The sequence below is a fragment of the Rhizobium sp. BK181 genome (assembly GCF_014193305.1).
In the GTDB taxonomy this organism is placed as follows: Bacteria; Pseudomonadota; Alphaproteobacteria; order Rhizobiales; family Rhizobiaceae; genus Rhizobium.
On record NZ_JACHZA010000004.1, the window covers coordinates 1 to 56,678 of the forward strand.

The window sequence follows — 56,678 nt, forward strand, 5'->3', positions numbered from 1 at the left end:
ATTTGCTCATTCAAGGCGCCTGATACAAAGCTCCTCCGCTCAAGCGTCGAGGAGCTTTTTTGCGTTTCTGCCAAGTGTCGAGCTCGACGGATGCGATCCTGGTCATCAAATCATTCTGTGCGGCGGTGATGAACTGCTGCTCCATCAGGTCCAGAACCTCCATCGACGCCATGATGTTGGCGATCGAGCCGTGCACCCGCAAACCGGCCGGATCACACATAGTGAGTTCTCTATGTCTTACTCCGAGCTCTCCTTCTGGGCCTACGCTGCCGTGTCCGAACAGTGTTTTCCCGGTGCCTGCCGCATGATCGGCGTCCACACGGCATGTCAGAGGTTCTTGCGCCGTGACGCGGTCCCGATCTGCCACCGCGACCCAAAAGTGGTCGCCAGAGGCGAACGAGGTGCGCACAGTCTGGCCATTGGTATTCCGTAACAGATTTTTGATTTACCGTAACGTACTTACCCGATGCCTTCGCACTTGGTTAGATGCGGTCATTGCAACGCATCAACGGCCACTCGGAAATGTCGATAAAGTCAGCGTCGAGGGTGACCCCGTCATTGCCGATAAACGACAGTCTGGCGGGAGGGGACACCGGTGAGTAGTTGGTCCAAGCCGCTGAGAGTACATCTGAGTGTCGTTATCGTCGGCCTGTTGATCTGTATCTCAGCGCCGCTGATGTGGATGGCCTATGAGCAGGGGCGGGCGACGGCGTTGGCAGCAGGCGAAACCCAGATGCGTCAACTGGGGCTTCGTGTCGTAGAAAACTACCAGAGCGTCTTCGGTGACGGCTATTCGGCAGCGGCCACGGCATCCGTCCTGCCACAGATGTTGACGCCGCCGTCCCAGGATTTCGACGCCAAGCGCGACTATTTGCTCAAGGTGCTTCAGAGCGCCGACTATATCGACGGCATCTATGCCGGCTACCCCGATGGAAGCTTCATCCAAGCTGTCAATGTCGCTGCCAATCCCGCCTGGCGCGAGGTCTTGTCGGCGCCGGAAGAGACCGCATTCGCGATCCGGGTCATCGACAGGTCTCCCGCTGAACCGTCAGCCCGATGGCATTTCCTCGGAGCGAACGGTGCCCAGATCGAACAACGAAACGATCTCGGCGACTCCTACGATCCAAGAACGCGCCCTTGGTATCAGACCGCCCGCGACACCCGCGAACAGGTCTCGGTCGGACCCTACGTGACGGCGACCACGAAATCCCTGAGCCTTACGCTCGCAGTACCGATGAGCAAGGATCATGAGACAGTCGCCGGAGTGGACGTCCTACTTCAGACGATCAGCCGCCTGCTTAACAAGGAGGCCATATCTGAGAACGCTCGTGGCTACGTGTTCGATGGGCGTGGGCGCCTGATCGTGCACTCCGACGCCGCTGTTATGGCAAGGATACTGCAGACGTTGTCTCGAGGCGATTCCGGAGACGCCTCCGTCCCTGACGACGCCGATCCGGCGATCGCCCCCATTCGGGCGCTGCTTTCAGCTCACAAGGGGACCGGCGGAGGCATCGTGCCATTCAGTGTGAACGGCGTTAGCTACGTGGCACAGATTTCTCCCGTGGAATTCTCGGGTCTTCTGAAAGGAAACGCTGTCGTTATCGCCGCGCCGTTGGCTGATTTGGTTGGCCCGACTGACAGGCTGCTCTTGAAGAACCTTCTGACGGCGACCGCATTCGTTGCGGTGGGTATCGGCGCCGCAATCGTCATGGCGCGGCTGATCAGCAAATCCCTATTCGCATTGGCGGACGAGGCACGAAGCATCGGCGATCTGAAATTCGAGGAACGCCGGCTTCCGCATTCGTGGATTGCCGAAATCAACATTCTCGGGCGCACGCTTGAAGCAGCCCGAAACACCATTGCTACGTTCTCGTTGTATGTGCCCCGAGAACTTGTCCGAAGGATCGTGACATCTGGGCAGTCCGCTATCGGGGTGGCCGGACGGCAGGAAATCACAGTCCTCTTCACAGACATTCAGGACTTCACCACGATCTCCGAACAGCATTCGCCGGAAGAGGTCGTCGAGTTGCTCTCGGCGTACTTCGAACTTCTGAACGAAACTGTCGAGCAACACGACGGGACGATCGTCCAGTATCTCGGAGACTCCATCTTTGGCATGTGGAACGCCCCCACCCGTGACGATGACCATGTAGCAAAGGCCTGTCGCTGCGCGCTTGCGATGAAGCAGGCGATCGATGGAATGAATGCCGCCAACCGCCAGGCTCATCGCCCACAACTCGTCACCCGGTTCGGCCTGCACACCGGCCAAGCCGTCGTCGGCAGCGTCGGCGCGAAGGCTAGGCGGCAGTACACCGCCATGGGCGACACCGTCAATGTCGGTTCGCGCCTCGAGGGAATGAACAAGGAGTTCGGTACATCCATTTTGGCAAGCGGAGCTGTTCGGGCCGCCGTATCCGAAATCTTCGAGTTCCGAGCTTTGGGCACAGCTCGCGCCAAGGGCCGGATGGAGGAGCTCGTGGTGTATGAGTTGGTCAGCAGTAGGCCGGGTTTGAATGCCGAGGAGACTATGGGGGATTGTGTCCAACCAATACCGCCGGGCAAGACGGGCCGCCTATAGTTCCTGGGATATGTCTTCGCCGTCGGCGACAACGATGGCTTTTGATCACTTCAGTGAGGGCCGCTAAGCATGTCGTTCCTGGCTAATCCTGTCATTGCACTCTTCCTTTCGATGGCACTCGGCTATTTCATTGGACGATTGCGTGTCGGCCCAATCCAACTCGGCGGCATCTGCGGAACGCTTCTCGTCGCCCTTGCACTCGGTCAGTTCGGTGTCCGCGTAAGCTCTGACCTGAAGGAGACAGCGTTTGCGCTGTTCATCTACGCGCTCGGATTTTCGGCCGGGCCACAATTCTTCGCCAATATTCGCGGCGGATGGCGGTACGGGATTTTTTCGGTGATCGAAGTGATCTGCGCGCTGCTGCTGGTCGCGGCGGCGATCGTTATCTTTCACCTCGACATTGGAACCGCCTCTGGGCTCTTCGCGGGATCGGCAACAGAGTCCGCAGTCGTTGGCACGGCGTCGGAGGCGATATCCCATCTCTCCTTGCCGCAGGCGGCTATCGAGGAACTCCAAGGAAACATCGCGACTGCGTATAGTCTCACCTATCTGTTCGGCCTGATCGGAATCGTGGTCTTTGTCACACAGATTGCACCTTTGATCCTTGGGATTGATCTGAAGCAAGAGGCGCAGGCACTGGCACGAAAACTCGGCTCACCCGAAGACGTCGGCGACCAGCCAGAGGGCCTTCCTCTGCTGGTCGGGCGAGCGTTCTGCGCGGGCTCTGTGGCAGGACAGACAGTTGGCGATGTCGAGCGCAGCCGGAACTGGTCGATCGCGATAGAAGGCGTTCACCGAGGAAGTGACGTTGTGGAGGCGCTGCCCGAGTTGGTGGTCGAGCCTCGCGACATTCTTTTCATCCGTGGGCGGCGCAATGCGGTCATCTCCGTTCGAGACCTGTTCGGGGACGAAGTGCCTGTACCCGATGGAGCCAGCATCACCTTGGTGTCGCGCGACGTCGTCCTTTCCCGAAAGGAGGTCTTCGGTCGGCAGATCCGCGACCTGAGGCGACTTGCCTCGCCGGAACTGCACCGCGGCGTCTTTGTGTCGAACGTGCGGAGACTCGGACAGCAGATCCCGGCGCTATCGGGAGCCGTCCTGCAACAAGGCGATGTCCTGACGCTCTACGGGCCTGAGAAGGCGGTCGAACGCGCTGCCATCGAACTCGGCAACCCGCTTCCCGCAACGCATAAAACCGATTTCACATATCTGGGCATCGGTATAGTCGTCGGCTTGCTGATCGGTCATCTCAGCCTCGAGCTCGGTGCGATGAGGCTAACGCTCGGTTCAGGCGGTGGGGCGTTGATTTCAGGTCTGGTTTTTGGCTGGCTCAACATGCGAAACCCGTCGCGCGGTGGCTTCCCGCTTCCCGCGGCAGAATTTGCGAAAGATATTGGTCTGGCTGCCTTTATCGCGGCGATCGGTCTCGAAGCAGGACCGCATGCAATCAAGCTTATCATGCAATACGGGTTGATCTTGCCGATACTGGGGCTGCTCGTCTCGGTGGTGCCGGCTGCGGTATCGCTTTACGTTGGCTCCAGGTTGGTGAAAGTCGATCCGCCTATTCTTCTGGGAATAATCGCTGGGCAGCACTGCAGCACACCCACGATCAGCACACTCGTTTCCCAGGCAGGAAGTTCGATTCCGGTCATCGGCTACACGGTGACCTACGCGATTTCGAATGTGCTGCTACCGCTGATGGGGCCAATCATCGTGGGCGTCGCCGCCGCCCTCGCTCCGTGATATTGACAATTCGCAACCATCCCCGTCTTCGACACGCATCGCTGGCTCAATTTATGCGGGTGGTAGTTGGCATTTCGCGAAACGCGCTCAACGACTTTCGGTCGACGACGGGAAAGATCACTGAAGCGGAACGACTGGGGTTGAAAGCCCCTGTCGCGTCCACTCATAGACGCGAAGGTCGGTACGGAAGTTTCCGAGGCGCGCTGTAGCAAGATCGAGAATGTCGATGACGATCGCCGTCCATACCACCGTCAAAATGAGAACCAGAAAGCGCACAGGTCGCCCCTTCAGACCAAACTGGTAGCCGAGCAACGACATGCTCGCTACCATGACGCCGATGAGCAACCAGAAGATCTGCGACGGCAGTCGCGTTTCGAGTGCGAAGCGCTCGGAGGTGCTCGCATCGAAAGTCTCGTTAACGGAGGCCATAAGAGACGCGGCGATCGGGTCCGGGCGTTGACGCACGATGGTCGTGACCCGGTTCCAGATTTCCTGCTGAAGCCGCGAGGTCTCCTGGTTCGCCCTGTTGATCGCTTCCTCGTCGCGTCCTGCCCGAACGAAATTCTCGCGTGCGTTGAGATACTCCGTAAGCAGCCCGGCCACGTCCAGTGCCTCGGTTGATCCAACGGCCTGCGCGCGAAGCCAGGCGGTACCGATCGCGTTGGCCTCGCTCAGCGTATCCTGGCGACGTTCGTTGAAGCGAGCGCTGGAATAGGAAAGCGTCAGCGCGAGCACGAACGCCAGCAGGCCGAGCATTCCGCCAACGACGACGCCGACGTTTTCCGGTTGCCCGGTGCCACGCGCTCTGACGCGGCTGCCTAGGCGGAAGCCGACTTCGTGGGCCGCAAGTTGAAGGACAAGCAGGAGCAGCCCGACGGCAAGGATGCTGGTCTCGGCGATTGCAATGATCAAGTTCATTGTAGCCTCGTCATGCTAGCGGGGCCATGAGGTCACTTCGGAAACAGAAACGTGATCGAGGCCCGCACTCCCCAGCCTTCCGGGCCGCCTTCTGCAGACGCCGCCCAGTATCGCGCGCCAACCTGGAAGCTCACTGGCTGCTTGTCGAACGTGACGAGCTTCGCGACCGAAACGTTGATCGGCACGCTCCACTGGTTGCCCTCCCAATCGTAGGTGCTCTCGGTATTGAGCGCAAAGGTCCAGGCATCCTGGGTCGTGTAGGAAATGAAAGGCTGTAGGAACGTGGAGCTGATATCCGCACGACCGCCGTCCCCTGCCACCGACCAGATATGATTTGCAAGCGCGCCGTAGGTCCATGGGCCGTCCTGCTTCAATACCACGCCTGTCGGACCGATCCCGAGCTTCTCGCCGCCCAAAAGCGGTTCGGTTGCGGTCGGTAGGAGGATGGCTGGACCTGCACCCCAAATGATGCCGCCAGGCCCGGGTTGCTTGGGAGAGAAGAAGAAGCTCTGCAGAGTGTCACCCAGACCGAACTGCGATCCCGTTTCACCGGCGATGTCGTCCTGCCACGTGACGGGGACGATCGTTCGCGAAATCACGTTCCAATCCGCATTGAGCTCGATCGGAATGACCGGCTGGATGTTAAGCACTGCCTTGTGTCCATCGATCGGGCCGTATCCGGTATCATAGTTGAATTGGAATGGTACGCTGATCAGTGAGGCAATGGGGTTCGACAGTTTCTTGGCCAAGTCCGCGTCCTGTGCGGTGGCCGAGCAGCAGGAGCATAAGGAAATTGCGAGAGCAACGAGGAGAGACTTCGGGCCGGTCACGAATTCCTCCAATCGGTTTGCACCGGATGAACACCTTGGCGACCTCAGGTTGCTCTGGGCGCTTCCATTAGCAAAGCGTGTTCAAAGGATCAGCCAGCCATTTTCCGTCATTTTTTGATCAGTGTTGCCCTGATGCTACTGCGGAGGATGGCTTTTCATCTTGGCCCAAATGCCCATTAGAGAGGTGGACATGACCGACCATCCGCGTGAATTCGGCTAGTCGCAACCACCTGCTCAAATTCGATTGCTCACGCCACCTCGGTGCAGACGAACTCGCTGAACTGGCCGACAGGATAGGCGGTCATGAAGGCCGACCGGATTGCGGCAGCCGATGCATCCGGCGCATCCACAAAGACGACCCCGGACTCTTGCCCTTGTGCAAACGGCAGGCGTCCCTTGGCGATTTCGTCTGCGGCTGCCTGCGATATCACCACGATGGCATCGCGCTCGCCGGTTTCATCCGGTTCGATCCGAGGCGAGGAAGGGGTTGCGCGAACATCAAAACCCGAGAGCGTGGGGTGGAAGTAGCCCCACGTCCGGCTCTCGATCATCAGCACGAAGAAGTTCGGCAGGGCCAGCAAACGAGAGGCAGACAGAACCTGCTCGAGGCGTTGCTGCAGGAAAGTCAGAAGTACGACCGCCTCATGGCGCGATTGCGCCATGTCCTTCTCTTCAGCCGGTGCTTCCGGCAGGAGACCATCATCGATCGCCTGCCGGGTGGCTACTGCAACCGCAAGCGTCAGCGGATGCTCGACTGCAAACTCGATCGTCAACGAGCATATGGTGCACATGCGCTTGCTGCTCCTTTACGCTCAGGCGGTCACGATGTTGAACCAGAACTCGAAGTTGTCGAGCAAACCGACGAATTCCGAAAGCCTCTTGGGATCACCGGTGAGCTTGGCTTTCCCTTCAACCACCTGCTTCTCCATCGTCGAGGTGCCGAGCATCACGTCGTTCAACGCCTCGCGGGTGGTGACAATCGAGACATCAGCGCTCGGTGCGCTCTTGTCCTTGGAATAGTGGATCGCCGAATTCTCGACGCCGACGACGTATTTTTCGTTGGTGTCGGTCAGCTCCATGTTGATCTCGATCGTCTTGCCCGCTGCGCGCTCGCCGTTCAGCCGGACCCCGAGGAAGTCGAAGAACATGTCGATCGGCATTGCCCTGATCGTGTCCGGGCTCGCCGTGTTCGGAACCGGGAGTTCGGTCACGCCTTCGCGCAGTTCGCGTGCACCCGTCAGGTAGAAGTTGCGCCATGGTCCGGATTCGGACTGGTAACCCAACTGCTCGTAGGTGTCGGCAAGAAGCTGCTTGGCAGCGACGTTGCTGGCATCGGCGAAAACGACATGGTTCACGACTTCGGCCACCCAGCGATAGTCGCCTTGCTCGAAGGATTCCTTCGCCTGCCGCAGCACATTGTCGGCACCGCCCATGAAGTCGACGTAGCGCTTGCCGGCTTCGGTTGGCGGTAGCTGGTGAAGGGTCGCAGGCGCGCCGTCGAAGAAGCCGAGGCGAAGGTTATATTGCGCCACAGCGTCGTGATAGACGGTGCCGTAGTAGCTCCGGCACGCCCATGTCGTGGCCAGCGCCTGCGGAAGGCGGATGACTTCGCCGATTTCCTTCGGCGTCATGCCGCTGTTGGCCATCCGCATGACCTGGTCATGGATGAAGCGGAACATGTCGCGCTGGCTCTTGAGGTGGGCGATGACGCGGTCGTTGCCCCATGTCGGCCAGTGGTGGGAGGTGAAGAGGACCTCGGTCTCGCCACCGAACATGTCGATCGACTGCTGCAGATATTTTGACCAGAGCAGACCGTCGCGAACTTTCGCCCCACGCAGGGTGTAGAGGTTGTGGAGTGTGTGGCAGGCGTCTTCGGCGGCGCAAAACGCCTTGTACTTCGGGATGTAGAACATGAATTCCGACGGTGCCTCCGATTCCGGGGCCATCAGAACTTGCAGCTCGACGCCGTCGATGATGATCTTCTGGCCTGTTTCGGTTGCCCAATCAGTCGGCAGCGCCAGCCCGATTTCACCTGTCGACGTGGTCTTGCCGAGGCCGCCATCGACCTGACCCTGCGGTCCCCGCGGCAACAGGTTGCCGTACATGTAGCTGGCGCGGCGGCTCATCGCATTGCCGGCAATGATGTTTTCGCCAACGGCAGCCTTGGTGAAGTCCTCTGGTGCGACGATCTTGACCTTGCCGGCATCGATGTCGGTCTGGTTCACCAGACCGCGCACACCGCCATAGTGATCGACGTGGCTGTGGGTATAGATGACCGCGACGATCGGCTTGTCGCCGAGCTTCGGAATGACAAGCTCCTTCCAGACGGCCCGCGCCGTTTCCGAGCTGACCAATGGATCGATGACGATGTAGCCGGTGTCGGTGCGGATGATGCTCATGACCGACAGGTCGTAGCCGCGAGCCTGGTAAATGCCGTCGACGACCTCGAAGAGACCATGGATCATGTTGAGCTTGGCCATGCGCCAGAGGCTGGGGTTCACAGTATCCGGAGCGTCGTCGGTTTCGGAGGTGCCAAGGAAATCATAGACGCTGAGGTCCCAGACCGGCGTCCCGTCGGCGTTCTTGATGATGGCCGGGTCGGGCAAGGCCGCTAGCAGACCGCGATGCGAATCCTTGAAGTCCTGCACGTCGTCGAACGGGAGGCCATTGCGATAGAGCGCGTTGTAATCAAGTGTGGCCTTCGTGGCGGGCTTGGCTGCACTTCCGCTTCGAGGAACTGGGGGCGCATCTTGGGCGCTCGCCTTGGCTGATTGCCCGACGAGCGTGACGGCCAGACCCGCCGATGCCATGCCACGAAGGAATTCCGATCTGCTGATGCCATTGCCGTCAGAGGAGGTCATTGCGTTCTCCGTGCTTTTGCGCAGTCCAACATTTCGTGGAGGAAGCTAAGGGCACGGACGAATATTAGAAGTGCGTAACGGTAAATTTACCCGTAAAAGCTTGAATTTTGCGGCTGCACAATTCACGAGACTTTGAAACGGCGGTGTCCGCTTCCGACGCCTAAAGTCCGCCGAACCTGGTCACGCGGGTGGCTGCTTTCGGAATCTTGCTGCGAACTTATCAACGACCGGAATGAGGGCGCAAAGCAGTCTTTCAGTGATCCGCCTTCGATGACCGCAATGGGCCGAAAACAGCCGCCCTAGTGTCATCCCTATCGCCATACTCAAACGACCGTCGTCAGCAAATCCTTCAGCGAGGCGACCTGGACGAAAGGCTGCGCCGCCGCGGCAAGGTCAGGGTCCAGGGTGACCAATGCATCCGCCTGCAGCTGCGTGACGGCGATGTATTCGGCGCGATAGGTATCCGCCCAGTCAAGTTGACTGGCGATATTCCACGCGTATCGCTGCAACACGCGGTCGCCGAGCAATCGAATTCTCAGACCCCGGAGATAGTCCAGCTGAATGTCAGCTTCCCTCTTGCGGAGATCGCCATTGCGCACCGCCGAATAGAGGTGGGCCAACATTTGGGATCGCAAGAGCGTTGGGGCAACCAAGGCGTGGTTGTCCGGAACCTTTGCGGCATTTTTCGCCAGCACGAGCGCAGCGTCGGCCGCTATCGCAAACCGCGTCTTCACCACGATCTTCTCTCCCTGGAAGTTGGTAGGGATCCAGTCCGTGCAGTTAGATCATCCTCCTTCTAGCGCCGATAGCGAAAAATGGCCCAACTCGTCCTTTTCTGGGAAAGCCAGCGGTAACACGCTCCGGTCATTGTCGCTGTCGGTGAATTCGATATTCTCGGCGCTTCCAGCCTCCTACGCGACACAGCATCGAAATGTTCAGGAGTACGAATGCGGGTAGTGCTTACTGGTAGTTCCGGACGCGTTGGTCGCGCCATTTTCAACGCCCTGTCCGTGTCGGGATCGATCGTTCGCCCTTTTCGACGACGCGCTTTGTCGGCGACTTCGCGGACGAAAGGCTCCTGGCGTCTGCCCTTGATGGCGCGGATGCGATCATTCACTCGGCCGCATTGCACGCGCCTCATGTCGGCGTCGTTCCGGACGAGGAATTTCAGCGGATCAACGTCGCCGGGACCGAGCGTATCGCGAGGGCTGCGCTGGCGGCTGGCGTCAGACGATTCGTTTTCACCAGCATGACGGCTTTGTACGGACATTCCGTTTCGTCCAGTTCGTGCAGCTGGATCGACGAGGCGACAACGCATCAGCCTAATCCATCTATCACCGCACCAAGCTGGACGCCGAACGCATTCTCGAAGACATGGCGGCTTCCAAATTGGCTGTGCGCGTTCTCCGGATGTCTCGCAGCTTTCCCGAGCCGGCCGATGTCATGGCTGCCTACAGGCTGCACCGGGGCGTGGACATTCGTGATGTCGCAGACGGCCACGTACTGGCATTGACGAACGAAGGAGCCCCATTTCAACGTCATATCCTTTCGGGATCTACCCCGTTTGCGGTTGAGGATTGTGAGGCTCTGGCGGGGGACGCTGCCTCGGTCATCCGGCTTCGGTGTCCCGGGCTTGCTGCCGAATTCCAGCTCAGGGGATGGAGCTTGCCGACGTCCATAGATCGTGTCTATGACCCGGCCGCGGCCATCCGCGATTTGAACTGGAGTCCGCGGTTTGGGTTCGACGAGGTGTTCGCGCAACTGGATAGGCGAAGCCTGGAGGTGATGCCGTTGGGATCGCAGATGAACCGGAAGCCGGAATAGCCGGCCGCAGAATATCTGGGGTGTCGTGAAGCGAGCCGGTTGCGATGGTTGCAACGGGCCAAGGCAACAGCCTTGGCCGCTTTGCGCCCCATTCCGGACATAGCTTGCATGCTAGCAGGATCCCATAAGCGGACATCTCTTTGGATCCACGAGGTGGTATGTTCGCGCAAACAGCGGTCATACGCTTCACGCCCGGTATCTGACCGCATCGACGAACAGGCTGAACGCCGGGGATGCGTGCCGTCTGCTCGGGTAATACAGGTGATAACCGGGAAGTGGTGGTGTGCTGTCCGGCAACACTCTATTCAGCCGTCCACTGGCGATATGCTCAGTCACCTGGTCGAGCGGCATATAAGCCAGCCCTAGCCCGTCAACCGCTGCGTCGAGGATCAGCTCGATTGTGTTGAAGACCAAAGGACCATCGACTCTGACCCTGACCTCACGCCCGCCATCGATGAGCCGCCATGCATTTAAGACGCCTGTCGTGGGCAGACGCAGGTTAATGGCCCGGTGATCGATGAGGTGCTCGGGGTTTTCCGGAACAGCATGCTTTTCGAAATAGGCAGGTGATCCGACGATGGCCATTGGCACATCCGGACTCATGCGCACCGCGATCATGTCTTTGGCGACCTGCTTCCCCAAGCGGACCCCGGCATCAAAGCGGTCGGCAACGACATCGACCAAACCATAGTCGACAATCACCTCGACATTGATGTCGGGATACTTCGTCAGCAATCGCGTCAGCGTCGGCCGAATGATGGTCTTTGCCGCATGCTCCACCGACGTGATGCGGATCGTTCCGGCTGGCCGATCCCGGAACTCGCTGAGGTCGGCGAAGCTCTGGTCAAGTTCACGGAGCATCGGTGTCAGTGTTTGTACGAGCCGTTCGCCCGCTTCCGTTGGCGCGACGCTGCGGGAGGTTCGCGCCAGAAGCCTTACTCCCAGCCGCTCTTCCAGACGGCGTACGATGCCACTGAGTGCCGACTGCGATAGCCCAAGCTTCAACGCGGCCCGCGTAAAATTGCGCTCTTCGGCCACCACGACGAACGCCGTGAGGTCTGCCATGTCCTGGCGATCCATCAATCACCTCAGTGATAGGTTCATGCACTTCTCTATCATGGAATGATAGCCGGGCGGGCAGTATATTTCCAGTCGTCCGCTGCTGGCGCGGTGAAGACCAGATCAGAACAAGAGGAGATGACAATGGGTAAGATCAGTTTCGTGAACTCGAACAATCCTGGGATCACCATGTCGGCGTTCATCAATTTCCCCGCAGGGTTCAACGAAAGCGGCAAATATCCCGCCGTCGTCGTCTCCCATCCGGGCGGCGGCGTGAAGGAACAGACAGCCGGAACCTATGCCCGCAAGCTTGCCGAGGTGGGGTTCGTGGCGATCGCCTATGATGCATCCTATCAGGGCGAAAGCGGCGGCGAACCGCGCCAGCTCGAGAACCCCTACATCCGCACCGAAGACGTCAGTGCCGTCATCGACTATCTGACGACGCTTCCCTACATCGATCAGGGTCGTATTGGTGCCATGGGCATCTGTGCCGGAGCCGGGTACACCGCCAACGCTGCGATCCAGGATCGCCGGATCAAGGCGGTCGGCACGGTCAGTGCTGTCAATATCGGCTCGATGTTCCGCAACGGCTGGGAGAACAACGTCAAGGATATCGACGCGCTCCCCTATATCGACGCCGGATCGAACGCTCGCACCGCAGATGCTGTTAGCGCCACCAAGGGCCAAATGCCGCTCGCTCCTTTGAGGGAAGAGGACGCGCCGAACGAGGAACTGCGCCAGGCCTGGGAATACTATCACACGCCTCGCGCGGAATGCCCGACCGCTCCAGGTTTCGCGACGCTGCGTAGCCTGAACCAGATCATCACCTACGACGCCTATCACATGGCCGAGGTCTACCTGACGCAGCCGCTTCAGATCATCGCGGGGAGCGAAGCGGGCAGCAAATGGATGAGCGATGACCTGCTGCGACGTGCCGCCTCCTCGGACAAGAAACTCCATGTCGTCAAGGGGGCGAACCACATGGAGCTGTATGACGGCGAGAAGTACGTCGGTGAGGCGGTATCGGTCCTGGCACCATTCTTCCAGGAGAAGCTTGTTGCCAACGCCACAGCGAGCCAAGCCGCCGAGTAACGACAATACGATACCAACGAGCGCAAGGCGTTCCAGACGAACAGGAGAGTCACATGGAAAGCGTGACCATTCGCAACCCCGGAATGTATTGGGACATTGCCGCCAACATCCACTTCCCGCCGGACTTCGACGCCGGGAAGTACTATCCGGCAGTGGTTTCGAACCATCCTATCGGTAGCTGCAAAGAGCAGACCTCCGGCAATGTCTACGGCGCGGCGCTGGCAAAGGCGGGTTTCGTCGTCATCGTTCCGGATGCCAGCTTCCAGGGCGGCAGCGGCGGCCAACCACGCTGGATCGAAGACCCCGAACAGCGGGTGAAGGACTATCGTGATGTCATCGACTACGCCCAGTCCTTACCCTACGTCGATGCCAACAGGATCGGCATCCTCGGTATCTGCGGTGGCGGCGGTTACTCGATCAAGGCAACCATCATCGATAAACGCATCAAGGCGTTGGTCAGCATCACCGGTGTCAACTTTGGACGTCTGATGCGGGAAGGCTTCAGCAGTTTCGACCCTGTCGGGGCTCTCGAAGGAATGGCCGCACAGCGCACGGCGGAGAACGGCGGCGCAGAAGAGCGCATCAACATTTTCCTGCCCGCCAGCGTCGAAGAGGGCAAGGCTGCTGGTATCACCGACATAGATGTGCTGGAAGCGACGGACTACTACCGCAACCGATGCCCGGCTGTTGGGTCAGGTACGAGGATGCTGGTCTCGCATGCCACTTCGGCCGTCGCGTGGGACGCCTTCGCGTTCGCTGAAACGCTGCTGAGCCAGCCTATGATGTTGGTGTTCGGCGACAAGCCTGGCGGCTTTGGTGCCTATCGTGACGGGATGGAAATCTATGGTCGCGCCGCCTCGAAGAACAAGGAACTGGTCGTGGCCGAAGGCTGGTCGCATTATGACCTCTATGACAATCCAATCCCGACCGGTATCGCTCTGGACCGCGTGATCCCCTTCCTCAAATCGCACCTTGGCGAAGCCACCGTTTCCGTATTGGCCAAAGCCGCCGAGTAAAGCGGGCGGCCACGTTCTAATTCCTGACGCTGGCGGCCAGATTGCGCATGTGATTGATCGGCTCGCCGATGACAGCGGCACCCAAATGGCGCTCTTCCTTCGAAGGCGGGCAGGATCACAAGTCCGCCCGCCGATGCCAGAGTCGTCCAAGGCGACGTGCTCAGTCGTCAACAGATAAACGCGGCCATAACAGAGTAGGATATCGTCCACGCGGACCTGACGGGTGATGACCTCGACAATCAGGCGAAAAACGTCATCGCCTCAATGCGGACGGCTAGAGTTCGGCGGTTACGAGAAACGACTGTGCCCCCTAAGGCCTTCGCCTTTCGTCGTCGTCTCGTGGTATCAGCAAACCCGGCACAGATACCGACAAACCCTACTTCATGTAGGCATGGGCCGTTCGACGGCCCATAATTAACTGATCACGCTTGCTCCGCGACGAGTAGTCGTAGGACTTCGCATACGCCGCAATTCTGCGCACCTACGTCCGCTTTGGGCCCGGTCCCAGACCTGCCAGGCAAGAGTTCTGATGTCCGCTTTCGTGTTGGGGATCCTGGCAGCGGACCGTCGGCAGTCGGCCCCCAGTGAATCCTTTAGCGCACACGTTTTCCTACAGGCCATGAAGGCCAAAGGAGCATTCAAATGGGCATTGCACAATATGATCCTGCCGCATTGGGCCTGCCAGCATGGAATGCTGGCAGGGAGGTCGGCGTCAAGAAGCCGCTGAAGCAGCGCCAGATTTGGGCGATTCGCTTCTTCCTGGATCGGGAGGGACGCATGAGAGATCGCGCACTATTCGATCTCGCAATCGACAGCAAGCTCCGGGGCTGCGATCTTGTTAAGATCAAGATCGGGACCCTCGTTTGGGGGCGGCACATCAAAGTTCGGATGCGACCGCCCACGATCAGAGAGACTGGTTTGAGAGGGGCCAGTACCGCTCGCAACCTAATCGGTAGCGCCATCCGGTATTGTGAGTTTCGTTTCATCGGTGTCGACAACGAAGACCGCGAGAATTTTGGCGGGCTTCGTATCGCTGGCATTAGCACTGACCTGATGGTGGTCACCGGGTACTTCGATCCAATTTTCGCCGGTCTTATAGATCGTCACTTTACCGTCGTTGAGCTGGCTCTTGATCTCGCCCTCGATGACGGTAGCGTAGATGAATGCACTCTTGGCGTGGGTATGCGACGGGTTATGCCCACCTGGCCCATACTCGACGAGCACGCCGCGCATGCTCTTGCCTGGCACGTTGGGGAGGGGGTGGTCGAAGACCACGGTGACTTTGGCGTTATGCGGTTTGTCCGCCGCGGCGGCAGGCACTGCAATCAGTGCCGAGCAAAACAAAAAGGTCGCGAGCTTTCGCATCATGCTTCTCCTTCGCTTTTGATCCTGCCTATGACCGGCGCGGATCGTATGCGACCTACCAAGAGAAAAACTAGATATACCAAGGTTAGTGACCACCGTCGGGGAAACACAGTCGACAACCGCCTGCCTCTGATCACGCACCTCGGAGGCTATGACAGCCAATGGGTTATGCTGGAAAACGTAGGCCCCTGAGGTTGCTGTGGAGGTCCACCGCCAGCGAGGCCCCCAACCTAAGCATAGCTCGACCGCATCGCTCCCCGGATTTAGGGTTCCCACCGTGACCTATGACCGACAGCTCTCAACAACCGTATCTGGAGCCTATCATGTCAACGGTAGAAGCAAGACCCGCCACCACATCGATCCCCGGGGCCATACTCGGTAACCCGCAGGACGAGCTGGTCCCCTCGCGCTATGCAGTGCGCGTCGGCGACATCGACGTACTTGTGATCAGCGACGGCGTGCTGACGCCGCCGGCCGAGTCAATGGCCACCAACGCTGACCCGGCAACCCGTTCGGCCTGGCTGGACAACATGTTCTTGTCGAAAGGGGCTTTCGACTGGGCCTTGAATGCGGTCGTCGTGCGCAGCGGCAGCCAGACGATTCTCATAGACAGTGGCCTGGGGGAGGAATATCCGGACTTCCCGCGGGCGGGCTTATTTGTCCACCGGCTGGAGGCGGCAGGAATCGATCTTGCGGCGGTCACCGACGTAATCCTCACCCACATGCACTTCGACCACGTTGGCGGATTGCTCGCTGACGGCGTCAAGGAACGGCTACGCCCGGACCTCAGGATTCATGTGTCTTTTGTGGAAACCGAATTCTGGAAGTCGCCCGACTTCTCTCGGACCGCCATGCCGCCGCCCCTAGTGGAACTTGCGCGACGCGCGTCTCTCGAATTCTTGGGCGAATACCACAGTCACCTTCGAACATTCAACGAAGAGGCAGAGGTGGCACCTGGGGTTGTCGTCACTCGTACGGGCGGCCACACTCCCGGACATAGCGTTGTCCGCCTAACGTCTGGAAGCGAGCGACTGATGTTCGCAGGCGACGCCATATTCCCGGTTTCGTTCGACCATCCGGAGTGGCACAACGGCTTCGAGCACGACCCGGAGGAGGCGACCCGCGTTCGGCTGAGTCTGATGCACGAACTTGCCGGCAATGGCTCGTGGTTGATATCGACGCATTTGCCGTTCCCCTCCGTGGGACGAATAGCGGCCGCCGGCAATCTGTTTCGTTGGGTCCCAGTATGGTGGGACTTCTGACGAATATTTGCCATTGACGCTCGAAAGCCGACCGGATCGGCGTGGCCAATCCTGTTTGCGAGTTTTGTAGCCGGTGCTTGGGTCTTCGACGGAAACCAAGTCCAAGACAAGGTCGCGGGATGCATCTGGTGGTGCCACGACCGAGCAGAAGTCGAACACCAAGGTGGGAACAACCGATAGCATCGGTTCCGCAACCACAGGCGCCGAGAACGGCACGCAGAACTCCAAGTCGTCCGGCGGCACGTCGAAGCAGTCGGGAGAGACCTTCTACGAGGGGCCTACCGACAATCACTGATCAGCCGAAATGCGAGCACGACCAAAAGTTTATCGTCGTTCTATTGACGAAGAAGGATGCTCCGGTGGTCATACGCCGACGACAGCAACAGATGGAACAACGCCGATGAAAATCACCGTACTAGGCGCGAGCGGCCGCATTGGAACCCGGCTTGTAGACAAGCTTCGGCAGACGGACGCCGAGGTAGTCTCGGCCTCTCCTTCGCTCGGGGTCAATAGCGTAACCGGGGAAGGGCTTGTCCTGGCCGTCGCTGGATCCGACGTGATCATCGACGTGACCAACGCCGCATCATTCGGCGACAATTCCGCGCTGGCGTTTTTCAAGGCGTCTACCGAGAACCTGTTGGCGGCTTCCGCCAACGCGGGCGTCGCGCATTACATCGCGCTCTCGGTGGTGGGGACACCCCGCCTTATCGAAAGCGATTACTTCCGCGCGAAGATGGTACAGGAAAATCTCATCCGAGCCGCGCGCCGGCCATACACGATCCTCCATTCCACGCAATTCTTCGAATTCATAGGTGGCGTTGTCGACATGGGGGCGGATGGGGAGAGCGTCAGACTTCCTTCCGCGTCAGCAAGGCCGATAGCGGCTGATGACGTTGCCGAAGCGCTTTCTCGTTTAGCGACGGAAGGCGCATTGAACGATACGGTCGAAATTGGTGGCCCCGAGCAATTCGGCCTCGACGAAATCGCCCGAGTGCATATAACTGCAAACGAAGACACGCGCGCCGTTGTTACGGACGACACCGCCCGCTATTACGGCGTCAGACTGAACGACGACACGCTGCTGCCGCGCAATGACGCTCGGGTGGCTTCAATGAGGTATGTCGACTGGTTGAACCGCTCGATGGCCAATTAGGTTCAGAGTGCCTGCAGGTCCCGAACGGCCGTCTCATATTACCAGCCGAATAGCACGGGCCAGCGCCAGGCCTAGTCGCCGCAGTTCCGTCAGTGTTGGTCCAAGAGCCAGCGGACGCTCGGCTTTCGGTCTGTTTGGCCAGCAGTCGGACTTCACGCTTGACCTCCATGAGCAGCTTCACGAGCGCCATCACTCGACCATTTCCTAAATCGGCTTCCGGTTCGAATCCCATCAAGACCTTCATTGAACACAAACGCGGAAAGATTTTTCCAGTTATGGGGGAAACCCATGGCATTTTCATCCGCGAGCGGGCAGGAATCCATCAATTCCAGGAGATGCTGACGCCACTGATTTCCTGGTGCCACGATACCCATTAGATAACCGAGAACCGCCACCGTATTATATAGACGGCCTTGAACATTCTGATCCATGGCTAGCTTCAGGCTGGCAGGGGACTTTGTCACGATCATCTTCACGGTGACCTGCTTGTTCCAAAGAAGGCCATTCCCCAGTGACGGCTTCGCGCCGCAAGCGGACGTTGATACTCCTCCCAATTTCAATTCAGGATAAGTCAAAGGGAGGAAAGAACCATGCCCGGCGAACTAACCATGAGGGTTGTGCGGGAAGATTACGCCCGGCGTGTCAGCGTGTATTCTCGTTCTGACGGGAAGTACGAATATGTCGAAGAGGTGCTCTCTGAATGGGATGACAGCCCGCCCTCTTGGGTCGGAGAACGTACGTCAGGCATCCTCGCGAGCGCCAAGGATGCCATGGCAGACGCCAGACAGGTGATCGAATGGATGCGGCTTCCATCGGCGACAAATAGTCGACCCACGGACGTTGACGTACCACTTCGGAGGTGGCGGCCAGTCGGTGTTGCCGAGCGTGCCCTGATTATACACCTGCTCGGGCAGGAGTTTCCGGGACGAGCCGAAATCCTCGAACAACTCAATTCTCTGGAAGTTATGCGGATTGGTTTTGGCAGCAGCCTAAAGCTTCGCAGTCAAGGGCCGTACGCCGAGGTTAAAGACACTGATACTCCGTCCTCGCGGCCGAACGACCGTATTCCCGTTGAAGGATTTTATGACGACGTCATTGATGAAACTAAGGGAATCTTGGGCATCGCGGCCCTCGTCAGGCTCGCGTTGCATGTGACTGGCGGAGAGCTGTCAGAACTTGAAGTATACAAAGAGAATGGAAAGCCCATTCTCATCGATCCCTATGAGATTGATCTGTCGAGGGTTCATTTCTACTGAAGGCCCCTCTACTTTGCGATCAGGGCTCCGCTCCAACGTCCGCTTCGGGCCGCAAGCAGACCTCGATGTCAAGGACTCTGATGTCCGCTTTGGTGGTTCGGGGTCCTAGCAGCGGACGGTCGGCCATCGGTCCCCTTTTCGACCAGCGCGATCTTTGTTCAATGGCCGCTTCTGGAGTAAACGGAGATTGTCAATGCAGGGCCCGCTTGAGGCAGAGACTTTACAAGGCTCCGTGCCATCAGGCCCCCGCAACCAAATCTTTAAATGGCAACGATCCGACCATAATTCCTGCGCGCAAACGTCAAGGCGTTAAGAAGATGCGTTTGCCCAACTTGGCGAGTTCAAGGTGTCAATCTCTCCGGAATCGATCTTTGCCATCGGCTTAGCACCGGTCGGCGCTTGGCTTCTGAGGGCAAACGGGTACGAAACGATGCCTATTGTAAACGTGTAGGGCACCCGCGAACGAACTGCGCCACTGCGCCGGACCGCCAGTCGGTTACGACGGAAGAGAAGGCCCGCATCATTGCGGGCGTCAGCCAGGTGCTGCTTGAGGTCCTCAACAAGTCGCCGACCTACATGGTGATCGAGGAAGTGGACCTCGACAACTGGGGATGGGGCGGGCCGCCGACCGCGGAATATCGGAAGTTCGCCGCCGCCAAGGCACCTAGTCCGTTGGGGCGGCGCGCAGTTGATCATGTCATTCCGGAAGATCGGCCCCTGCTTGCTCGGCAAGCATGTATGCGGCGTACCAATCGGGCCAATCATCGTCATGCTTGCCCCCATTTCGCTTCTCATGCTCGCCATGGGCAGCCGCAGCGCGCCGGAGGGCTGCTGCCAGATCGCCGTGGGAGGCAGACGTCGCGCCGTTGGCCTCTATCCGACCCGGTAGTCTCGTCGTAATCTCCTGGAGGAGCCATCCGTTGCCGTCCGGGTCGCTAAAGGATGCGAACGATCCATAGCTGGCGCGCGAAGGGTGTGGGCCGGGCAGCCGTCCATCGGTGTTTTTGTGGTGAAAGACGCCACCGACGTCGTGGAAGACGCTGCTCATTTCAGCACCATGTGAGGCCAATGCCGCGTGAGCCATCTCAATGTCTGATACGACAAGATGCAGCCCCTGAGCGGAGCCCGGCGCCGCGGACGTGACGTTCGATCCGAAGATCACCGAGCAGGGCGATCCCGGCGGCGTGACTTGAACGACGCGGAAGCCGTCCTTGCCGGGCACGTCGGCGTCGAGACGCCATCCAAGTCCGGTATAGAATGCCTTGGCGCGGTCGACGTCCGAAACTGGGATCACGACGACCTCCAGTTTCATGTCCACATCCTTCACTGTCTTTGTCGCACTCGTGCTACGCTCCTGAATATTCATCTTGTCATCCCTCGGTAAAATTGCTGCGGGGAACTTCCCGCGACCAGGCACACGATGCGCTCGCCTCGGGGGGATCGTCCATTATCCAATGGTGTCGCCAGGAGGGCAGTTTGGTGGCTCGGGTAGCTGCCTCGGTTGGATATGGTTCCGAGGCGGCGTCTAGCACCGCTTTCACGCGCGTCATGGGCGTATCGCCTCGTGGAAGGTCGGCTTGATCCCGGCGAGCAATCGCGCTTCCTGATCATGTTCGCCCTGCTTTGTGCGCGGTCATTTGAGGTGTCCCTACTACCAGCCAAGGCCTGTACGAACACACGCTACATCTATTTGTCTGCCAAGGTTCCCGTGTAGTGACCAAGTCTGGCCTCGATATCGGGATTGGTCTGCAGACCCATATCCATCAGCTTGCCGATGTTCTTCTGTGCGACCGGGCGCTGTACGGACGTGATGAACGCGTCCCACCCGGCGCCGATCTCGGGGTCGGACGGCAGGCTTGCATAGTCGACGAGACGTTTGGTGTCGGCAATCGCCTGGCGGTCGAAGCCGGAGATGCGAGTGGCAAGCGTGTCTACGAAGGGGTCAAGCCTGTCGTCGGGGAACGACCGGTTGACGTAACCGTACTCCTCGGCGAGATCGCCATTAATGTCGTCGGAGCCGAGCAGAACCTCAAGCGCTCGGCCTCGGCCCATCAGACGGGGAAGCCGGGCCATAGGACCACCACCGGGTACGAAGCCTGCGCCGACCTCCCATTGGGAAAGGATTGCCTTCTCCCGGCTCGCAAAGCGCATGTCGCTCGCCAGCGCAAGTTCGCTACCGACTCCCGTTGCGCGTCCGCGGATCAGTGCGATGGAAACCACCGGCGCCTTGCTGATGCGAACCAACATGTCCGGAAGCGGATGAAGTCCCGTCGTCCCTGACGGCAGGCTGGTGGATTCGGAAAGTGGGGGCGTGAAGTTGTAGTGGGTCAGGAAAAAGCCCGGCACCGCACTGTCAAAGACAACGACGCGCAGGTCGGGATCCGACTCGATCTCGGCGACGACCTTCTCCATCTGCGGAATGGTCTCCGGCCCGAAGATGTTGAAAGGCGGGTTGTCGAAAGTCACCCGCCAGTACGCCGGGGTTCTTTTGTCGACCTTGATCTGCGTATGCTCGCTTGCAGGCTGAGCTTGCTCTCCCGCCGGACGGGTGGTTTTTTCGGCGACCGCCTGGCCGGAAAGCGCGAGAGCGGGCAGCATCAGAACGGCGGTGGCCGTCAGAAATTTCAACGAGACAATGACGACGTTGTTCGGATTCGTTGGCTTGATCTTCATGAGTTACTCCATCGTTCAGATTGAAAGAGAAAAGTTTAGCGCTCGATCTCGAAAACGAGTTCGACTTCGACCGGCATGCCGAGCGGTATGCTGGCGACGCCGAGGACGATACGTGGCGGAACCCGATCCGCACCGAACACATCGAGCAGCAGTTCCGAGGCGCCGTCGGCGACCTTCGGATGTTCACGGAAATCTCCCGGCGTAGCGATGTAGACGCCGAGCTTGGCGATGCGACGAATGCGATCCAGCGATCCGAGCTGCGCCTTGGCAGCGGCAAGGCCGCTGAGGCAGGCCGTCCGCGCCGCGTCATAACCTTCGAGGACAGACAATTCCTCGCCAACGCGCCCATAATAAGCCGGATCATGTCCGACCACTGGCAACATGCCGCTGAGGAACAACAGGGTGTCGCACTGGACAGCTTCTACATAGGCTCCGAAAGGGGTGGGCGGAGGAGGCAGGGCAATTGCAAGTTCCACCAGTCGCGCTTCTGGGCCGCGGGCTACCATTTGCCGAGATGTGCGCCGTTGTCGACGTGCAGCACCTCCCCGGTGATATTTGCGGACTCCGCCAGATAGACGACGCCGTCGACGATCTCCTGCACCGCGGTGATGGTTCCCATCGGCGACAGCGATTTCAAGAAGTCCTTCGGGTTGGACGCGTGCAGCGGCGTGTCGACGACGCCTGGCGACACCGCGTTGACGCGAATGTTGTCGGCGGCGAATTCCAGCGCGAGGCTTTTGGTGATCGCGTTGAGTCCACCTTTCGTGATCATCGGCAACGACGCCTTCACGCCTGCGATCGGGTGATCCGTAAGGGACGACGTAATGGTGACGATGCTTCCGCCAGACTTCTGGCGAAGCATCTGTCTGATCGCATGATTGGTGAAAAGGATGAAGCCTTCCACGTTGGTCGCGGAGAGCTGCCGGAAATCGTCAACTGTGTATTCCAGGAAGGGCTTTGTGAAGAAGATTCCCGCATTATTGATCAGGGCGTCGATAGATCCGAACCGCTCGACTGCCCGCTGTGCGACCCGTTCGGCGGTGTCTGGATCGCTGACGTCGCCGTCAACGAGTTCCAAGCGTTCAGCACGGTCGAAGAGTGCGGTCTCCCTAATGCGTCTCGATGTTCCGACGACATTGTAGCCCTTGTCGAGGAAGGTCTTCACGATACCGGCACCGATCCCCTGCGAGGCGCCGGTTACCACGACGGTCTTTTGCACACTCATACATGCCTCCATTTTGACGCAAAAAGCCGTTCGCCTCACCTCGAGGGCAGGTCGGCCTGTTTGGTAATTGATGTGTGGTGCCGGCGACGCCGGGACCCAAGGGGCTTACGCCCTGCGTTCTCCACAACCATCGCGCCGATTTCCTCGAGGCGCTATTGTACCAAGGTGTCCCCGATACTTTGGGATCGATGGTGCGCGTAGACACCAAGGTGCAATGGACCGCAACGAGCACCAGAGCTATGAGGGTCGGGCCAAAGAATTGACGTGGAGTCCGACATGACGCGCTGGCCTGATCGCCGAATTCTCGACTTGCTCGGGATTGAAATCCCTATCATTCAAGCGCCCATGGCTGGCTCGACCACGAATGAGATGGTGGTCGCGGCTGCGCAAGCAGGGGGCCTGGGGTCACTGCCGAGCGCGCTGCTGAGCGTTGATCAGCTAAAGGGGGCCTTGACGAGTATCCGGAACTCGACGAAGGCGCCTTTGAACGTGAACTTCTTTGCGCATCACACGCCGCCCTTCGATCCAGCCGTGCAGATGCGATGGAGGGCGCTACTCGCGCCATACTACATCGAGAGCGGCCTCGACCCGGCAGCACCGGTGGCGGGAGCTGGACGTGCGCCTTTCGACTCCGCTTTTTGCGAGGTGGTGGAGGAGTTCAAGCCGGAGATCGTGAGCTTTCACTTCGGGTTGCCGGAGAAGTCGTTGGTGCAGCGAGTGAAGGCGACCGGCGCGAAGATCATCTCTTCGGCCACTACTGTCTCCGAGGCCGTTTGGTTAGAAGAAAACGGCGTCGACGCTGTTGTAGCAATGGGTTTTGAAGCCGGTGGCCATCGCGGAAACTTCCTGACGCATGACATGTTCACGCAGGTTGGAACGATGGCGCTGGTTCCGCAGGTTGTTGACGCCGTGAACATCCCTGTCATCGCGGCAGGAGGCATTGCTGACGGGCGAGGCGTAGCGGCCGCCTCGATGCTCGGTGCCTCCGCGGTTCAGATCGGAACCGCGTACCTCTTTTGCCCCGAAGCAAAGATCCCTGCCGTCCATGCGCAAGCGCTCGGTGATGCGCGCGACGACAACACCGCGATCACCAACGTCTTCACCGGCAGGCCCGCCAGAAGCGTGGTCAATCGCATAATGCGCGAGCTCGGGCCGCTCTCCGAAAGCGTCCCACCGTTTCCAACCGCAGCAGCCGCTCTCGTTGCACTCAAGGTGAAAGCGGAGGAGGCGGCCAGGAGCGACTTCACGAATCTTTGGTCAGGGCAGGCGGCGAAGCTCGCACCGAGGCTGTCCGCCGGCGATCTGACGCGGCGCTTGTACCAGGATGCTCTCAAAGTCATCGAAGGACGGACGCAAGCCTGAGCCTGGGAGTGTGTCGGATCGCGCTTTTGATAAGCGAGCCACGGTCGAAATAGCACGCAGAAGGTTGGTCAGGCTTCTATTTCCCAACGGCCGCCTTTGAAGAAACGAAAGGATTGGCGATGGAACGGCGTCTCATTGAAATCAGTGGAAGCGAAACGAAGGCCAGTGACGGTAGTCCTCTCGACGCTCTGATAGAGTTTTATAGAGCCTTCAACAGCTGCGATATGGCCGGGCTGGCGTCGGTCTGGTTCGACGGGGAGGCTCCAAGCATGGACAATCCCATCGGCGGCATCCGCCGAGGGTGGCCTTCGATCTCCGAAGGCTACTCCAGGCTTTTCGAGGGCCAGGCTGAGGTCCACGTCACCTTTTACGACTTCACGAGCCAGGGCGGAGCTGATTGGCATCTCTTCGTCGGTCGCGAGCGAGGCCAATGCAAGACACCGCGCGAGACGATCGACGTCGCCTTCCGGACGACGCGGTGGTTTGTCCGAAAGGACGACGCCTGGCGGCTGCTTCACCATCACGGATCGATCGAAGCCCCAAAGATGCTTGCCGATTACCAACGGCTGATCTTTGGCGAACGCAAATGACCAAGAGGGCAGACCTGGCGGTTATCGGCGCTGTCCGCCAGCCTGATATGCCCAACATCACTCGCATGATCGATTCCATACGATCGGCGCCCCACGCTCCAACGCAGAGAACGCCGTCTCCAGGCGCAGTGGAGACGGCCTTGGCGGATCGTGGGAGGGGGATCCGCGAGCTCCAAACGGCGGGAGGAACACTGGAGCGCTGGGTGCGAAAGCTTATTTCTCGGTGTCTCATTGGAGCCGGTGCAAATGGCGCCCCGGCTTGATCCGCGTTTAGTGTAACGGTGCAGCGGCAAGTTCGAGTTTGGCAGCCATGTTTACGAGCTCTGGCAACGATCGTGCCCGCATCTTCCTCATCACCTGCCCGCGGTGGGCCTTGATCGTGATTTCGCTGAGGCTCAGTTCATAGGCGACCTGCTTGTTGAGTAGCCCAGCCACCACGAACTGCATAACCTGGCGCTCGCGCACCGAGAGCGACCGATAACGCCGGTCGAGTTCATTGACCTTGATGGTTGATGCAATGGCGGCCTGTATCTCTTCAACAAGAGCAACCGTGTTCACCGGCTTCGACATAATTGTAAAATTGAACCGAGATGCCGTCATGGTCATGCCGTGATGGTCGTGGCTCGTTAGTAGAATTACCGGGCAATGCATCGCGTAAAAGCAGATGATCCGGGTGAGAGTTTGGACATCCAGATCGGGCAGATCAGCATCAAGGACGATGCACCCGAAGCTCGATACGCGCCGGGCGGAGAGAAATTCATCCGCTGATCCGAAAATTTCAGGTCGCCAGCCGCGCGACCGCAACGGCTCGGGCAAGATCTCGCCGATCTCATCATTGTTGCTCACGACGGATACGGACGGCGCGTCGGATGCTGATGTCTTGTTACTTTGGGATGTCTGAAGCAGACCGCCATTGTACATGCCATTCTCCTCCGGTTCAAAGAGAAATTCTCGTGGAAGTAGTGTCTATGCCTGCAATGCGCTGCGAGCGCGAACTTCGCCAGTAAGAATGGCTATTGTCTAAACCGATACCGCCTGTGAAGCGACTTAAGTGGCTTGAGAGAATCTGAAATATCCTGAAGTATCCGGTGCGGCGCCTCCGCCGTCACAAATCGCCGCGGCGGTTACAGATGCCGCTATGCTATTTGGCATTGGCAAGAGAGATCGGATCGCTTTGGGACAGATCGAACGGGGCCTTTTCGAATTCTGTGGTTGGGAGATGGATCTCGCAAAGCGGGAACTCCGGGCTCTCGGCGCACCCGTTCCGATCGGAAGCCGCGCATTCGACATCCTCGAGGTCCTTGTAGTGGCCGCCGGAGACGCCGTGTCAAAGGACGATCTGATGCGCCGCGTGTGGCCTGGGATCGTTGTTGAGGAAAATACACTCCAGGTCCACATATCGGCCATTCGAAAGGCTTTAGGAAAAGACCGGAATCTGCTCAAGACGATCTCAGGCCGTGGATATCGACTTCTTGGCAACTGGAAATCTGGCGCGCCATCGTTCAACGAAACGGCGCCGTCCGTGAGAACTCCTTCAGCCGACGCCCGCTACGTTTCCAAGATCCCGGCGTCGATATCTGATCTTATCGGTCGTGAGAGTGCCGTGGCTGAGCTTCTTACGCTCGCATCCGCTTATCGCGTCGTGACGCTGACAGGCCCCGGTGGGATCGGCAAGACGGTACTTGCATCCGAAATCGCCCGTAGTCTTTTGCCCAGCGTCGAAGGAGACGCCTTCTTCATCGAGCTCGTTTCGCTTCAGGACCCCAACCTTGTTCCGACAACTCTGGCTCAAACTCTCGACTTGCAACTTCAAGGTGACGAAATCTCGGCCGAGGTCGTCGCGCGTTGCATTGGCGGGCGAACGATGCTGCTCGTTGTCGACAACTGCGAACACGTCATCGATGCTGCCGCAATGATGATCGAGGCACTCGTCCGCACGTGCCCAAATGTGACGGTCCTTGCGACAAGTCGAGAATTGCTGAGAATCGAGGGAGAGTTCGCTTATCGCGTCCCGCCGTTGGAGGTGCCAGCCAGGGAGGAGGCGACCGGCACTCTCGAACACAGTGCCATCCAGCTATTTGTGGCACGCGCTCGAGCGCTGCAGTGGGATTTCGCGGCCGACACGGAGAAGCTCTTGGCCATTGCCGGGATTTGCCGGCATCTCGACGGCATACCGCTGGCGATCGAATTTGCAGCGGCTCGCGCTGCGACGTTGGGAATACAGCAGATCGCCGGCCGGCTGGATGATCGTTTCGTGCTGCTAACTGGCGGGCGCCGGACGGCATTGCCTCGTCATCAGACGCTCCGCGCCACCCTGGACTGGAGCTATCAACTTCTGCCGGACGGCGAGCGGGAGTTGCTTTGTGGCCTGGCGACTTTTCCCGGCGGCTTTACTTTGGACGCGGCGGTAGCCGTCAGCGGCGACGGGGAAGCGGAAACGGCGCTGGCGATATCAAATCTTGTCTCAAAATCGTTGATCGCATTCGACGGTTTCGACGCTGCTCCGCGCTGGCGCCTTCTTGAGACTGTGCGGGTCTACGCACTGGAAAAGCTCGGAGTTCGGGACGAATTTCGGCGAACAATGTGTCGAGTTGCAAAGTACTTCCTCAAGCTGTTCAAACCTTTTTCGGAGGAGCGCTCGCTTCAGACGGCACTCGACAATATTGGTCGCTACCGAAAGGAGACCGACAACGTACGTGCGGCCTTGAGATGGGCGTTCTCGGACAGCGGCAATGGCGTGCTCGGCGCGAAGCTTGCCGCCGCGTCAAGCGACTTTTGGACGGCAATATCGCTGGTCTCCGAAGCCGGCGACTGGGCTGAGCGCGCGCTGGAGAACATCGGAGAAGAAAGCGGTTCGCGCACCGAGATGGTCTTGCGATGTGCTCTAGGGTACGCACTCATCTACACTCAGGGAATGAACGAGCGCGGAAAGGAAGTGCTCACCGGCGCGCTGGCACTTGCCAGAGATCTGAACGACTACGACTATCGCCAGCGCCTAACCTGCGCCCTATGGCTCTTCTCCGCCCGCTCGGCGGAATTGAGCGACGCTCTAACCTATGCGCGCGAATATGAGGGGGCAGTTGACGAGCAGGACGTGCGCGGACGCGCAACGGCCGCATGGCTTGTCGGCATTCCCCAAACCTATCAGGCGCTCCATCAGGAAGCTGGTGAGAGGCTGGAATGGGCGGCCACACACTATCCGCTGGAGAATCGCCGGACAGACTTGCTGCGATTGGAAGCGGACGTACGAACATCGTCCTTGGCTCACAACACGGTGAACCTGATTGCAGGTGGCCGACTGGACGCCGCAATTCTTACGGCAGAGGTCGCCATACAGGAGGCACGTGAGACACGGCAGCCATTCGTCCTATGCGTCGCGCTCGCATGGTCGGCTTCCTTCGTTTCGTTGACGCTTAACGATCTGGACCGCGCGCAGGAATGGGGTGAGGAGCTTTTGGCGGAGGCGTCCAAGCACGGTCTTCAACCCTTCCATGCCGCCGGCTTGTGCATCAAGGGCAGTCTCGCCCATCGATTGGGTAGCCCGGCCGCTGGTATCGAGGCTCTTCGAACCGGCCTCGCTGAGCTGCGTAATGGGGCCTACCTGTTGTTTTATCCGTTCTACCTTTGTGAGTTAGCGGCTGCGCTACAGTCGATGGGGCGTTTCAACGAGGCCTTGAACGAGGTCGGCAACGCTTTGCTTTTCTCAGAAGAGAAAGGCTACCGTTGGATGGTGCCCGAAATTCTGAGGCGGAAAGCAGAAGTTCTCAGGGCGCAAGGCTTAAGCGAGACGTCCCTGATCGAAGGTCTCTTTCAGCAGGCGATGGCGGAAGCATCGAAGCAGGGAGCACTGTATTGGGAATTGAGCGCGGGCGTCAGCCTTTGTGCCTTTCGCGAGGCAAGCGTTCCGACTGTTCTCCTTCCCATCTATCGGCGATTCACTGAAGGCTTCAGCAGCCCCAGGCTCCTCGAGGCGAAGGCATTGATCGAGGCATCAACGGCGTGAAGCTGCGATGGAACGAACCGACGTCGCCTATTGTCTCGTACGACGCACGAGTAGCGTTGATATTTTGGGCAGCCGATATGACGGGTTGTTTTAGGCGGCAGGCGCCACCGGCTCCATGGACGTTAGCGCAGCGACAATCTGCTCAGTGGTTACGATCGCGCTCGCATAGTTCGGCATATTGATCACCAGCGCCGCGTGCATCATCTCGTCGGAGTAGTCGGCCACGGCGTCCTTCGCGACTGTCACGTCGTATCCAAGCTCTGCCGCGAAACGCACGGTCGCCTCGATGCAGGTGTGTGCGATCAGTCCGATGACAATGAGTTTGTGAATGCCCTGCCTCTTGAGCTGAAGGTCGAGATCGGTATTTGCAAACCCGCTGGAGCACCAATGCTCCGAGGCGACAATCTCACCGGACGCCGGTACAAACTCCGCCTTGAACTCGCCGCCCCAGGTGCCGTATTCGAAACTCCTACGGTTCCACGCCAGTCTTTGAATGGGCGCGATGTACTTCCAGTTCTCGTAGTCACCTTCGCGGTACCTGTGGTGCATGGCAAAGAAGACGGGAATCTTGACCTGTCGTGCCGTATTGAGGATTTGCTCCATGTGCGACACGCAATTGTTGGTTTCGGCGACTTCCTTGATGCGTGGCCAGATCTTGCCGCCTTCAGAGATGAAGTCGTTGTATGGGTCGACCACCAGAAGGCCGGTGGTAGCGCGCTCGTAGGACAGATGCATGATTATCGGCTCCTTTGAGCTTCAGGCTGCTTTCGAGGGCTGTTGGCTGCGAAGCGCGTGGCGTTCGATGCTGGCTGCGAACAGCGGCGTCTCGCCCTTGTTGTGGGCGATCGACATCGGCTGGCGCTGTGTGCGGAAGATTTCGAAAGGGATGCCCTGCCGGTCGAGGGATGCGAGCATCTCCGGGGTCGCAAAGGACTGCACACGGTTGGTGAACTCGCAACGGCCCTTGTCGATCGCCTTGACGCTTAGCTCCCAAGTCACGTGAATGGTTACCCGGCCCGTCGGCGTGAACACATCTGAGTCGGAATCAAGGATCAGATGATCCTTTTCGCCGAGCGTTTCGACGTAGTGCTGCACCATCAGGCTGCCGCCGATCGTTTCGACGTTGATCGACATGCGCGTTCCGTCCGGAGCGGTCGTGAAGCCGGCAGCGATATGGGCGGGCGAGCAGCCCTGGTATTCCTTTTCGGGCAGCGTGAAGCACCACGTCGGGATGTCGATCTTCTCGATCGGTGCGTTGATGATGGCCGTGAAGCTGGAATCGACGATCTGGTTGTCTGACATTGTCTTTCTCCTTCATCCATTGGATGGGAATGGTGAATGAGCTGCGGCATCGGAGAACGCCGCGGCCGCCGTCAGATCGATTTGCGGAGCGGTTTGAAGGCGGCGCGCAGATCGGCCGTGAGAAGCATCGGCTGCTCCCAGGCTGCGAAGTGGCCACCCTTGGGAGGCCGGTTGTAGAAGATGAGCTTCGGGTATGCCTTCTCGGCCCAGCTCTGGGGAGCCTGGTAAATCTCGTCCGGGAAGGCACTGACGGCGACCGGTATCTTGATGCCGCGCGGATCGAAGAAACCACCCGAAGGAAAGTGCGCGTTATCCCAGTAGAGGCGGGCGGAAGAGATCGCCGTGTTGGTCAGCCAGTAGAGCGTGATGTTGTCAAGGATATCGTCCTTTGTCAGGCCTTCCGTTTTGCCGTCGAAGACGCGAGCGATCATGTCATAGCTGCGGATGTCATGGTCGAGCATCCATGAGGCAAGCCCGATCGGTGAGTCGACGATGCCGTAAAGCGTCTGCGGACGGTTGTTCATCTCGATGGCGTAACCAAGACCATTTTTGTAGAAATCGTCGAGCTGATCCCATGCTCGTTTTTCATCAGGCGAAAGGCCGGTGGGCTGGCTGCCGGCGGATAGTGCCTTGGATATGTCGGCGGGAACGGTTGCCGCCATGTTGGTATGGATGCCGAGCAATCCCGGAGGTTCCTGCACAGCCATCAGTTCGGTAACCGCATTGCCCCAGTCGCCGCCCTGCGCGACGTACTTTGCGTAGCCGAGGCGTTGCATTAGCACGGCCCAGGCCTTGGCGATGCGAGGAGGGTTCCATCCGGGCTCCGTCGGCTTGCCGGAGAAGCCGTAGCCGGGAAGCGATGGGATGACGACATGGAAGGCGTCTTCGGCACTGCCGCCGTGCGCGGTCGGATCGGTCAGGGGCTCGATGATTTTGAGCTGTTCGATGATGGAACCGGGCCATCCATGGGTGACAAGGATCGGCAGGGCGTTTGTGTGCTTAGATTTCACATGGATGAAGTGAATGTCCAACCCGTCGATCTTCGTGGTGAACTGTGGGTAGGAGTTCAGTTTCGTTTCGATTTTGCGCCAGTCGTAGTGCTTGGCCCAGTGATCGGCGAGCTTCTTGATGGTAGCGAGCTGGACACCCTGCGAGTGATCCTTGACCGTTTCCCGGTCAGGCCACCTGGTCGCCGCGACCCGCCGGGCAAGGTCGGATAGCTCCGCATCCTTAGCCGAGAATCGGAATGGTTTGATCTCGTTTGGATCGCCGCTCGCGGCAAACGCTTCTGGAAGCACGCCCAATGCACTGATTGATGCTGCTACTGCAAGAAGTGTACGACGCGAAACCGCTGGCTGGTTCTGGGACATGAGAGCCTCCTGGTGTTAGCTTGCTGCCGAGTAACAAGTCACCAAAGAGGAAATACAGCCATTGCACTAAGGTATCGGCGAGACCTTCGTATAGTGGAATCGACGCACGTTCGGGACCCTCGCATTCAACCCGGTCTCCTATGGTTCAGGTCGATCCAGTCAACCTGAGAACATCATCAGTCCGATCTGGCCATTGGCCAATGGATCGCGATACCGTCCCACCAACACAGAGGAGGAGGTTCAACTGACTAAGGTCGTGCCCTTCCTGGTTGAGGACGAACTTAAACGGCTCGGCGGACTTTTCGAGAAGAAAGACAACTGGCAACCCTTTGCCATCACCGACGGTCGGCTCATCACCGGCCCTCCACAATCTGGCCGATGAACCGACGTTGAAGAAGCGTTATGTCGGTTTCTTTAGGCTGAAATAGACGTGAGGCACAGAGCGGCAGGAGAGTAGGATACCTCATCTTGGTGGTATCTTACGGTATTTTACCTTCGCAAGTACCCGTTGTTGAGCGAATATCGACTTCGCGATCATGTGGAATTGGCTGACCGGGAGAACCGGACTCGTGGCGCGTGGGTAGCATGCTGGGGCTAGTGGCCACCCTGATTTGACCTAGCCGCCAGCGCAGCCCCATCGGCACACGCACGGGAGCTGCGGATAGCAGAGCAGCGAGACCGCAGTCGGGACCCAAATATGGAGATCGGGATGCCAGTCAAGAGCGCACATATCGATCAATTCCTATTGATACATCAGGCGCGCGCCGACAACTGGCGTGCTGTGACCAGCCTAGCGGACGCGTGGGCAGCAAAGCGCGGCGACAGGGCAGCGTTGGAGGCAGCGCTGGCGAACCTTGCCGCGGTCGAGGAGTACCACGCCTATCCGGGAGAGCGGTTGCTGACGGCGCTGCGCGAGCGCATTGCCACCGACGACGCGAGCGGAGCCGCACGACTGGCGCGACGTATCTCCAACGGACTGCTGACGCACGCCTATCGCGGCCGTGCAGCCGAGTGGGACGCCCATAAAGAGATGTCCCCTGATGAAGTGGCGGACATCATGCCGCCTGCCACGGGCGAGGCGGGCGGACATCGGCCCTATTTCGAAGTGCTGTTCGTCAACAGCCAGCCGGCTGAGCGGTGGCCGGCTTTCGCCAAGGAAATCCGCCGGCTGCGTCGTCCGGAAGATGCTTTCGTCTACGAACCCGTCATCGTTGGTTCCTTCGAGGACGCCGTCTGTGCTGCGGTGCTGAACCCGGACATCGTTTCCATCGTCCTGGCAGAAGGTTTCCCCTACCGTTCGCGGCACGATGCGTCAGTGCTTCGCTCGGTTCTGGATCCGCTCGGGGAAACGGACAGTCCCGACGCATCGGCGCTGCGCCTTGCCCGTGCGCTGAGGCGCATTCGTCCGGAACTCGACGTCTATCTGCTCTCCGACCGCGATGTCGAAGCAATCGCCGGCGATCCGGCCGCCGATGCCGTCCGCCGCATTTTCTATGCGGTCGAGGAACTGCTCGAATTGCACCTGGCGGTTCTGGAAGGCGTGCAGGCACGCTTTGAAACGCCGTTCTTCGACAATCTGAAGAAATACGCACGCCGACCAATCGGCACGTTCCATGCATTGCCGATCGCGCGCGGCAAGTCGGTCTTCAAGTCCGACTGGATTCGCGACATGGGCGAATTTTACGGCCTCAACCTGTTCCTGGCGGAAAGCAGCGCCACCACAGGGGGGCTCGATAGCCTTCTGGAGCCGACGGGCAACATCAAGCGCTCGCAGGAGATGGCCGCGCGCGCCTTTGGCGCCGATCACGTGTTTTTCGTTACCAATGGTACGTCGACGTCCAACAAGATGGCCGTCCAGGCGCTGCTTGCGCCCGGCGACATCGCCGTGGTCGATCGCAACTGCCACAAGTCGCATCACTACGGAATGGTTCTCACTGGGGCGCAGCCCTACTACCTCGAAGCCTTTCCGATGACGGAATACTCGATGTATGGCGCCGTGCCGCTCGCTACGATCAAGCAGGCGTTGCTGGCGCTTCGCGCAGAGGGGCGGCTCGATCGGCTGAAGCTGCTTGACCTCACCAACTGCACCTTCGACGGGCATATGTACAACGTCAGGCGGGTGATGGAGGAGTGCCTTGCCATCAAGCCTGACCTCATTTTCCTGTGGGACGAGGCCTGGTCAGGGTTTGCCCGCTTCTCGCCATTCCTGCGTCCGCGCACGGCGATGGGCGCTGCAGGCGATATCGAGGAATGGCTGCACGATCCCGCATCCGTCACGGCCTACAAAAAGCAGCGTGCCGAGCTTGGCGACAGCCCGTCGGATGAGATGTTGCTCGCCACGCGGCTGATCCCCGACCCACGCCTCGTGCGTCTTCGGGTTTACCAGACCAACTCGACGCACAAGTCGATGTCGGCCATCCGCCAGGGGTCCATGCTGCTGGTCAAGGACGTCGATTTTCATACGGTCGAGGCCCAGTTCCATGAGGCGGTCTTCACGCACGCGTCGACGAGCCCGAACCAGCAGCTCATCGCCAGTCTCGATGTCGCCCGCCGACAGATGGAGCTCGAAGGGTACGGGCTGGTGATGAATGCGATCGAGATCGCGCTCAAGATCCGGCAGGCGGTGAACGAACACCCGTTGATTTCGAAATACTTCCGCGTCCTCGGTGCTGACCAAATGATCCCGGAGGCCTACCGGCAGTCCGGTTTCAGGGACTATCTTGCACCGGGTTCCAACTGGGCGACGGCCGTCAAGGCAATGCGAGAGGACGAGTTCTACCTCGATCCGACGCGCATGACGCTGGTTTGCGGCACCGCCGGCTTCGACGGAACGCAGTTCAAGGGGCTGTTGGCAAACCAGTACAGTATCCAGCTGAACAAGACCTCGCGTAACAGCGTGTTGCTGCAGTCGAACATCAACAATACGCGCAGCGATGTCGCCCACCTCATCCGGGTCCTTGTCGAGATCTGCCATGGGATCGAGAAGCGGCTGGCAGATGGTGGCGAAGCCGAGCGCGCCGCTCTCGAGGCGCGCGTCAAGTCGCTGATGACGGATGTGCCGGATCTTCCGAATTTCAGCCATTTCCACGAGCTGTACCGCAGCGATGCGGGTCGCACGACGCCCGAAGGTAACATGCGAAGCGCGTTCTTCAACGCCTACGATGCATCGCTGTGCGAATATGTGCCGCTGAACGGTGCCGAATGCGATCGAAGACTGCGCGAGGGCCCGGAAATGGTCTCGGCCAATTTTGTCATTCCTTATCCGCCCGGATTTCCGATCATGGTGCCTGGCCAGGTGCTGACGCAGGAGACGATTGATTTCATGCGCAAGCTCGATGTGAAGGAGATCCATGGCTACGAAAAGGCGAGGGGACTGAAGCTGGTCAAGCCTGATGCGGTAGCCGCCAAGGCGAAACGCTGACCCGCGGCGGCAGCGTCTTTGTCAGCCAATTGGCGCCACCGCGGCCGGCGCGCGGTGAACATAGGTTGCCGGCGGCGCTGCAACTCGGACGCCGCCCAAGGCATCATTCGGGGGAATGGTCATGGCGTGGATCGAGCAAATTCTGGTCAGGTATCCTGAGCTTGCCGTGTTTCTTGCAATCAGCCTCGGATACCTGATCGGCGGGGTGAAAATCGGCGGGTTCAGTCTCGGTCCCGTCACCGGCTCCCTTTTTGCCGGCATCATTATCGGGCAGATCGCCGAGGTGCCGATTGCCGGAATGGCGAAATCCTTCCTGTTTCTCCTCTTCCTTTTCGGCATTGGCTATTCCGTCGGTCCGCAATTTCTACAGGCCCTCAAGCGGGACGGGATGAAGCCCGTGCTGCTTGCCGTTGTCGTCTGCGTGACCGGTCTGCTGACTGCCATCGTCGTCGCTACCATGCTGGGTCTCGACCCGGGCTTTGCCGCGGGGCTGGTATCGGGCGCACTTACGGAAAGCCCAGCGATGGGAACGGCAACCGAGGCGATCAATGCGTTGCCCTTGCCGGACGCAGATCGCGCCCGCTTCGTCGCTCACGTCGCTGTCGCCGACGCAGTCTGCTATGTCTTCGGTGCGGTGGGCGTCATCCTGTTCTGCAGTCTCGTCGGCCCGAAACTCTTGGGCGTGGATTTGCGCGCCGAAGCGCTCAAACTGGAGCGTGAGCTTGGGATGACGCGCACGGTGCCGGGCGTCGCTTCGGCCTGGCGAAGGTTTGAAGTTCGCGCGTATCGCATTGCCGAGGGTGCGCCGATTGTAGGCTTGTCGATGACGGCTGCAGAGGAGTCCTTTCCCTATCACAGGCTGTTCGTTCAGCGGTTGCGAAGACGAGGCGCGATCGTGGAAGACCCTTCGAAAATCGTCTTCGAAGCCGGTGACATCGTCGCCGTCTCAGGATCTCGCGAGGCGCTGATCAACGTGCTCGGACCGCGGGCGGAAGAGGTCGAGGATAGCGACCTGCTCGATATCCCGGTCTCGGTGGCCGACGTCCTGGTGACATCCCGGGCCTTCGCCAACAAGACGATCGAGCATCTCTCGAAAGAGAGTTGGGCACGAAGTCTCTATCTGCGCGGCATCACGCGCGGTGGCCACGAAATTCCCCTGGCTCCGGGCGTTGCGGTCCAAAGGGGCGATATCCTCCGTTTGGTAGGCCCGGACAATGTCGTGTCGCAGGCGGCCAAGCAGAATGGCGTCATCGTCGCGCCGACAACGACCACCGACTTCTTTGTGCTCGGTCTGGCAATCTTCCTTGGTGGTCTGGTCGGCATTATCGTCACCGTTCCGATCGGTGACATGAAGATTTCCCTGAGCACCAGCGTGGGAACTCTGCTCGCCGGCTTGCTGGTCGGCCATCTGCGCACGCAGTTTCCGCTTTTCGGTCGGATACCGGACGCCGCCGTGTCCCTCATGACAGCGCTTGGTCTGGCGGCCTTCGTCGCCATGACCGGTCTGCATGCCGGGCCTGTCTTCGTCTCGGCCATCGCCGAAGCCGGGATCGGCCTGTTGTTGGGCGGCATGGTCGTCACCACTGTTCCCTTGCTGGCTGGCCTTTACTTCGGGCGCTACGTGTTGCGCATGAATCCCATCCTGTTGCTCGGAGGGCTGGCCGGTGCGCAGACGATGACAGCCGGCATGGCGGCCGTCCAGGACAGGTCGGAAAGCAGCGTTGCCGTCCTTGGGTACACGCCGACCGTTCCGATCGGCCATATCCTGCTCACAACCTGGGGAACTGTGATTGTCGGTATCGTGGCTGGATAGGAAGCCCACGATCAGACGGGGGCGCGCCGACGCCCTGCCCAGGATTGCTTCCGGCCCAAACGCCCGGAGGCTCAAAATCTCACCACGAGCTTATCGCGTTGTCTGGATCGATGTTGCGCGGGTGGGCGGGGATGCCCTGTCGCTTGCCGTCGAGGTGCTAATCAAGTAGATCGGGCGGTACCCTCCCGCCATTTTCAGACAGCCTCTTCATCAGTGTCTTGTGCAGGAAGGTGTTCATCTTCGCGCTGTCGTTTGGGTCTCCGGCATAGCCAAGTTCCCTAGCCAGTTCCCTGCGCTCCTGTAGGCTTGCGTCCATCCCCACAGCCTTCATGAGATCGACGATCGAATGGCGCCAATCGAGCTTCTGTCCCGAGTTTCTCACGGCTTCATCGAGTACGTCCTCAATATCCACTGCAGGAGTTGGGGCTGGCGGAGGTGCACCTGTCGCCGGATCGGTGATAATCGGCGGTCGCTCGGCAATCTGACCCGACTGCGGTGCGCCGGGTCTTGGCGGCGGAACGATATCGGCGGGAAAATCCGGTGATGGAGTCAAGGGAGAAGCAGGTCGGACAGGTGCCGCCGCCTGTGCGTCGCCCAAAACGGCGTTCCTAATGCGGTCAAAAATGCTCATCGCTTGCTTCCTCCATGGGATATTTGCGGTGAGACAACAACACGGGCGGAAGAGTTCGGTTCCGTTGCTGGCGCACTAGAGACGGTAGCGCGGGAGGCTCAGAGTTTTCGGCCCGGGGAAACACTGCAGTAAAAAGAGGGCCTCGGCTGGGTTCCGCAATAACTATCCGAGGCCTCCCACTACCCCTTGAGAAGCGAGGATGAAGTAGTACAGATGCCAAGCGCGGGAAGGCGACAATTGGAAAGCCAACACCAAGGCGCTCTCAGACGGCGGCCGTTCCGCTGCCCTCGAGAGGGCCAAAAAAGCTGCCGCGGCGAAGACAAGCTGCGCGAGGCGATGGAAAAGCACCATGTGCTGCCGAACCGCGTTCTTGAAAACCTCGTCAGCGCTTCGAGGCCACGCGCAGCGAGATCGGGCTTGCGCTTCACAACGTGAGGCTCCACCAGGCAATCGCTTGTCGTGGTACGGGGTGTGCTACAGCTTTGAATTATACCTTACGATGACGCAAACTCCTGGTTCTTTCGCCAGGCGATGACGTCGACTCGAAGGTCACATAGTGCTGGTAGACCATGCTCTTCAAAAGTTGTTCGGCGAGGCGTTATGCCCGGAGTTACCCACTGTTCCCAAGCGGCGTTCATCTCGGCAAAAGACCCGAGATCGCGAAGCCAGATGTTGGCTTGGATCAGTTCTGACTTGTCTGTACCCTCCATCGCGAGCAGGGCATCGATACGGTCAAGGATCTCGGCAGCCTGTGCGCGTATGCTGCTTCCGGCGGCGAAATTGGCGGTCTGGCCGATGATATGGACTGTTTGAAGTGGCGACGCCTCGTCGACGGACGCGTGCTCGATAGCCATCGGCCGGTTTCCCTGTTTCAATTGGCGCGTCGGTTGCTGCCAAGGCCAAATTGCAGCCCCCGCGCCAGTTGAACAGGCCGTTTTATTTTTCGCGGCTATAACGGAATGTTATGGGCGGTCCGTCATCGCGGTGTGTCGCGACACGAACTCGACAAGATAACGGGCGCCCTCGGACGCCTCGGACTGAGCATAAAATCCAATCTCGATGCGGACGGCGCCGGGTAGGTCGGCGGCCTTGTCGAGCGCGCGACATCCCTCGGGAATCGTGGCTTCAAGCATGGGACCGACACCTATGCCAACCCTGACCGCCGTCGCCATGGCAACCAACGTGGACGCGACGCAGGCCGTCTTCCATTTTATGTTTCGCTGCGACAGCGTGGCGATCGTCTGGAGATTCCAGGGGCAACCCTCGTCAAACATGATGACCGGGAGCGGTCTGCTGGCGTCGACCACAAAATCCGATCTGACGACCCATGTCAGGTACTCGGTCCAGATCAGGATTGGTTTCCTGTTGAGAACGGTGATGTCGCAGACGGCAAGATCGAGCTTTCCCTCTTCGAACATTTCCGCCAGACGCCGGTTGGGCTCGACGATTATGTCGATGTCCACCTTCGGGTTCTGGGCCCTGAAGTCACGAAGGATGTTTATCAGTCGACTGGCGGCGAAGTCTTCGACGACCCCGAGACGGATGCGTCCTTGGAGTACCTTTCCGGTGAGCCGACGGCCGACCTCATCGCTGAGCAGCACGATCTCACGGGCATAGGCCACCATGACCTGGCCGTGAGCCGTGAGCTCAAGTCCCTTGGAGGATCGAGAAAAGAGCGTTACCCCCACGAGCTCTTCGAGCTTGCGGATTTGCATGCTGACCGCCGCTTGAGTTCGATGCAATTTGGCAGCGGCGCCGTTGACCGTTCCGATCTCGGCGACCGTCAGGAAAGCCCGTAGCAGATATGAATCGAGATCAAGCATTCGACAGCGTCTTTGGTTGCGTTAAAGGCCAGCTATCCGAATGTGCTCATGACAGCGAAATTCGACATTGAACGATCTGCATCCGCGAGGCAACGGGCCGGGGATCGCCTATGCCCTTATAAAGTTATCTGAACGGGCCTGTCGTCGAAAATGGCGGTCGAGGCTGCCAGGCTATCAGAAATCGTTATAGGCCCTCACGAAATATCAAGGTTGTAAAGGATTCTGGCTGGGCGAATGATGCCATCTCGGACCGAGAACCGGGGAACTTATCTTGACGATTGACCAGGACTTTCTGGAGGACCTTCGCCGTCGCTTCGGCAATGCCGCCGGCGGCGAAATGCACGATCCACACTTTCGCGAAGTTGCGGCAAGTGTCTTCAAAGATGGCGACAGCCGCAAGTGGCCGTTTGCAGATCCGGCGACCTTCCTTGGCGCGTCTTTTATCGAGGGTGGCATCAGATCGGATGTGCTTGCAGCACTGGATGTGGCCTTGATCGGCGTGCCGATGGACCTTGGTGTCACCAATCGCGCCGGGTCGCGGTTGGGTCCGAGAGCCGTTCGGGCGATCGAACGCGTCGGGCCCTACGAGCATGTTCTCGGGGTTGCGCCAATGGGCAAGCTCAAGGTCGCCGACGTCGGCGATGTTCCGATGAGAAGCCGCTTCGATCTCGCGGGATGCCATGCCGACATCGAAGCCAGCTACCGCATGATCGCCGATACTGGAGTGATCCCCCTGTCGGTTGGTGGAGATCATTCCATATCCGGTGCCATCCTCAAGGGGTTCGCGAGCCGCACCCCTGTTGGCATGATTCACATCGATGCCCATTGTGATACGGCTGGCCCATACGAGGGTTCCAAGTTCCACCACGGCGCTCCGTTCCGAGAGGCCGTCCTTGCCGGCGTCCTTGACCCTCGAAGAACGATCCAGATAGGCATTCGAGGCGGAGCCGAGTATCTCTGGGAGTTCTCCTTTGCTTCGGGCATGACGGTGATACACGCCGAGGAAGTCGCGGAGATGGGTATCAAGGCCGTGATCGCACGTGCCCTCGAGGTCGTCGGCTCCGGTCCAACTTACATTAGCTTTGACGTCGACAGCCTTGATCCGGCCTTTGCGCCGGGAACCGGGACACCAGAGGTTGGAGGATTGCTTCCGAGAGAAGTTCTCGCCATCTTGCGAGGCCTCCGAGGAGTAAATCTTGTTGGCGGCGACGTGGTGGAAGTGGCGCCGCAGTATGACGCGACCACCAACACGGCCCAGATTGCCGCGCAGGTCCTATTCGAATTGCTTTGCCTCGCCATGCTCAGCCCCGCCGTACGTAACGCCGCCTGAGAGGTTGGGATCGCCGTCACCATCCAGAACCAAGAAAAAGGGAACATAAAATGAATATCAGCAAACTAGGAAGAACCATCGCAACTGCCGCGGCATTCGCTCTGGTCGGACTGTCGGCCCATGCCGACGACCTCGCCGACATCAAGGCTGCTGGCCAAATCAGCGTAGGCATTTTCTCCGACTTCCCGCCATTTTCATCGGCCAGCGCGGACATGAGCCTCAAGGGATACGATGTCGATGTCGCTCAGAACATTGCCGACAGTCTTGGCGTGAAGCTCAACCTCGTAGGCGTCACCGGACAAAACCGAATTGCCTATCTGAACGATAAGCGCGTCGATATTCTGATGAGCGTCGGCTATTCCAAGGAGCGTGCAGAAGTCATTGATTTCGCTGCCGCTTACGCACCGTACTACATCGCGGTCATAGGGCCGGCAGCCGTCGCCATCAGCGGCAAGGACGACCTCGCCGACAAAACGATTGCCGTGAACCGCGGCACGCTCGAAGACACCTCCCTGACGGCAGCCGCCCCCGCGTCGGCAACAATCCAGCGCTTCGAAAACTACAATTCCGTTATCCAGGCCTTCATCTCGGGTCAAACGCAATTGATGGTGGTTGGAAACGATGTTGGAGCGCAGGTTCTGGCACGTCAGGACGCCTTGAAACCGGAACAAAAGTTCCAGCTCTTGACGTCGCCTTCTCACATTGCTCTTCGCAAGAGCGAGGATGGCCTGAAGAACGCCGTCAATGACGTGGTTGCCAAGATGATCGCGGAGGGGAAACTCGACGCTAGTTCGAAGGCCTGGCTGAAGACGCCACTCAACCCTGAAAATCTCAAGGATTGATCGTATGACTGCTCCCCGCCGTGAAAGGAGTGGCGATGACCTATAGCCTTGGCTTCGATTGGCTTTGGGGCGGCGCGGGAGCGCTTGCATATGGCGCGGGCATGACGCTTTTGCTGATTGCCTGCACCACCGTCTTCGGGACGGTACTCAGTGTTTTCGGCGCTGCGGCGCGAAGAAGCCGGTTCGGCTGGTTGCGCCGGGCTGTTGGCATCTACGTTGAAGTCATCCGTAACACGCCGTTCCTGGTCCAGTTGTTCTTCATTTTCTTTGGCCTCCCAAGCCTCGGAATCCGTCTCAATCCGGTGGCCGCGGCAATACTCGCCATGACCCTCAACATGGCGGCCTACACGACCGAGGTGGTGGGCGCTGGGCTTGATGCTATCCCCAAGGGGCAAGGCGAGGCCGCACGGGCGCTTGGACTGAAGCCCAGGCACGTATTTTTCAAAGTCGTCTTGCCCCAGGCGCTCAAGATTATCTTTCCGGCCCTGACAAGTCAGATTGTCATCATGATGCTGGAATCGGCTGTGGTCTCACAGATTTCCGTTCGCGAACTGGCGCAAGAGGCCGATCTATTGCAAGCCCGCACCTTTCGTTCATTCGAGACCTATCTTGTCGTGACGATGATCTATCTTGCCATGTCAGCAAGCCTCAGGCGTTTGCTGATTGCTGGTGGTCGCCGGTTCCTTGGAGCGGGGATATCATGATCGAGTTCACGTTCTGGGATATTTTGCGCAATCTTGTCTTCGCGACGCGTTGGACGCTTCTTCTGTCGATTGCTGCGTTTGTTGGCGGGGCGAGCGTCGGCATGGCAATCCTCTTTGCTCGTATATCGAAGGCCTCTTGGCCACGGCGCCTGGCGTCGGGTTACATCGCGCTGTTCCAGGGGACGCCGCTCCTCATGCAGCTTTTCCTGATGTTTTTTGGCTTGCCCATGTTGGGATTCCGCATCGAGCCCTGGACGGCTGCTGTATGTGGGCTGACATTTTATGCAAGCGCGTATCTCGCCGAGATCTGGCGGAGCGGCGTCGAGGCGCTCCCGCGCGGTCAATGGGACGCTGGCGCAAGTCTCGGTCTGCACCGCCTGCAAGAGCTTCGGCTCATTATCCTCCCACAGGCTTTCAGGATAACCCGCGCACCGACCGTCGGGTTTCTCGTGCAGCTCATCAAGAGCACGGCCTTGACGTCCATTCTTGGCTTTGAGGAACTGATGAGGACCGCAAACGCGATCAACAACGCGACGTTCGAACCTTTCAAGGTTTACGGGCTAGTCGCTGTCATCTTCTTTGTGCTTTGCTACCCACTTACCGAGTATGCGCGAAAGCTTGAACGGGAAGCCGCGGTTTGTTCAAGCTAGCCAGCAAATGACGGGGCGGCTCTCCTCCGCCATGCTGAGCTAGTGCTGCGATTACTGTTACGCCTTCCAACCCAAGCGCCGGCGGAACCGGCGGCTTGGTGGAATCGGAACTAACGATCTCGTGGGAACTTGGAAGCGCTGCATGCCCTGTATCAAAGCGCCAGAAGTGGGCCCTTTCTTAGCTCTCGCTCGACAAGACACGGGCTGCCCTGACCGACGCCGAACCCTGAAATGCACGCGTCGTGGTGGTATGCTGTTTTGGGTACCCATCCTGTCGCTTATGGACGCTTATAACCAGCGTTCGAGCAGACGCTTCCAGTCGCTGGGGATTCCACTCCTGGGCCAGTCTGGATGTTTTGCCGGTCGCTTGGGCAAAACGCGTGCATACTGCATGATCCCGTCACGTTCTAGGCCGTGCCGCGCTCCATCGCCAGTTCTGCTCGGAGGCTTTCGACATCGCGGAAGATCGTGGCAACTGCCTGGACCTGCCCACCACGCTTGTAGCGCACGAGGCAGTCCCTAGCGGCAATGTCGCCCTCCACCTCGATTTTGTCCCATCCCTCGGCATGGCCGACATAGTTGATCGGAATGTCGTAATGCTGACTCCAGAAGAACGGTACATCCGTGAATTTCTTCCGGTGTCCGAGCATGTTGAGCGCCGCGGTAGCTCCCTGCCGTTGCGCCACCACCCAGTGCTCCACCCTGTTTTCGCCGCTGTGGGTGTCAGGCCACCGCGCGATGTCGCCGGCTGCATATATGCCGGAGACGCTCGTTTCGAGATAGGAACTGACCAGGACGCCTCGATCAGTGGCGAGACCGGCTGTTTCGGCAAGATCGACCCGCGGCCGCACACCGATGCCGGCAACGACGATGTCGGCGCCCAGGGTGCTGCCGCTGCTCAGCAGGACCTCGCTCGCACTAATACTCGCCGCCCGATCTCCCAGGTGGAAGACGACGCCATTTTCCTCATGCAGAGCGCGAATGAAGTCGCCCATCTGTGGTCCCAGCACTCGTTCCATGGGCCGTTCACCGGGCGCCACCACATGCACTTCGAGGCCCCGGGTTCGAAGAGCGGCGGCAACCTCGAGACCGATGAAACTGGCGCCGAGTACCACAGCGCGTCGCGCGGCGCCGGCTTGTGCGATGATCCTGCGGCTGTCGGCCAGCGAACGCAACGTATGGACATGAGGCATGTCGGCGCCGGGGATGGTCAGTCGCACCGGTTCGGCACCGGTCGCGAGCAGCAATTTGTCGAATGCTACCCGTGCTCCGTTGGCGAGCGCGACCTCGCTGGCACCGATATCGATACTGGTGACCTTGGTGCCGAGGCGTAGATCGATGCCATTCTTGGCATAGAAGTTTTCGTTGCGCAGCGGAATCCAGTCTTCGGGAGCCTTGCCTGCGAGATAGTCCTTTGAGAGGTTGGGGCGGTCGACGGGCGCTGCCTCATCGTCGCTGACCATGACAATGTCGCCCTGATATTGCTCCCGCCGCAGCCTCTCCGCTGCGGCAAAACCGGCCGCCCCACCGCCGACGATTGCGATTCGCTCTGGTGGAGCACCTGTCTTGCCTTCGCGCGCGGTGGGGGACTGCTTCTTGCGCTTCTCGCCGACGAAGATCCTTTCGTCGCGCCGCTCGACCGACCAACAAGCGAGTGGCGATAGGGCCGGCGCCCTCAGCGCCTCTCCGGTGAGAAGGTCAAAGCAGGCGTGATGCCAAGGACAGCGAACGGTATCGTCGACGACGAGACCGTCTACCAGTGGTCCGCCATAGTGGGAGCAACTGGCAGAAACCGCAAATATCTCTGCTCCGCGGCGCACCAATAGCACCGGTTCGCCGTCGCAATGACCGACCAGCTTGCCTCCGTCTGCCAGTTCGGCGAGTGCAATACCGAGGGCCAGATCGGGTCCCTTGAGCTTTGAATGGTCGGCCATTTTCTCCTCCCTGGAGGACGCTCCCGTCATCATGCCGTTGCCACACTTGGTTGCTCAGCAGACAACCCCAGTCAATTTCCCGCCATTCCGCCTCTTAGGCAAATGAATTCGGCTCGGCTCGTGGAAATCTAGCGGGCGAATAGGGGATAATAGGGTCGCAATTTGGGAGGAGCGATGCGTCCAGGACGTCGGTTCGTTGCCGGCACCCCCTGCAACGAAGAGAAGAGGTCACTACGAACCTCAAAGTCCGACCTTCATTCGTGTCGCCGTCATCGGAAAAGCAGGGTGCGATTGGCAGCCAACCCTATGCGACGGCCAACGGGCGCCGGGCGGAGAGGGCGCGAACGCATATCAGTGCGCCCAGGATCACGGGCAAACATACCAAGTATGCTGTCCGTATACCAAAATGCTCTGCTACAAAACCGAGGAGTGGCGGAGCGAGGAAAAACACGACAAACGACATTTGACCGAGCGCTGCGACATTCAGATGAGAGGCTCGGTCCGACCGCTGGGCCGCCGCGGAAACCGCAAGCGGATAAACCACGCTGCAGCCGCCGCCCATGAGGGCAAACCCGAAAAGGGCGATCAATTGATGCGGCGCAAGCCAAACTGCGCTCAGACCGGCTGCCGACACCAACAGCAGAGTGAATGCTACCGCCCGCGAGCCAAAGCGATCGACGAACGGATCTGCGAAAATCCTCGTCATAGCCATGAAGAAGGTGAAAAGCGTGAGACCCAGACCGCCCACAAAGGGCTCAGACTGGAATACGTCGCGCATATAGATTGCAGACCAATCGATGCCTGCACCCTCAACCAGGAAAGCAGCGATACCGATCACACACAGAGGAAGAAGCGCAATGGTCGGTAGCGCGATGCGCCCCGTGTCGGAATGCTCCTGCGTGGGTCTGGCTGGAGCATTGCGCATGCCTGCGATTGCCAGAGTGCCAACGACCAAGACGAAGCCAAACGTCAAAGCCAGATGGAGCTGCATTGACACTCCAGCCTGACGGACCGCGGCGGATATCAGCGCGGTGACGAAGAAGCCGAGGCTCCAGAAACCGTGCGCCCGGTTCATGACGCCGCGCCCCAGTTGCGCCTCGATCCGATCGATCTCGACGTTGAGATTGATTTCGAGCGCCCCCGCCAGAAGTCCTTCGCAAAGAAGAATACCGAATACCAGGGGAGCGGCGCTCATCCATGGCACGAGGGCAAGGCAAGCGGAGGTACCCAAGACGGTCAGGAAGGCGGTCGTTCGAGCTCCGAGGCGGGCGACGATCGGTGACGAGAACGTCAAAGAAATCAGGGCGCCAATGGCGGCTCCGATCAGAGTCAGGCCAAGCTCGGACTTATCGATCTGCAGCGCATCTTGAATGTCCGGAAGGCGCGAAAGCATGGCGCCCATGGAGACGGCGAACAGAAAGAAACAGACGTAAATCCGCTGTTGCGGTCCGATATGCACGGGAGCTCCGGGGTGAACTTGATGGAGCCCTCTTCTACGTGAATCGCGACTCACTAACAACATGCCCCCAACTGATAAGCCGTGTAGGCCATCAATTGATCGCTGACTTCGGAGGGGGCGGCCGGTCTCAGGATCGGGTAGGGTTTGGATCGCCCTTTGGTCCGCAGGGACCCAACCCGGGGCCATCATTGCCTTCTGCCCGTGATGCAAACCGGCGATTCCCACGGTGCCTGCTGCCTCCATATCGCGTAAGATCGTCCGGCAAACCTTTCTCTTCGGAGGGCGTCATGAGGAAGCTGGTTATTGTCCTGGGCATTGCGGTCTCGACGATCCCGACCGCCGTGCTGGCTGCAGCGCAACAGACGAGGCAAGAACACCGGAGAATGAACTGGAGCGAAAATCTCCCTACATATGTGCGGACTTATCACGGGAAGCGACTCTCAGTCGTAAGCTACCGCACGGCGCATGAAACAGGTGCGCATCCATCGCCGGGTGACGCGCAGCATGTGAACGCGATCCGAAGCGCAGCACGCCAGAACAAATGGCTTGTTGATCAACTTAGGGCCAAGAAGCTAACGCCCAATGACATCGAATGGGTGATGAGAGCGCGAAACGGCAACATGATCTTCTACGTAGAATGAGCCCACAACAAACCCAATTGACGGAAGGTGTACAGACGGCGCTGATTGGCCAAATACTCAGCCGTCCAACCAAGCTGCGAGGCCATCCAGCGTCTGTAGCCCGTACTCAACCGCGCCGAAGCCGATGACGACCTGACGTCGCTGGCGGGTGGGGTGGAGCTGGCGCATGGTGAGCACCGTCTTCCCGTCGGCCTGCTCATCGAAGGTCACCGTGGCGCGGAAACGGTCGGGGTCGTTGGGATCAGGCGTGCCATAGTCCATCACGATCCGCTCGTTCGGCACGATCTCCAGAAAGCGCATGAGGTTCGGGAAACGCTGTTCTTTGCCCTCGAACAGGCCAACCATGTCGAACCGCCAGAGTCCGCCCTCGCGTATGTCGGCCTCGTAGCTCTCGATCTTCAGGCCGGCCGGACCGTACCATTCGGCTAGCGCCCCGGGGTCCATCCACGCCACAAAAACCTTGTCGCGTCGATGGTTCAGAACTTTCACCAGTACGATCTCTCGATCAAGCGACCATGTATCAAACGGGTTTGCCATTGCCTTCACCATCCTCTTTCGTGTTGTCCAAATAGAGTTCCAGCCGATCCAGCCGGTCGGTCCAGCGCCGGCGCTCGGCCTCCATCCAATCCGCCGCCTCGTCGAACCGCGCCTGTACCAACCGGCACCAGCGGCTGCGCCCGCGCTTCTCGCTGGCAATCAGTCCGCAATCTTCCAAAACCTTGAGATGCTGGACGAACGAAGGCAGGGCCATGTCGAACGGCTCGGCCAGGAGGCTCACCGGTACCTCGCCCTCAGACAGTCGCGAAACCACCGCGCGGCGGGTCGGGTCGCTTAAGGCGTGAAAGGCGAGATCCAGGGGTGCGGAATGATAAGGCATGTGCCTTACTATAACGAGCAGGACCGCCTGTCAATAATATTAAGGCGTTTACCTAAGTGTTGAGGGGCTCGGGCGGCATGACGTGAAACCTCAAGTCGCCAAGGGCGCAGCGCGCGCCATTACCTCGATTGGCATTGACCGGGAGGTGCGCATTAAACGACGGCGGTTCACGGAGCGCCTACAGCCCTGAACTTGCTGACACGTCGCTTCGAGGCGTGGGGCGCGCCTATTCCATTGAGTCAAAGCGCCGAGCCGTCATTCTGGCACTCGCTCGCCTGTACGATTCGCCAAGATTACGCCGAATGTCATGAGGACGACGGCGATGGCGGTCGCGACGGCGAGCGACTCTCCCAATAGGGGTATAGCTAAAAGGGACGTCAGCGCCGGAGACAGGGACCCGATCGTGGCGCTTCGTGACGCGCCGAGCCGCGAGATCGCGAACGCGTAGCCCAAGGTCGAGATCAGCCCCGTCCCGATACCCTGGACGAGTACGTAAGGCAGCGCCTCGCCGAGGCTGAAGTGGCCGAAATTGCTTCCGACCAGCCCGACGAGCATCATAGGTACGATAGCCACCAGGGAACCGATCGAAAGTAGGAGGCCGTTTGAGATCGCGTCCAACCCGGTATGCCGCAGCCCGATCGTGTATCCGGCCCAGATGAGGCTCGCGAGCAGAAGCAGTCCGACGCCCCGCAGTGTCTCCGCGGTGACAGCGTGGCGTTGTCCAGCGATCATGAGTACGACGCCACCCAGGATAAGTCCGATCGGAAGGGCTTGTCTTGTAGAGAGTCTCCGACCCATGAACACGCGCGAGATCAGGGCCATTGCGAGCGGGGTCGTACCGGGGATCAATGCGCCAACATAGGCCGCTGAGGTCAGCTTGGCTCCCGCAGACGCGATGAAATAGAAAGGCACGCCACCTGCCAGCACCAACAGGACGGCCTTGCGGTCGACTTGCCGCAGCAGATGCAGGCGGCCGAACAGCAAGGGCAGGAGCGCCACCGCAGGCACGGCGAAGCGGATCAGGGCGACATCCGCAGTAGCGAGCGGTGACTTGCCCATGGCTCGCATGGTGAGCGCGAACCCAGCCCAGATGAGGACGACGAGCGCCAACACAACATAACCTGCAGCGGCAGTCTCATTCCACTTGATCGTCGGTCTGGGGAAAGTCGCAGTAATGTCGGCCATGAGAAACCTCGATTTCAAATTTATTGACATGATATGCTTCTTCCTCAGGCAGTTTCTTGCTATGTTGATGCCATCAGGAACGATATTTGGCAGATTCTGCCAATAAGGGAGGGCCATGGACGAGAAGGACCGACAGATCATCTCTACGCTGCAGCGGGACGGCCGCCTATCGAACCAAGAGCTTTCCGAGAAAGTGGCGCTTTCGCCGTCTCCATGTCTTCGCCGTCTCAGGCTCCTGGAAGAGAACGGTGTCATCAAGGGGTACACCGCTATCGTGGATGAGGAGGCGTACGGGCTTCCAATCACCGCGTTCGTCCGCATCAGGCTCGAGCGCCACTCGGAGGCGGCGATCGCGGCCTTCGAGCGGAAGGTCCGCTCCATCGACAATATACAGGACTGCTACGTCATGACGGGGGAGGCCGACTATCTCCTGCGTGTCCTCGTTCAAAGTCTGAAAGACTATGAGCAGTTCGTCAGGCAACAGCTTCACAACATCGAAGGGATCGCGGGGATCGACACAAGCTTCGCCTATGCAACCGTCAAGAAGACGACGGTGTTCCCGCGTATCTGATGGAGGGGTCGGACTATCTGTGCCGCCTCCAGCTAAAGAGGTTCCGATTATCGTCCGCTCTCGGCAGGTCATAAGCGGACCATGACTTTGCGCCGCCGGTAGTCTCTTTTTCTGCTGCCTGTCGAGCTGTCGAGCATTTGTCTCGGCGATCCCGATGCGGGTCGGGCATCCGATGATGCCCTTCCGCTCATGGCAGACTTGGAAACCAGCAGTGCCCGGTCAACGCTTTCGACTCTGGTCAATCTGACCTCACCCCTCGAAGGCTTCCTTGAGACCGACGCTCTTGCGTTCGCGAAGATCAAGATCGGCTTCGATATGCGCAATGTGGTGCAGCATCAGCCTACATGCCTCGTCGAGATCGTTCCTCTCGATCGCGGCGACGATATCGCCATGCTCGGAATGACCGCAACTCGATATGGTCGATTGACCATAAAGGGCGATCACCAGCGACGAGCGGGCCACGAGTTCATCCATAAAACGTTGCATGATCGCATTGCCGGATATGGCGGCAAGCGTCAGGTGAAAATCGCCCGATGCCTTGATCTCGGCACGTCGTGCCATCTGGCCGCGCTCGCTCATCAGGCGGCCTTCCGCGATGAGCAATTGCTTCAGATGCTGGATTTGCGAAGGCGTGATTCTGGCTGCAGCCTCCCGCAAGATCCCGGGCTCGACCAGGCGGCGGGCAGCGAAAATCTGGCGAGCCTCATCGGGCGAGGGGTAGGCGACGAACGCGCCACGGTTCTTTTCGACGCTGACCAGGCCCTCATAGGAAAGAGCCTGCAGGGCGGCGCGCGCAAGCGTACGGCTGACGTTGAACAGGTTGCCGACATCGCTTTCCGATAGCTTTGTTCCCGGCGACAGCCGCCGCTCGACGATCGCATCGCGGATCGCGTCGCGGATCTGTTGTGCGCCCGTATCGGTTGAATCCTCTGTAGTATGCGCGGCGGTTGCGGTGGGCTTCATGAACACAAATACCTTTTGACCGGGAAATGATATCTGCGTTTCCCGTAAAAGTTAAACGGAATTTGCGCTCAAAGGGATGGCTAAATTGTATACGATCGTTTGCACGAAGTGCGAACGATAGCCTATTTTCTGTGCAGGTGATGCTGGTGCCGCAATTTTGATGTGTGGCCCATCCGCAAAGCGAAGTGTTTGATTTTTCGACGCTTGATGCACTGCAATAGGAACTGGCACGGCGGATGCATTGTCCTTCTCGAACAGGGGAAGACCAATGTCGAAGGCCGCAGAGATCGATATCGTATCAGTTTCCAAGGTGTATGGCGCCACCACGGCGGTCCATTCCATCAGCCTGAAGATACCGGCCGGTTCCTATTGCTGCTTTCTCGGCCCCTCCGGCTGCGGCAAGACCTCAACGCTGCGCATGATCGCCGGGCACGAAAGCATTTCGTCCGGTGATATCAGGCTTGGCAATACAGTCGTCACCGACTTTCCGCCGGCCAAGCGCGGTACGGCAATGATGTTCCAGTCCTATGCGCTCTTCCCGCATCTCGACCTCATCGACAACGTTGCTTTCAGCCTGAAGATGAAGGGTGTCGAGAAGGACGAGCGTCGCGCCAAGGCGCTCGAGTTGCTGAAGCTGATGCAGATGGACGCCTATGCGACGCGGCGGCCGGCGCAGTTGTCGGGCGGTCAGCAGCAGCGTGTGGCATTGGCGCGCGCGCTGATCACCGATCCGGAAGCGCTGCTGCTCGACGAGCCGCTGTCAGCGCTCGATCCGTTCCTGAAGATCCGTATGCGTGCCGAGCTGAAAAAGCTGCAAAAGAGCCTCGGCATCACCTTCGTTCATGTGACGCACAGCCAGGAAGAGGCGATGGCGCTCGCCGATATCATCGTCATCATGAACGACGGCAAGATCGAGCAGGCGGCAACACCGCGCAAGGTCTTCGAGGAGCCGGCCACCGCCTTCGTCGCTCGCTTCATGGGGGATCACAATGTTCTCTCCGGCCGCGTCGTTTCCTCCAAGGACGGTGTTACGACGCTCGAGGTTCCGGAAGGCCAGACCTTCTCGGTGCGCGGCAACGGCAAGCACGCCGGCGAGAGTGTCGACATCGGTATCCGCACAGATCGGGTGCGGCTCGATACCGCTTCCGACAAGACGCTCGGTTTCAACGGCGTCGTCTCCAACATCGAATATCGCGGCGCCTCGGTGAAGCTCACCGTGGCCGGCGCGGGCAGCGATGACTTCACCGTCATTGCGTCCGATGGCGATTATTTCGCCAACCCCGCATCGGTCGGCGATGCGGTGTCCCTGAGTTGGGCCCTTGAGGACGCCGTCCTCCTGGGTCGCGTTTCGGGATGAATCTTCATTACCACAAAAACCAGAGGGAACTGACATGACTGATACAACGAAAACCACCAAGAAGGGTCTGATGGACAAGGGCGTGTCGCGCCGTAGCCTGCTGAAGACGGGTGCTGCCGCCGCCGGCGCGATCGCCGGTTCGGGCCTTATCACCGGCTTCCCGACCATCTGGGCGCAGTCCAACATCACGCTTCGCCAGTTCGGCACCGGTGTTTCCAACATCAACGCCATTGCCGAGCAGTGCAAGAAGGACCTCGGCATCACGCTCGAGATGACGGCGACCGATTCCGACGCCGCCGCCCAGCGCGCCGTGACGCAGCCTGACTCTTACGACATCGCCGACATCGAATACTGGATCCTGAAGAAGGTCTATCCGACCGGCGTCATCCAGCCGATGGATGTGAAGAAGCTGAAGTATTACGACAAGGTCGTTCCGCTGTTCAAGAACGGCAAGCTCAAGCCGGATAGCGTTATTGCGCAGGGCACGGCGCCGCACACGGTCGGTTACGTCGAAAAAGCCGACGCCAAGACCTTCGCCAAGGGCGAGACCGAACTCTTCACTATGATGCCGACGATCTATAATGCCGACACGCTCGGCATCCGCCCCGATCTCGTCGGTCGCGAGATCACAACTTGGGCCGACATCATGGACCCGAAGTTCAAGGGCAAGACCTCGATCCTCAACATCCCCTCCATCGGCATCATGGACGCGGCGATGATCATGGAAGCGCTCGGCAACATCAAGTACGCCGACAAGGGCAACATGACCAAGGAAGAGATCGACAAGACGATCGACTTCCTGATCAAGGCCAAGCAGGACGGCCAGTTCCGCGCCTTCTGGAAGTCGTTCGACGAGTCGGTCAACCTGATGGCCTCGGGCGAAGTCATCATCCAGTCCATGTGGTCGCCGGCTGTCGCCGCCGTCCGCTCCAAGGGCATCGCCTGCAAATACCAGCCGCTCAAGGAAGGCTATCGCTCGTGGGGCGGCGGTCTCGGCCTCGCTTCGCACCTCAAGGGTGCCGAGCTCGATGCGGCCTACGAGTACATCAACTGGTACACATCCGGCTGGGTCGGCGGCTATCTCAACCGCCAGGGCTACTACTCTGCCTGCATGGACACCGCCAAGGGCTTCATGACGGCTGACGAGTGGGGCTACTGGATCGAAGGCAAGGCAGCCCAGGGCGATATTCTGTCGCCGGAAGGCAAGGTCATGGAGAAGGCTGGCGCCGTTCGCGACGGTGGTTCGTTTGAAGAGCGCATGGGCCATGTGGCGTGCTGGAACTCCGTCATGGACGAAGACCGCTACATGGTTCGTCGTTGGAACGAGTTCATCGCGGCTTAAGGCGGCCATCATCCGCCACAGCGGGTGCCGCTTTCCCCTCCCCAACCCTCCCCACAAGGGGGAGGGAGCACGGGAGGCGCGACCTGAAAACTCCCTCCCCCTTGTGGGGAGGGTTGGGGAGGGGTCTTCATGGACGCCTCCTCTCAATCCGCCGGCATGAAGGCGTTTCTCCGAGAGGATAGGACATGGCGACGATCGCTTCAGCAGAGACAAACGAGACGACTGACCGGGTCCGCAGTGCCGGCTTTCGGCTTGCGCCGTGGGCCGCCTCCTATCTCCAGGCGACGCCGCTCATCCTGATCCTCGGTTTCTTCTTCATCCTGCCGATCGCGATGATCGCGGTGGTGAGCTTCTGGGATTACGACTTCGCCGGTCTCTATCCCGATTTCCTGACGATGAACTACACCGAGACGCTCGGCTCGTGGGTGACGTGGAAGACCTATCTGAACACGCTGAAATTCACGGTCATCGTCTGGACGTTGACCGTGTTCATCGGTTTCTGGGTCGCCTATTTCCTTGCCTTCCACATCCGCCGTACATCGACGCAGATGATCCTGTTTCTCGTCTGCACCGTGCCATTCATGACGTCGAACATCATCCGCATGATCTCGTGGATCCCGGTGCTTGGCCGCAACGGTCTGGTCAATTCGGCGCTGATCGAGATGGGGATCATTCCGCAGCCGATCGAGTGGCTGCTCTATTCCGATTTTGCCGTGGTGCTTGCCATGGTGCACCTCTACACGCTGTTCATGGTAACGCCGATCTTCAACACGCTGATGCGGATCGACCGCTCGCTGTTCGAGGCGGCGCGCGATGCCGGCGCCAGCGGCTGGCAGATCCTCTGGAATGTCATCCTGCCGCTCGCCAAGCCTGGCATCGCCATCGGTTCGATCTTCGTCGTCACCCTCGTCATGGCGGATTTCTCGACCGTGCAGGTCATGTCCGGCGGCCAAAGCGCATCAGTCGCGCTGATGATGAAAAACCAGATGTCGCTGCTGCAGTATCCAGCCGCCGCCGCCAATGCCGTTGTGCTTCTGATCGTCGTGCTGATGATGGTGGCTGCCATCCTGCGCGTCGTCGATATCCGCAAGGAGCTTTGAGATGAACCACGAGAGGCGCACCTTCGAATTCTACGTGCTCGCAGCCTTCTTCCTTGTCTTCGTGCTGTTCCTCTACGGACCGCTTTCGGCGATCCTGATCCTGTCCTTTCAGGGGCTGGATGGCGGCCTCACCTTTCCGCTGAACGGCATTTCCGTTCACTGGTTCTACAATCTGTTCGAGAAACAGGCGGTGGGCGATTTCGGCGCCTCGTTCCGTCGGTCGTTTACGCTCGGCCTGATGGTGATGGTTGTCACGGTCGTCGTATCGCTGCTCGCGGGCCTTGCCTTCCGCCGCCGGTTCCGTGGCGCGACTTTTCTGTTTTACGCGACTGTCGCCAGCCTCGTGGTGCCGTCGATCATCATCTCGCTCGGAATCGGCGTGGTGTTCCAGCAGGGCGGGCTGAAGCCTGCCTGGTATTCGTCGGCCTTCGGCGCGCATCTGACATGGACGTTGCCGTTCGGCGTGCTCATCATGTTCGCCGTGTTCAACCGTTTCTCGCCCGCCTACGAGGAAGCTGCCCGCGATCTTGGCGCGAGTTCTTGGCAGACCTTCCGCCACGTCGTGCTGCCGATGATTGCGCCGAGCCTGATCGGTGTCGGGCTGTTCGGCTTCACGCTCTCTTACGACGAATTCGCCCGGACGCTGATGACATCAGGCAGCTACAACACGCTGCCGCTCGAAATCTACGGTATGACCACCAACGTCACGACGCCGGTGCTATACGCGCTCGGCACGGTAACGACGCTGTTTTCCTTCACTATCATCCTCGTCGCGCTCGGCATCATGCTCATGCTGCGTCGGCGTCAGGCAAAGGTAAGCTGACCCCCAATGCGCATTCTTCTGGTCAATCCCAATACGACTGAAACCATGACCGAGAAGGCAGCCCTTGCTGCCCGCGCGGTCATGGCGTCTGGCACCGTCATCATTGCCGCCACCTCACGAATGGGGCCGGTATCGATCGAAGGGCATTATGACGGGGCGCTCGCAATCCCGGGACTTCTCAGCGAACTCAAGGAGCGGACTGGCGAATACGATGCCGCGATCATCGCCTGCTTCGACGATACGGGACTTGACGCAGCGCGCAGCTTTGCCGACGTGCCGGTCCTTGGACTCTGTGAATCTGCGGTCGCCACCGCAGGCTTCCTGGCGCAGCGATTTACCGTCGTGACGACGCTGGAGCGTTCGCGTGTCTTGATTGACAATCTTGTACGACGCTACGGCATGGGCGGACGCGCCAGGGTGCGCGCCTCCGATATTCCGGTTCTTCAGCTCGAAGATCCCACCTCGGGCGCTATCGGCAAGCTCCGGGCCGAGATCGAGCGTGCTCTTGCTGAGGATGGCGCCGAAGCGATCGTGCTTGGCTGCGCTGGGATGACTGATCTGGCGCGCGAGCTGCAGGATATCTACGGCGTGCCCGTGGTCGATGGGGTTGCCGCAGCGGTGAAGCAGGCCGAGGCGCTGGTTTCGCTCGGATTGTCGACGAGCAAGCGCGGTTCTTACGCATCGCCTCTGGCAAAACCCTTTACCGGCGCTATGAGCGCTTTCGCGCCGATGCGAGCAGCAGGCTGACCGATGACAATATCCTTCGATTTCGAAGCGCTCTCGGAGCGTGAGCGTTACAAGCTTATGATTGGCACGATCATTCCGCGACCGATCGCGCTGGTGACTACGGTCGACGAACATGGCCGTATCAATGCTGCGCCGTTTAGCTTCTTCAATTGCCTCTCCGCCGATCCGCCCATCCTGGCGCTCGGCGTCGAGAACAATCCAGACATGTCTTTCAAGGACACGGGCCATAACATCCGCATGACGGAAGTCTTCACGGTCAACATTGTGTCGTTTTCCATTGCCGAAGCGATGCATGTCTGCGGGTCAAAATATCCGCGTGGTGTCGACGAGCTCAAGGAGGCGGGACTGACGGCGGTGGCGGGTCAGAAAGTCGCTTCGCCATGGATCGCGGAAGCACCCGCAGCATTCGAGTGCAGGCGTCATGTCACGCTTGAGCTCGGGAAATCCCGTCAGATCATCATGGGCGAGATCGTCTATGCTCATTATCGCGACGGTGTCGTCGATCCTGAGGGCCTGCGCGTCGATCCGAGGCAAGTCGATGCCATCGCGCGCCTTGGCGGCGATACCTGCTCGACGATCCGTGACCGTTTCGAGATGCTGACGCCGAAATTATAAGAGTTTCCAAACTTTAGGTCCGACGAGTTGCAGGCCGCTGCGCTAAGGTCGCCACGACAGACCCATCCCTAGCAGCCCCAGCGCAATGCAGCCGTCGCGACAGGCGAATCCCATAGAGCGAACTCTTCGTCACGAAGCAGAGCGAGCGAGATGGAAAGGCCCTGCATGTCAAGTGAGCTTGCGTAAGTACCAACCAGTGAGCGCGCGATCTGCAGGCCATGACCCTGCATGAAGCGATGCGCGACGTTGTAAGCGAGATAAAGTTCCGCTGGCGGCGTGCCGCCAAGGCCGTTCACGAAAAGCAATGCCTTGTCAGAAACCCGAGCGACTTCGTTGAAAACCACCTCGCTTAGATGCCTCACGATGGT

At 59.4% G+C, this 56,678-nt stretch carries 54 protein-coding genes and 3 pseudogenes (1 of these 57 running past the window's edge); 30 read left to right on the forward strand and 27 right to left on the reverse strand.

Annotated elements, in window-relative coordinates:
- Positions 1–10: 10 nt before the first annotated feature.
- Positions 11–220: a hypothetical protein gene (locus tag FHT77_RS12455; protein ID WP_183755336.1), complete on the reverse strand. Its 210-nt coding sequence runs from the start codon at positions 218–220 to the stop codon at positions 11–13.
- A gap of 375 nt (positions 221–595) precedes the next feature.
- On the opposite strand from FHT77_RS12455, the gene FHT77_RS12460 reads away from it, so the two are divergent.
- Together FHT77_RS12460 and aspT (FHT77_RS12465) are read left to right on the forward strand one after the other, a co-directional pair.
- Positions 596–2,578 (forward strand): adenylate/guanylate cyclase domain-containing protein, encoded by a 1,983-nt coding sequence (locus tag FHT77_RS12460; protein WP_312859743.1) that lies wholly within the window; start codon positions 596–598, stop codon positions 2,576–2,578.
- 69 nt (positions 2,579–2,647) lie between these two features.
- A complete protein-coding gene (aspT, locus tag FHT77_RS12465; protein WP_183755337.1) occupies positions 2,648–4,321 on the forward strand; it encodes an aspartate-alanine antiporter in 1,674 nt (557 codons plus the stop codon).
- A 117-nt stretch (positions 4,322–4,438) separates the two neighbouring features.
- Here aspT (FHT77_RS12465) and FHT77_RS12470 read toward each other — a convergent pair whose 3' ends face one another.
- From FHT77_RS12470 to FHT77_RS31245, 5 genes are all read right to left on the reverse strand, one after another.
- Positions 4,439–5,239 carry a hypothetical protein gene (locus FHT77_RS12470; protein ID WP_183755338.1) on the reverse strand — a complete coding sequence of 267 codons (801 nt, stop codon included), beginning with the start codon at positions 5,237–5,239 and terminating at the stop codon, positions 4,439–4,441.
- 32 nt (positions 5,240–5,271) lie between these two features.
- The gene (locus tag FHT77_RS12475) at positions 5,272–6,033 is read right to left on the reverse strand and encodes a transporter (protein ID WP_312859749.1); all 762 of its coding nucleotides are present in this window, start codon (positions 6,031–6,033) and stop codon (positions 5,272–5,274) included.
- Between the two features lie 284 nt (positions 6,034–6,317).
- A complete protein-coding gene (locus tag FHT77_RS12480; RefSeq protein ID WP_183755340.1) occupies positions 6,318–6,860 on the reverse strand; it encodes a hypothetical protein in 543 nt (180 codons plus the stop codon).
- Between the two features lie 21 nt (positions 6,861–6,881).
- On the reverse strand, positions 6,882–8,930 hold the full coding sequence (locus tag FHT77_RS12485; protein WP_246719812.1) for an alkyl/aryl-sulfatase: 2,049 nt from the start codon (positions 8,928–8,930) through the stop codon (positions 6,882–6,884).
- Between the two features lie 323 nt (positions 8,931–9,253).
- Positions 9,254–9,667 carry a hypothetical protein gene (locus FHT77_RS31245; RefSeq protein WP_312859744.1) on the reverse strand — a complete coding sequence of 138 codons (414 nt, stop codon included), beginning with the start codon at positions 9,665–9,667 and terminating at the stop codon, positions 9,254–9,256.
- 341 nt (positions 9,668–10,008) lie between these two features.
- On the opposite strand from FHT77_RS31245, the gene FHT77_RS31250 reads away from it, so the two are divergent.
- Both FHT77_RS31250 and FHT77_RS31255 read left to right on the forward strand, forming a co-directional pair.
- On the forward strand, positions 10,009–10,443 hold the full coding sequence (locus FHT77_RS31250) for an NAD-dependent epimerase/dehydratase family protein (RefSeq protein ID WP_246719835.1): 435 nt from the start codon (positions 10,009–10,011) through the stop codon (positions 10,441–10,443).
- Positions 10,341–10,754: a hypothetical protein gene (locus FHT77_RS31255; protein WP_246719814.1), complete on the forward strand. Its 414-nt coding sequence runs from the start codon at positions 10,341–10,343 to the stop codon at positions 10,752–10,754. Before FHT77_RS31250 ends, FHT77_RS31255 begins: the two co-directional genes overlap by 103 nt.
- Before the next feature lie 186 nt (positions 10,755–10,940).
- Here the strand turns inward: FHT77_RS31255 and FHT77_RS12500 are convergent, their stop codons facing one another.
- A complete protein-coding gene (locus FHT77_RS12500; protein WP_183755341.1) occupies positions 10,941–11,834 on the reverse strand; it encodes a LysR family transcriptional regulator in 894 nt (297 codons plus the stop codon).
- A gap of 123 nt (positions 11,835–11,957) precedes the next feature.
- Between FHT77_RS12500 and FHT77_RS12505 the strand changes: the two genes are divergently transcribed.
- From FHT77_RS12505 to FHT77_RS31260, 3 genes and pseudogenes are all read left to right on the forward strand, one after another.
- Positions 11,958–12,905, forward strand: coding sequence for an alpha/beta hydrolase (locus FHT77_RS12505; RefSeq protein WP_210280891.1), 948 nt, complete (start codon positions 11,958–11,960; stop codon positions 12,903–12,905).
- A 53-nt stretch (positions 12,906–12,958) separates the two neighbouring features.
- Positions 12,959–13,921 carry an alpha/beta hydrolase gene (locus tag FHT77_RS12510; protein ID WP_183755343.1) on the forward strand — a complete coding sequence of 321 codons (963 nt, stop codon included), beginning with the start codon at positions 12,959–12,961 and terminating at the stop codon, positions 13,919–13,921.
- Between the two features lie 642 nt (positions 13,922–14,563).
- Positions 14,564–14,809, forward strand: a pseudogene (locus tag FHT77_RS31260) (integrase); the annotation flags it as partial.
- 57 nt (positions 14,810–14,866) lie between these two features.
- On the opposite strand, the gene FHT77_RS12515 reads toward FHT77_RS31260, so the two are convergent.
- Positions 14,867–15,286 (reverse strand): cupin domain-containing protein, encoded by a 420-nt coding sequence (locus FHT77_RS12515; RefSeq protein ID WP_183755344.1) that lies wholly within the window; start codon positions 15,284–15,286, stop codon positions 14,867–14,869.
- A 323-nt stretch (positions 15,287–15,609) separates the two neighbouring features.
- Here FHT77_RS12515 and FHT77_RS12520 point away from each other — a divergent pair, with 323 nt between their 5' ends.
- The 3 genes from FHT77_RS12520 to FHT77_RS12530 all read left to right on the forward strand — a co-directional run bounded on the left by FHT77_RS12520 (position 15,610) and on the right by FHT77_RS12530 (position 17,701).
- A complete protein-coding gene (locus tag FHT77_RS12520; RefSeq protein WP_183755345.1) occupies positions 15,610–16,548 on the forward strand; it encodes an MBL fold metallo-hydrolase in 939 nt (312 codons plus the stop codon).
- Positions 16,549–16,621: 73 nt separating this feature from the next.
- On the forward strand, positions 16,622–16,843 hold the full coding sequence (locus tag FHT77_RS12525; protein ID WP_183755346.1) for a hypothetical protein: 222 nt from the start codon (positions 16,622–16,624) through the stop codon (positions 16,841–16,843).
- Between the two features lie 105 nt (positions 16,844–16,948).
- Entirely contained in the window at positions 16,949–17,701 is a 753-nt protein-coding gene (locus FHT77_RS12530) for an SDR family oxidoreductase (RefSeq protein ID WP_183755347.1), read from the forward strand.
- A gap of 152 nt (positions 17,702–17,853) precedes the next feature.
- Here FHT77_RS12530 and FHT77_RS12535 read toward each other — a convergent pair whose 3' ends face one another.
- A complete protein-coding gene (locus FHT77_RS12535) occupies positions 17,854–18,132 on the reverse strand; it encodes a hypothetical protein (protein ID WP_183755348.1) in 279 nt (92 codons plus the stop codon).
- Between the two features lie 159 nt (positions 18,133–18,291).
- On the opposite strand from FHT77_RS12535, the gene FHT77_RS31265 reads away from it, so the two are divergent.
- Together FHT77_RS31265 and FHT77_RS12545 are read left to right on the forward strand one after the other, a co-directional pair.
- The gene (locus FHT77_RS31265) at positions 18,292–18,957 is read left to right on the forward strand and encodes a hypothetical protein (protein WP_246719816.1); all 666 of its coding nucleotides are present in this window, start codon (positions 18,292–18,294) and stop codon (positions 18,955–18,957) included.
- A gap of 462 nt (positions 18,958–19,419) precedes the next feature.
- Positions 19,420–19,617: pseudogene (locus FHT77_RS12545) on the forward strand (tautomerase family protein); the annotation flags it as partial.
- Between the two features lie 37 nt (positions 19,618–19,654).
- Here the strand turns inward: FHT77_RS12545 and FHT77_RS12550 are convergent.
- The 4 genes from FHT77_RS12550 to FHT77_RS12565 form a co-directional block, all read right to left on the reverse strand.
- Positions 19,655–20,323: a VOC family protein gene (locus FHT77_RS12550; RefSeq protein ID WP_183755349.1), complete on the reverse strand. Its 669-nt coding sequence runs from the start codon at positions 20,321–20,323 to the stop codon at positions 19,655–19,657.
- Positions 20,324–20,643: 320 nt separating this feature from the next.
- On the reverse strand, positions 20,644–21,630 hold the full coding sequence (locus tag FHT77_RS12555) for an enoyl-CoA hydratase/isomerase family protein (RefSeq protein ID WP_183755350.1): 987 nt from the start codon (positions 21,628–21,630) through the stop codon (positions 20,644–20,646).
- A gap of 35 nt (positions 21,631–21,665) precedes the next feature.
- A complete protein-coding gene (locus FHT77_RS12560) occupies positions 21,666–22,136 on the reverse strand; it encodes a RidA family protein (protein WP_183755351.1) in 471 nt (156 codons plus the stop codon).
- Positions 22,130–22,855 (reverse strand): SDR family NAD(P)-dependent oxidoreductase, encoded by a 726-nt coding sequence (locus tag FHT77_RS12565; protein ID WP_183755352.1) that lies wholly within the window; start codon positions 22,853–22,855, stop codon positions 22,130–22,132. The genes FHT77_RS12560 and FHT77_RS12565 overlap by 7 nt, the downstream gene beginning before the upstream one ends.
- A 276-nt stretch (positions 22,856–23,131) precedes the next feature.
- On the opposite strand from FHT77_RS12565, the gene FHT77_RS12570 reads away from it, so the two are divergent.
- Entirely contained in the window at positions 23,132–24,217 is a 1,086-nt protein-coding gene (locus tag FHT77_RS12570) for a nitronate monooxygenase family protein (protein ID WP_183755353.1), read from the forward strand.
- A 119-nt stretch (positions 24,218–24,336) separates the two neighbouring features.
- Positions 24,337–24,807 carry a nuclear transport factor 2 family protein gene (locus tag FHT77_RS12575; protein WP_183755354.1) on the forward strand — a complete coding sequence of 157 codons (471 nt, stop codon included), beginning with the start codon at positions 24,337–24,339 and terminating at the stop codon, positions 24,805–24,807.
- 270 nt (positions 24,808–25,077) lie between these two features.
- On the opposite strand, the gene FHT77_RS12580 is transcribed toward FHT77_RS12575, so the two are convergent.
- Positions 25,078–25,728 (reverse strand): response regulator transcription factor, encoded by a 651-nt coding sequence (locus tag FHT77_RS12580; protein ID WP_183755355.1) that lies wholly within the window; start codon positions 25,726–25,728, stop codon positions 25,078–25,080.
- 253 nt (positions 25,729–25,981) lie between these two features.
- Here FHT77_RS12580 and FHT77_RS12585 point away from each other — a divergent pair, with 253 nt between their 5' ends.
- Positions 25,982–28,810, forward strand: a complete 2,829-nt coding sequence (locus tag FHT77_RS12585) for an ATP-binding protein (protein ID WP_183755652.1) — start codon at positions 25,982–25,984, stop codon at positions 28,808–28,810.
- A gap of 90 nt (positions 28,811–28,900) precedes the next feature.
- Here the strand turns inward: FHT77_RS12585 and FHT77_RS12590 are convergent, their stop codons facing one another.
- From FHT77_RS12590 to FHT77_RS12600, 3 genes are all read right to left on the reverse strand, one after another.
- Positions 28,901–29,545, reverse strand: coding sequence for an isochorismatase family cysteine hydrolase (locus FHT77_RS12590; protein ID WP_210280892.1), 645 nt, complete (start codon positions 29,543–29,545; stop codon positions 28,901–28,903).
- A gap of 21 nt (positions 29,546–29,566) precedes the next feature.
- Positions 29,567–30,112 (reverse strand): hypothetical protein, encoded by a 546-nt coding sequence (locus FHT77_RS12595; RefSeq protein WP_183755356.1) that lies wholly within the window; start codon positions 30,110–30,112, stop codon positions 29,567–29,569.
- A 71-nt stretch (positions 30,113–30,183) separates the two neighbouring features.
- A complete protein-coding gene (locus tag FHT77_RS12600; RefSeq protein ID WP_183755357.1) occupies positions 30,184–31,482 on the reverse strand; it encodes an epoxide hydrolase family protein in 1,299 nt (432 codons plus the stop codon).
- Positions 31,483–31,699: 217 nt separating this feature from the next.
- Here FHT77_RS12600 and FHT77_RS31270 point away from each other — a divergent pair.
- The 3 genes and pseudogenes from FHT77_RS31270 to aspT (FHT77_RS12610) form a co-directional block, all read left to right on the forward strand.
- Positions 31,700–31,864, forward strand: a pseudogene (locus FHT77_RS31270) (type 1 glutamine amidotransferase domain-containing protein); the annotation flags it as partial.
- 327 nt (positions 31,865–32,191) lie between these two features.
- The gene (locus FHT77_RS12605) at positions 32,192–34,903 is read left to right on the forward strand and encodes a decarboxylase (RefSeq protein ID WP_183755358.1); all 2,712 of its coding nucleotides are present in this window, start codon (positions 32,192–32,194) and stop codon (positions 34,901–34,903) included.
- 121 nt (positions 34,904–35,024) lie between these two features.
- Positions 35,025–36,716, forward strand: coding sequence for an aspartate-alanine antiporter (aspT, locus tag FHT77_RS12610; protein ID WP_183755359.1), 1,692 nt, complete (start codon positions 35,025–35,027; stop codon positions 36,714–36,716).
- A gap of 157 nt (positions 36,717–36,873) precedes the next feature.
- Here the strand turns inward: aspT (FHT77_RS12610) and FHT77_RS12615 are convergent, their stop codons facing one another.
- The 3 genes from FHT77_RS12615 to FHT77_RS12625 form a co-directional block, all read right to left on the reverse strand.
- Positions 36,874–37,347 carry a DUF3597 domain-containing protein gene (locus FHT77_RS12615; protein ID WP_183755360.1) on the reverse strand — a complete coding sequence of 158 codons (474 nt, stop codon included), beginning with the start codon at positions 37,345–37,347 and terminating at the stop codon, positions 36,874–36,876.
- Positions 37,348–37,841: 494 nt separating this feature from the next.
- Positions 37,842–38,201, reverse strand: coding sequence for a Rid family hydrolase (locus FHT77_RS12620; RefSeq protein WP_183755361.1), 360 nt, complete (start codon positions 38,199–38,201; stop codon positions 37,842–37,844).
- 108 nt (positions 38,202–38,309) lie between these two features.
- Positions 38,310–39,170 carry a LysR substrate-binding domain-containing protein gene (locus tag FHT77_RS12625; RefSeq protein WP_016555213.1) on the reverse strand — a complete coding sequence of 287 codons (861 nt, stop codon included), beginning with the start codon at positions 39,168–39,170 and terminating at the stop codon, positions 38,310–38,312.
- A gap of 271 nt (positions 39,171–39,441) precedes the next feature.
- Here FHT77_RS12625 and speB point away from each other — a divergent pair, with 271 nt between their 5' ends.
- Genes speB through FHT77_RS12645 form a run of 4 tightly spaced genes read left to right on the forward strand, consistent with a single transcriptional unit; the run spans position 39,442 to position 42,696 of the window.
- Positions 39,442–40,500 (forward strand): agmatinase, encoded by a 1,059-nt coding sequence (gene speB / locus FHT77_RS12630; RefSeq protein ID WP_183755362.1) that lies wholly within the window; start codon positions 39,442–39,444, stop codon positions 40,498–40,500.
- A 50-nt stretch (positions 40,501–40,550) separates the two neighbouring features.
- On the forward strand, positions 40,551–41,342 hold the full coding sequence (locus tag FHT77_RS12635; RefSeq protein ID WP_016555211.1) for a transporter substrate-binding domain-containing protein: 792 nt from the start codon (positions 40,551–40,553) through the stop codon (positions 41,340–41,342).
- Between the two features lie 35 nt (positions 41,343–41,377).
- Entirely contained in the window at positions 41,378–42,046 is a 669-nt protein-coding gene (locus FHT77_RS12640; RefSeq protein ID WP_183755363.1) for an amino acid ABC transporter permease, read from the forward strand.
- Positions 42,043–42,696: an amino acid ABC transporter permease gene (locus FHT77_RS12645; protein WP_183755364.1), complete on the forward strand. Its 654-nt coding sequence runs from the start codon at positions 42,043–42,045 to the stop codon at positions 42,694–42,696. Before FHT77_RS12640 ends, FHT77_RS12645 begins: the two co-directional genes overlap by 4 nt.
- A 407-nt stretch (positions 42,697–43,103) precedes the next feature.
- On the opposite strand, the gene FHT77_RS12650 is transcribed toward FHT77_RS12645, so the two are convergent.
- Both FHT77_RS12650 and FHT77_RS12655 read right to left on the reverse strand, forming a co-directional pair.
- Positions 43,104–44,630 (reverse strand): FAD-dependent oxidoreductase, encoded by a 1,527-nt coding sequence (locus FHT77_RS12650; protein WP_183755365.1) that lies wholly within the window; start codon positions 44,628–44,630, stop codon positions 43,104–43,106.
- 304 nt (positions 44,631–44,934) lie between these two features.
- Positions 44,935–46,089, reverse strand: a complete 1,155-nt coding sequence (locus tag FHT77_RS12655) for an MFS transporter (protein ID WP_183755366.1) — start codon at positions 46,087–46,089, stop codon at positions 44,935–44,937.
- Positions 46,090–46,376: 287 nt separating this feature from the next.
- Between FHT77_RS12655 and FHT77_RS12660 the strand changes: the two genes are divergently transcribed.
- Positions 46,377–46,730, forward strand: a complete 354-nt coding sequence (locus FHT77_RS12660) for a hypothetical protein (RefSeq protein ID WP_183755367.1) — start codon at positions 46,377–46,379, stop codon at positions 46,728–46,730.
- A gap of 57 nt (positions 46,731–46,787) precedes the next feature.
- Here FHT77_RS12660 and FHT77_RS12665 read toward each other — a convergent pair whose 3' ends face one another.
- The 3 genes from FHT77_RS12665 to FHT77_RS12675 all read right to left on the reverse strand — a co-directional run bounded on the left by FHT77_RS12665 (position 46,788) and on the right by FHT77_RS12675 (position 48,792).
- Entirely contained in the window at positions 46,788–47,267 is a 480-nt protein-coding gene (locus FHT77_RS12665) for an SRPBCC family protein (RefSeq protein ID WP_183755368.1), read from the reverse strand.
- Positions 47,251–47,607 carry a helix-turn-helix transcriptional regulator gene (locus FHT77_RS12670; RefSeq protein ID WP_183755369.1) on the reverse strand — a complete coding sequence of 119 codons (357 nt, stop codon included), beginning with the start codon at positions 47,605–47,607 and terminating at the stop codon, positions 47,251–47,253. The genes FHT77_RS12665 and FHT77_RS12670 overlap by 17 nt, the downstream gene beginning before the upstream one ends.
- Before the next feature lie 255 nt (positions 47,608–47,862).
- A complete protein-coding gene (locus FHT77_RS12675; protein WP_183755370.1) occupies positions 47,863–48,792 on the reverse strand; it encodes a DMT family transporter in 930 nt (309 codons plus the stop codon).
- 115 nt (positions 48,793–48,907) lie between these two features.
- Here FHT77_RS12675 and FHT77_RS12680 point away from each other — a divergent pair, with 115 nt between their 5' ends.
- Positions 48,908–49,363, forward strand: a complete 456-nt coding sequence (locus tag FHT77_RS12680) for an Lrp/AsnC family transcriptional regulator (protein WP_016555203.1) — start codon at positions 48,908–48,910, stop codon at positions 49,361–49,363.
- 249 nt (positions 49,364–49,612) lie between these two features.
- Here FHT77_RS12680 and FHT77_RS12685 read toward each other — a convergent pair whose 3' ends face one another.
- The gene (locus FHT77_RS12685) at positions 49,613–50,326 is read right to left on the reverse strand and encodes a GntR family transcriptional regulator (protein ID WP_210280893.1); all 714 of its coding nucleotides are present in this window, start codon (positions 50,324–50,326) and stop codon (positions 49,613–49,615) included.
- Between the two features lie 268 nt (positions 50,327–50,594).
- On the opposite strand from FHT77_RS12685, the gene FHT77_RS12690 reads away from it, so the two are divergent.
- The 6 genes from FHT77_RS12690 to FHT77_RS12715 all read left to right on the forward strand — a co-directional run bounded on the left by FHT77_RS12690 (position 50,595) and on the right by FHT77_RS12715 (position 56,310).
- Entirely contained in the window at positions 50,595–51,683 is a 1,089-nt protein-coding gene (locus tag FHT77_RS12690) for an ABC transporter ATP-binding protein (RefSeq protein WP_183755371.1), read from the forward strand.
- A 34-nt stretch (positions 51,684–51,717) separates the two neighbouring features.
- Positions 51,718–53,025 (forward strand): PotD/PotF family extracellular solute-binding protein, encoded by a 1,308-nt coding sequence (locus FHT77_RS12695; protein WP_183755372.1) that lies wholly within the window; start codon positions 51,718–51,720, stop codon positions 53,023–53,025.
- A gap of 185 nt (positions 53,026–53,210) precedes the next feature.
- Positions 53,211–54,125 carry an ABC transporter permease gene (locus FHT77_RS12700; RefSeq protein ID WP_183755373.1) on the forward strand — a complete coding sequence of 305 codons (915 nt, stop codon included), beginning with the start codon at positions 53,211–53,213 and terminating at the stop codon, positions 54,123–54,125.
- Position 54,126: 1 nt separating this feature from the next.
- Positions 54,127–54,948, forward strand: a complete 822-nt coding sequence (locus tag FHT77_RS12705; protein ID WP_183755374.1) for an ABC transporter permease — start codon at positions 54,127–54,129, stop codon at positions 54,946–54,948.
- 6 nt (positions 54,949–54,954) lie between these two features.
- The gene (locus tag FHT77_RS12710; RefSeq protein WP_183755375.1) at positions 54,955–55,695 is read left to right on the forward strand and encodes an aspartate/glutamate racemase family protein; all 741 of its coding nucleotides are present in this window, start codon (positions 54,955–54,957) and stop codon (positions 55,693–55,695) included.
- Between the two features lie 3 nt (positions 55,696–55,698).
- Positions 55,699–56,310, forward strand: a complete 612-nt coding sequence (locus tag FHT77_RS12715; protein WP_183755376.1) for a flavin reductase family protein — start codon at positions 55,699–55,701, stop codon at positions 56,308–56,310.
- Between the two features lie 68 nt (positions 56,311–56,378).
- Here FHT77_RS12715 and FHT77_RS12720 read toward each other — a convergent pair whose 3' ends face one another.
- Positions 56,379–56,678 carry the end of a dihydroxyacetone kinase subunit DhaK gene (locus FHT77_RS12720; protein ID WP_183755377.1) on the reverse strand. It continues 693 nt past the right edge of the window, so 300 of the gene's 993 nt are visible here — the last part of the coding sequence; the start codon falls outside the window, past its right edge; the stop codon is at positions 56,379–56,381.

Coding starts and splice junctions, on each gene's coding strand:
- FHT77_RS12455 (WP_183755336.1), bottom strand. CDS start 220: ATGTGTGATCCGGCCGGTTTGCGGGTGCACGGCTCGATCGCCAACATC.
- aspT (WP_183755337.1), top strand. CDS start 2,648: ATGTCGTTCCTGGCTAATCCTGTCATTGCACTCTTCCTTTCGATGGCA.
- FHT77_RS12470 (WP_183755338.1), bottom strand. CDS start 5,239: ATGAACTTGATCATTGCAATCGCCGAGACCAGCATCCTTGCCGTCGGG.
- FHT77_RS12480 (WP_183755340.1), bottom strand. CDS start 6,860: ATGTGCACCATATGCTCGTTGACGATCGAGTTTGCAGTCGAGCATCCG.
- FHT77_RS12485 (WP_246719812.1), bottom strand. CDS start 8,930: ATGACCTCCTCTGACGGCAATGGCATCAGCAGATCGGAATTCCTTCGT.
- FHT77_RS31255 (WP_246719814.1), top strand. CDS start 10,341: ATGTCTCGCAGCTTTCCCGAGCCGGCCGATGTCATGGCTGCCTACAGG.
- FHT77_RS12500 (WP_183755341.1), bottom strand. CDS start 11,834: ATGGATCGCCAGGACATGGCAGACCTCACGGCGTTCGTCGTGGTGGCC.
- FHT77_RS12505 (WP_210280891.1), top strand. CDS start 11,958: ATGGGTAAGATCAGTTTCGTGAACTCGAACAATCCTGGGATCACCATG.
- FHT77_RS12510 (WP_183755343.1), top strand. CDS start 12,959: ATGGAAAGCGTGACCATTCGCAACCCCGGAATGTATTGGGACATTGCC.
- FHT77_RS12515 (WP_183755344.1), bottom strand. CDS start 15,286: ATGCGAAAGCTCGCGACCTTTTTGTTTTGCTCGGCACTGATTGCAGTG.
- FHT77_RS12520 (WP_183755345.1), top strand. CDS start 15,610: ATGTCAACGGTAGAAGCAAGACCCGCCACCACATCGATCCCCGGGGCC.
- FHT77_RS12530 (WP_183755347.1), top strand. CDS start 16,949: ATGAAAATCACCGTACTAGGCGCGAGCGGCCGCATTGGAACCCGGCTT.
- FHT77_RS12535 (WP_183755348.1), bottom strand. CDS start 18,132: ATGGATCAGAATGTTCAAGGCCGTCTATATAATACGGTGGCGGTTCTC.
- FHT77_RS31265 (WP_246719816.1), top strand. CDS start 18,292: ATGCCCGGCGAACTAACCATGAGGGTTGTGCGGGAAGATTACGCCCGG.
- FHT77_RS12550 (WP_183755349.1), bottom strand. CDS start 20,323: ATGAATATTCAGGAGCGTAGCACGAGTGCGACAAAGACAGTGAAGGAT.
- FHT77_RS12555 (WP_183755350.1), bottom strand. CDS start 21,630: ATGAAGATCAAGCCAACGAATCCGAACAACGTCGTCATTGTCTCGTTG.
- FHT77_RS12560 (WP_183755351.1), bottom strand. CDS start 22,136: ATGGTAGCCCGCGGCCCAGAAGCGCGACTGGTGGAACTTGCAATTGCC.
- FHT77_RS12565 (WP_183755352.1), bottom strand. CDS start 22,855: ATGAGTGTGCAAAAGACCGTCGTGGTAACCGGCGCCTCGCAGGGGATC.
- FHT77_RS12570 (WP_183755353.1), top strand. CDS start 23,132: ATGACGCGCTGGCCTGATCGCCGAATTCTCGACTTGCTCGGGATTGAA.
- FHT77_RS12575 (WP_183755354.1), top strand. CDS start 24,337: ATGGAACGGCGTCTCATTGAAATCAGTGGAAGCGAAACGAAGGCCAGT.
- FHT77_RS12580 (WP_183755355.1), bottom strand. CDS start 25,728: ATGTACAATGGCGGTCTGCTTCAGACATCCCAAAGTAACAAGACATCA.
- FHT77_RS12590 (WP_210280892.1), bottom strand. CDS start 29,545: ATGCATCTGTCCTACGAGCGCGCTACCACCGGCCTTCTGGTGGTCGAC.
- FHT77_RS12595 (WP_183755356.1), bottom strand. CDS start 30,112: ATGTCAGACAACCAGATCGTCGATTCCAGCTTCACGGCCATCATCAAC.
- FHT77_RS12600 (WP_183755357.1), bottom strand. CDS start 31,482: ATGTCCCAGAACCAGCCAGCGGTTTCGCGTCGTACACTTCTTGCAGTA.
- FHT77_RS12605 (WP_183755358.1), top strand. CDS start 32,192: ATGCCAGTCAAGAGCGCACATATCGATCAATTCCTATTGATACATCAG.
- aspT (WP_183755359.1), top strand. CDS start 35,025: ATGGCGTGGATCGAGCAAATTCTGGTCAGGTATCCTGAGCTTGCCGTG.
- FHT77_RS12615 (WP_183755360.1), bottom strand. CDS start 37,347: ATGAGCATTTTTGACCGCATTAGGAACGCCGTTTTGGGCGACGCACAG.
- FHT77_RS12620 (WP_183755361.1), bottom strand. CDS start 38,201: ATGGCTATCGAGCACGCGTCCGTCGACGAGGCGTCGCCACTTCAAACA.
- FHT77_RS12625 (WP_016555213.1), bottom strand. CDS start 39,170: ATGCTTGATCTCGATTCATATCTGCTACGGGCTTTCCTGACGGTCGCC.
- FHT77_RS12635 (WP_016555211.1), top strand. CDS start 40,551: ATGAATATCAGCAAACTAGGAAGAACCATCGCAACTGCCGCGGCATTC.
- FHT77_RS12640 (WP_183755363.1), top strand. CDS start 41,378: ATGACCTATAGCCTTGGCTTCGATTGGCTTTGGGGCGGCGCGGGAGCG.
- FHT77_RS12645 (WP_183755364.1), top strand. CDS start 42,043: ATGATCGAGTTCACGTTCTGGGATATTTTGCGCAATCTTGTCTTCGCG.
- FHT77_RS12650 (WP_183755365.1), bottom strand. CDS start 44,630: ATGGCCGACCATTCAAAGCTCAAGGGACCCGATCTGGCCCTCGGTATT.
- FHT77_RS12660 (WP_183755367.1), top strand. CDS start 46,377: ATGAGGAAGCTGGTTATTGTCCTGGGCATTGCGGTCTCGACGATCCCG.
- FHT77_RS12665 (WP_183755368.1), bottom strand. CDS start 47,267: ATGGCAAACCCGTTTGATACATGGTCGCTTGATCGAGAGATCGTACTG.
- FHT77_RS12670 (WP_183755369.1), bottom strand. CDS start 47,607: ATGCCTTATCATTCCGCACCCCTGGATCTCGCCTTTCACGCCTTAAGC.
- FHT77_RS12675 (WP_183755370.1), bottom strand. CDS start 48,792: ATGGCCGACATTACTGCGACTTTCCCCAGACCGACGATCAAGTGGAAT.
- FHT77_RS12680 (WP_016555203.1), top strand. CDS start 48,908: ATGGACGAGAAGGACCGACAGATCATCTCTACGCTGCAGCGGGACGGC.
- FHT77_RS12685 (WP_210280893.1), bottom strand. CDS start 50,326: ATGAAGCCCACCGCAACCGCCGCGCATACTACAGAGGATTCAACCGAT.
- FHT77_RS12690 (WP_183755371.1), top strand. CDS start 50,595: ATGTCGAAGGCCGCAGAGATCGATATCGTATCAGTTTCCAAGGTGTAT.
- FHT77_RS12695 (WP_183755372.1), top strand. CDS start 51,718: ATGACTGATACAACGAAAACCACCAAGAAGGGTCTGATGGACAAGGGC.
- FHT77_RS12700 (WP_183755373.1), top strand. CDS start 53,211: ATGGCGACGATCGCTTCAGCAGAGACAAACGAGACGACTGACCGGGTC.
- FHT77_RS12705 (WP_183755374.1), top strand. CDS start 54,127: ATGAACCACGAGAGGCGCACCTTCGAATTCTACGTGCTCGCAGCCTTC.
- FHT77_RS12710 (WP_183755375.1), top strand. CDS start 54,955: ATGCGCATTCTTCTGGTCAATCCCAATACGACTGAAACCATGACCGAG.
- FHT77_RS12715 (WP_183755376.1), top strand. CDS start 55,699: ATGACAATATCCTTCGATTTCGAAGCGCTCTCGGAGCGTGAGCGTTAC.